Source organism: Spirosoma validum (genome assembly GCF_014699035.1).
Lineage (GTDB): Bacteria > Bacteroidota > Bacteroidia > Cytophagales > Spirosomataceae > Spirosoma > Spirosoma validum.
Map to the genome: position 1 here is coordinate 57,672 of NZ_JACXAA010000001.1, position 57,671 is coordinate 115,342.

At 48.6% G+C, this 57,671-nt stretch carries 54 protein-coding genes (2 of these 54 cut by a window edge); 37 read left to right on the plus strand and 17 right to left on the minus strand.

Annotated features, from left to right (window positions below; genetic code table 11):
- The 4 genes from IC230_RS00195 to IC230_RS00210 all read left to right on the plus strand — a co-directional run.
- Positions 1–1,340 carry the 3' portion of a UDP-N-acetylmuramoyl-tripeptide--D-alanyl-D-alanine ligase gene (locus IC230_RS00195; RefSeq protein ID WP_191036946.1) on the plus strand. 16 nt of this gene lie to the left of the window's left edge, so 1,340 of the gene's 1,356 nt are visible here — the last part of the coding sequence; its start codon lies beyond the left edge, outside the window; the stop codon is at positions 1,338–1,340.
- Between the two features lie 35 nt (positions 1,341–1,375).
- A complete protein-coding gene (locus IC230_RS00200; RefSeq protein ID WP_191036947.1) occupies positions 1,376–2,041 on the plus strand; it encodes a GDSL-type esterase/lipase family protein in 666 nt (221 codons plus the stop codon).
- Positions 2,042–2,275: 234 nt separating this feature from the next.
- On the plus strand, positions 2,276–3,943 hold the full coding sequence (locus IC230_RS00205) for a beta-N-acetylhexosaminidase (protein ID WP_191036948.1): 1,668 nt from the start codon (positions 2,276–2,278) through the stop codon (positions 3,941–3,943).
- A gap of 141 nt (positions 3,944–4,084) precedes the next feature.
- Positions 4,085–5,941: an outer membrane protein assembly factor BamB family protein gene (locus tag IC230_RS00210; RefSeq protein WP_191036949.1), complete on the plus strand. Its 1,857-nt coding sequence runs from the start codon at positions 4,085–4,087 to the stop codon at positions 5,939–5,941.
- 154 nt (positions 5,942–6,095) lie between these two features.
- Here the strand turns inward: IC230_RS00210 and IC230_RS00215 are convergent, their stop codons facing one another.
- Positions 6,096–6,398, minus strand: coding sequence for a hypothetical protein (locus tag IC230_RS00215; RefSeq protein WP_191036950.1), 303 nt, complete (start codon positions 6,396–6,398; stop codon positions 6,096–6,098).
- Between the two features lie 511 nt (positions 6,399–6,909).
- Positions 6,910–7,887 (minus strand): bifunctional helix-turn-helix transcriptional regulator/GNAT family N-acetyltransferase, encoded by a 978-nt coding sequence (locus IC230_RS00220; protein WP_191036951.1) that lies wholly within the window; start codon positions 7,885–7,887, stop codon positions 6,910–6,912.
- A gap of 230 nt (positions 7,888–8,117) precedes the next feature.
- Here IC230_RS00220 and ahcY point away from each other — a divergent pair, with 230 nt between their 5' ends.
- From ahcY to eutC, 9 genes are all read left to right on the plus strand, one after another.
- Positions 8,118–9,428: an adenosylhomocysteinase gene (gene ahcY / locus IC230_RS00225; protein WP_191036952.1), complete on the plus strand. Its 1,311-nt coding sequence runs from the start codon at positions 8,118–8,120 to the stop codon at positions 9,426–9,428.
- A 147-nt stretch (positions 9,429–9,575) separates the two neighbouring features.
- On the plus strand, positions 9,576–10,154 hold the full coding sequence (locus IC230_RS00230) for a Uma2 family endonuclease (protein WP_223860142.1): 579 nt from the start codon (positions 9,576–9,578) through the stop codon (positions 10,152–10,154).
- A 32-nt stretch (positions 10,155–10,186) separates the two neighbouring features.
- Positions 10,187–11,332: a hypothetical protein gene (locus IC230_RS00235; RefSeq protein WP_191036953.1), complete on the plus strand. Its 1,146-nt coding sequence runs from the start codon at positions 10,187–10,189 to the stop codon at positions 11,330–11,332.
- Positions 11,333–11,626: 294 nt separating this feature from the next.
- Positions 11,627–14,827 (plus strand): SusC/RagA family TonB-linked outer membrane protein, encoded by a 3,201-nt coding sequence (locus IC230_RS00240; protein WP_191036954.1) that lies wholly within the window; start codon positions 11,627–11,629, stop codon positions 14,825–14,827.
- 24 nt (positions 14,828–14,851) lie between these two features.
- On the plus strand, positions 14,852–16,387 hold the full coding sequence (locus tag IC230_RS00245; protein WP_191036955.1) for a SusD/RagB family nutrient-binding outer membrane lipoprotein: 1,536 nt from the start codon (positions 14,852–14,854) through the stop codon (positions 16,385–16,387).
- A gap of 170 nt (positions 16,388–16,557) precedes the next feature.
- The gene (locus tag IC230_RS00250; protein ID WP_191036956.1) at positions 16,558–19,065 is read left to right on the plus strand and encodes a phosphocholine-specific phospholipase C; all 2,508 of its coding nucleotides are present in this window, start codon (positions 16,558–16,560) and stop codon (positions 19,063–19,065) included.
- A 19-nt stretch (positions 19,066–19,084) separates the two neighbouring features.
- Entirely contained in the window at positions 19,085–20,416 is a 1,332-nt protein-coding gene (gene eat / locus IC230_RS00255) for an ethanolamine permease (protein ID WP_191036957.1), read from the plus strand.
- 62 nt (positions 20,417–20,478) lie between these two features.
- Positions 20,479–21,861, plus strand: coding sequence for an ethanolamine ammonia-lyase subunit EutB (locus tag IC230_RS00260; RefSeq protein WP_191036958.1), 1,383 nt, complete (start codon positions 20,479–20,481; stop codon positions 21,859–21,861).
- Between the two features lie 112 nt (positions 21,862–21,973).
- Positions 21,974–22,735, plus strand: coding sequence for an ethanolamine ammonia-lyase subunit EutC (gene eutC, locus IC230_RS00265; protein WP_191036959.1), 762 nt, complete (start codon positions 21,974–21,976; stop codon positions 22,733–22,735).
- A 102-nt stretch (positions 22,736–22,837) separates the two neighbouring features.
- On the opposite strand, the gene IC230_RS00270 is transcribed toward eutC, so the two are convergent.
- Positions 22,838–23,398 carry a phosphoglycerate mutase family protein gene (locus IC230_RS00270; RefSeq protein ID WP_191036960.1) on the minus strand — a complete coding sequence of 187 codons (561 nt, stop codon included), beginning with the start codon at positions 23,396–23,398 and terminating at the stop codon, positions 22,838–22,840.
- Positions 23,399–23,579: 181 nt separating this feature from the next.
- Between IC230_RS00270 and IC230_RS00275 the strand changes: the two genes are divergently transcribed.
- Positions 23,580–24,323: a 5'-nucleotidase C-terminal domain-containing protein gene (locus tag IC230_RS00275; RefSeq protein ID WP_191036961.1), complete on the plus strand. Its 744-nt coding sequence runs from the start codon at positions 23,580–23,582 to the stop codon at positions 24,321–24,323.
- Entirely contained in the window at positions 24,301–25,239 is a 939-nt protein-coding gene (locus IC230_RS00280) for a metallophosphatase (RefSeq protein ID WP_191036962.1), read from the plus strand. Before IC230_RS00275 ends, IC230_RS00280 begins: the two co-directional genes overlap by 23 nt.
- Before the next feature lie 65 nt (positions 25,240–25,304).
- Here IC230_RS00280 and IC230_RS00285 read toward each other — a convergent pair whose 3' ends face one another.
- Positions 25,305–25,898 carry a hypothetical protein gene (locus IC230_RS00285; protein ID WP_191036963.1) on the minus strand — a complete coding sequence of 198 codons (594 nt, stop codon included), beginning with the start codon at positions 25,896–25,898 and terminating at the stop codon, positions 25,305–25,307.
- 301 nt (positions 25,899–26,199) lie between these two features.
- Here IC230_RS00285 and purQ point away from each other — a divergent pair, with 301 nt between their 5' ends.
- Entirely contained in the window at positions 26,200–26,886 is a 687-nt protein-coding gene (purQ, locus tag IC230_RS00290; protein ID WP_191037826.1) for a phosphoribosylformylglycinamidine synthase subunit PurQ, read from the plus strand.
- Between the two features lie 159 nt (positions 26,887–27,045).
- Positions 27,046–27,972, plus strand: a complete 927-nt coding sequence (locus IC230_RS00295; RefSeq protein WP_191036964.1) for a PLP-dependent cysteine synthase family protein — start codon at positions 27,046–27,048, stop codon at positions 27,970–27,972.
- 329 nt (positions 27,973–28,301) lie between these two features.
- Here IC230_RS00295 and IC230_RS00300 read toward each other — a convergent pair whose 3' ends face one another.
- The gene (locus tag IC230_RS00300) at positions 28,302–29,894 is read right to left on the minus strand and encodes a hydrolase (RefSeq protein WP_191036965.1); all 1,593 of its coding nucleotides are present in this window, start codon (positions 29,892–29,894) and stop codon (positions 28,302–28,304) included.
- 329 nt (positions 29,895–30,223) lie between these two features.
- Between IC230_RS00300 and IC230_RS00305 the strand changes: the two genes are divergently transcribed.
- The 3 genes from IC230_RS00305 (at position 30,224) to IC230_RS00315 (ending at position 33,500) form a co-directional block, all read left to right on the plus strand.
- Entirely contained in the window at positions 30,224–30,793 is a 570-nt protein-coding gene (locus IC230_RS00305) for a type 1 glutamine amidotransferase domain-containing protein (protein ID WP_191036966.1), read from the plus strand.
- Between the two features lie 106 nt (positions 30,794–30,899).
- Complete coding sequence (locus IC230_RS00310) at positions 30,900–32,534, plus strand: CotH kinase family protein (protein WP_191036967.1); 1,635 nt, start codon at positions 30,900–30,902, stop codon at positions 32,532–32,534.
- A 93-nt stretch (positions 32,535–32,627) separates the two neighbouring features.
- Positions 32,628–33,500 carry a glycosyltransferase family protein gene (locus IC230_RS00315; protein WP_191036968.1) on the plus strand — a complete coding sequence of 291 codons (873 nt, stop codon included), beginning with the start codon at positions 32,628–32,630 and terminating at the stop codon, positions 33,498–33,500.
- Positions 33,501–33,599: 99 nt separating this feature from the next.
- Here the strand turns inward: IC230_RS00315 and IC230_RS00320 are convergent, their stop codons facing one another.
- Complete coding sequence (locus IC230_RS00320; protein ID WP_191036969.1) at positions 33,600–34,472, minus strand: hydroxypyruvate isomerase family protein; 873 nt, start codon at positions 34,470–34,472, stop codon at positions 33,600–33,602.
- Between the two features lie 55 nt (positions 34,473–34,527).
- On the minus strand, positions 34,528–35,283 hold the full coding sequence (locus IC230_RS00325; RefSeq protein ID WP_191036970.1) for a 3-keto-disaccharide hydrolase: 756 nt from the start codon (positions 35,281–35,283) through the stop codon (positions 34,528–34,530).
- A gap of 163 nt (positions 35,284–35,446) precedes the next feature.
- Between IC230_RS00325 and moeB the strand changes: the two genes are divergently transcribed.
- The 7 genes from moeB to IC230_RS00360 all read left to right on the plus strand — a co-directional run bounded on the left by moeB (position 35,447) and on the right by IC230_RS00360 (position 40,175).
- Entirely contained in the window at positions 35,447–36,586 is a 1,140-nt protein-coding gene (gene moeB, locus IC230_RS00330) for a molybdopterin-synthase adenylyltransferase MoeB (protein WP_191036971.1), read from the plus strand.
- 157 nt (positions 36,587–36,743) lie between these two features.
- Positions 36,744–37,097, plus strand: coding sequence for an aspartate 1-decarboxylase (gene panD, locus IC230_RS00335; protein ID WP_191036972.1), 354 nt, complete (start codon positions 36,744–36,746; stop codon positions 37,095–37,097).
- 91 nt (positions 37,098–37,188) lie between these two features.
- Positions 37,189–38,241 carry a lysylphosphatidylglycerol synthase transmembrane domain-containing protein gene (locus IC230_RS00340; RefSeq protein ID WP_191036973.1) on the plus strand — a complete coding sequence of 351 codons (1,053 nt, stop codon included), beginning with the start codon at positions 37,189–37,191 and terminating at the stop codon, positions 38,239–38,241.
- 29 nt (positions 38,242–38,270) lie between these two features.
- Positions 38,271–38,522: a hypothetical protein gene (locus IC230_RS00345; RefSeq protein WP_191036974.1), complete on the plus strand. Its 252-nt coding sequence runs from the start codon at positions 38,271–38,273 to the stop codon at positions 38,520–38,522.
- Positions 38,506–38,832 carry a type II toxin-antitoxin system RelE/ParE family toxin gene (locus tag IC230_RS00350; RefSeq protein WP_191036975.1) on the plus strand — a complete coding sequence of 109 codons (327 nt, stop codon included), beginning with the start codon at positions 38,506–38,508 and terminating at the stop codon, positions 38,830–38,832. Before IC230_RS00345 ends, IC230_RS00350 begins: the two co-directional genes overlap by 17 nt.
- A gap of 9 nt (positions 38,833–38,841) precedes the next feature.
- Positions 38,842–39,321: a D-glycero-beta-D-manno-heptose 1-phosphate adenylyltransferase gene (rfaE2, locus tag IC230_RS00355; protein ID WP_191036976.1), complete on the plus strand. Its 480-nt coding sequence runs from the start codon at positions 38,842–38,844 to the stop codon at positions 39,319–39,321.
- A gap of 188 nt (positions 39,322–39,509) precedes the next feature.
- Positions 39,510–40,175 carry a zinc metallopeptidase gene (locus tag IC230_RS00360; protein WP_191037827.1) on the plus strand — a complete coding sequence of 222 codons (666 nt, stop codon included), beginning with the start codon at positions 39,510–39,512 and terminating at the stop codon, positions 40,173–40,175.
- Positions 40,176–40,244: 69 nt separating this feature from the next.
- Here IC230_RS00360 and IC230_RS00365 read toward each other — a convergent pair whose 3' ends face one another.
- Positions 40,245–40,643: a phage holin family protein gene (locus tag IC230_RS00365; RefSeq protein WP_191036977.1), complete on the minus strand. Its 399-nt coding sequence runs from the start codon at positions 40,641–40,643 to the stop codon at positions 40,245–40,247.
- 78 nt (positions 40,644–40,721) lie between these two features.
- On the opposite strand from IC230_RS00365, the gene IC230_RS00370 reads away from it, so the two are divergent.
- From IC230_RS00370 to IC230_RS00385, 4 genes are all read left to right on the plus strand, one after another.
- Positions 40,722–41,450, plus strand: a complete 729-nt coding sequence (locus tag IC230_RS00370) for a class I SAM-dependent methyltransferase (protein ID WP_191036978.1) — start codon at positions 40,722–40,724, stop codon at positions 41,448–41,450.
- A 92-nt stretch (positions 41,451–41,542) separates the two neighbouring features.
- Positions 41,543–41,821: a toxin-antitoxin system YwqK family antitoxin gene (locus IC230_RS00375; protein ID WP_191036979.1), complete on the plus strand. Its 279-nt coding sequence runs from the start codon at positions 41,543–41,545 to the stop codon at positions 41,819–41,821.
- A gap of 207 nt (positions 41,822–42,028) precedes the next feature.
- Entirely contained in the window at positions 42,029–42,352 is a 324-nt protein-coding gene (locus IC230_RS00380; protein WP_191036980.1) for a hypothetical protein, read from the plus strand.
- A gap of 178 nt (positions 42,353–42,530) precedes the next feature.
- A complete protein-coding gene (locus IC230_RS00385; protein ID WP_191036981.1) occupies positions 42,531–43,202 on the plus strand; it encodes a hypothetical protein in 672 nt (223 codons plus the stop codon).
- Positions 43,203–43,461: 259 nt separating this feature from the next.
- On the opposite strand, the gene IC230_RS00390 is transcribed toward IC230_RS00385, so the two are convergent.
- From IC230_RS00390 to IC230_RS00400, 3 genes are read right to left on the minus strand one after another with little or no spacing between them, the layout of a single operon-like run.
- Entirely contained in the window at positions 43,462–43,833 is a 372-nt protein-coding gene (locus tag IC230_RS00390; protein ID WP_191036982.1) for a type II toxin-antitoxin system PemK/MazF family toxin, read from the minus strand.
- Positions 43,808–44,038, minus strand: a complete 231-nt coding sequence (locus tag IC230_RS00395; protein ID WP_191036983.1) for a hypothetical protein — start codon at positions 44,036–44,038, stop codon at positions 43,808–43,810. Before IC230_RS00395 ends, IC230_RS00390 begins: the two co-directional genes overlap by 26 nt.
- Before the next feature lie 28 nt (positions 44,039–44,066).
- Positions 44,067–45,746: an amino acid permease gene (locus IC230_RS00400; RefSeq protein ID WP_191036984.1), complete on the minus strand. Its 1,680-nt coding sequence runs from the start codon at positions 45,744–45,746 to the stop codon at positions 44,067–44,069.
- 142 nt (positions 45,747–45,888) lie between these two features.
- Here IC230_RS00400 and gldA point away from each other — a divergent pair, with 142 nt between their 5' ends.
- The gene (gene gldA / locus IC230_RS00405) at positions 45,889–46,815 is read left to right on the plus strand and encodes a gliding motility-associated ABC transporter ATP-binding subunit GldA (protein ID WP_191036985.1); all 927 of its coding nucleotides are present in this window, start codon (positions 45,889–45,891) and stop codon (positions 46,813–46,815) included.
- A 73-nt stretch (positions 46,816–46,888) separates the two neighbouring features.
- Here gldA and IC230_RS00410 read toward each other — a convergent pair whose 3' ends face one another.
- Positions 46,889–47,422: a DUF4136 domain-containing protein gene (locus IC230_RS00410; RefSeq protein ID WP_191036986.1), complete on the minus strand. Its 534-nt coding sequence runs from the start codon at positions 47,420–47,422 to the stop codon at positions 46,889–46,891.
- Positions 47,423–47,540: 118 nt separating this feature from the next.
- Positions 47,541–48,581 (minus strand): 3-dehydroquinate synthase, encoded by a 1,041-nt coding sequence (aroB, locus tag IC230_RS00415; RefSeq protein WP_191036987.1) that lies wholly within the window; start codon positions 48,579–48,581, stop codon positions 47,541–47,543.
- Between the two features lie 86 nt (positions 48,582–48,667).
- On the opposite strand from aroB, the gene IC230_RS00420 reads away from it, so the two are divergent.
- Both IC230_RS00420 and IC230_RS00425 read left to right on the plus strand, forming a co-directional pair.
- Entirely contained in the window at positions 48,668–49,912 is a 1,245-nt protein-coding gene (locus IC230_RS00420; RefSeq protein WP_191036988.1) for an MFS transporter, read from the plus strand.
- A 130-nt stretch (positions 49,913–50,042) separates the two neighbouring features.
- Positions 50,043–50,951 (plus strand): manganese catalase family protein, encoded by a 909-nt coding sequence (locus tag IC230_RS00425; RefSeq protein WP_191036989.1) that lies wholly within the window; start codon positions 50,043–50,045, stop codon positions 50,949–50,951.
- 93 nt (positions 50,952–51,044) lie between these two features.
- On the opposite strand, the gene IC230_RS00430 is transcribed toward IC230_RS00425, so the two are convergent.
- Entirely contained in the window at positions 51,045–52,184 is a 1,140-nt protein-coding gene (locus IC230_RS00430; RefSeq protein WP_191036990.1) for a pyridoxal phosphate-dependent aminotransferase, read from the minus strand.
- Positions 52,185–52,582: 398 nt separating this feature from the next.
- Between IC230_RS00430 and IC230_RS00435 the strand changes: the two genes are divergently transcribed.
- Both IC230_RS00435 and IC230_RS00440 read left to right on the plus strand, forming a co-directional pair.
- Entirely contained in the window at positions 52,583–53,386 is an 804-nt protein-coding gene (locus IC230_RS00435; protein ID WP_191036991.1) for an MbnP family protein, read from the plus strand.
- Positions 53,386–54,498: a cytochrome-c peroxidase gene (locus IC230_RS00440; protein WP_191036992.1), complete on the plus strand. Its 1,113-nt coding sequence runs from the start codon at positions 53,386–53,388 to the stop codon at positions 54,496–54,498. The genes IC230_RS00435 and IC230_RS00440 overlap by 1 nt, the downstream gene beginning before the upstream one ends.
- On the opposite strand, the gene IC230_RS00445 is transcribed toward IC230_RS00440, so the two are convergent.
- From IC230_RS00445 to IC230_RS00455, 3 genes are all read right to left on the minus strand, one after another.
- Positions 54,495–54,875, minus strand: coding sequence for a MerC domain-containing protein (locus tag IC230_RS00445; protein ID WP_191036993.1), 381 nt, complete (start codon positions 54,873–54,875; stop codon positions 54,495–54,497). The two genes, IC230_RS00440 and IC230_RS00445, sit on opposite strands and share 4 nt — an antisense overlap.
- A 112-nt stretch (positions 54,876–54,987) precedes the next feature.
- Complete coding sequence (locus IC230_RS00450; RefSeq protein WP_191036994.1) at positions 54,988–55,689, minus strand: TapB family protein; 702 nt, start codon at positions 55,687–55,689, stop codon at positions 54,988–54,990.
- Between the two features lie 122 nt (positions 55,690–55,811).
- A complete protein-coding gene (locus tag IC230_RS00455; RefSeq protein WP_191037828.1) occupies positions 55,812–56,702 on the minus strand; it encodes a geranylgeranylglycerol-phosphate geranylgeranyltransferase in 891 nt (296 codons plus the stop codon).
- A 202-nt stretch (positions 56,703–56,904) separates the two neighbouring features.
- On the opposite strand from IC230_RS00455, the gene bshA reads away from it, so the two are divergent.
- A protein-coding gene (bshA, locus tag IC230_RS00460; RefSeq protein ID WP_191036995.1) for an N-acetyl-alpha-D-glucosaminyl L-malate synthase BshA crosses the window boundary here: on the plus strand, positions 56,905–57,671 show its 5' portion. It continues 370 nt past the right edge of the window; the window shows 767 of its 1,137 coding nt (coding positions 1–767); its start codon is at positions 56,905–56,907; its stop codon lies off the right edge, out of view.

Consider the following 57,671-nt stretch of genomic DNA (forward strand, 5'->3'; position numbering starts at 1 on the left):
ATCAACTTTATCATAAATTTCAGGAATGTACCGGAATTTCGACCGATACGCGCCGAATCACCCCCGATTGTTTGTTTGTCGCGCTCAAAGGGGCAAATTTCGATGGTAATCAGTTTGCGGAGCAGGCCCTGGCAGAAGGTGCCCGCTACGCCCTCGTCGACGACGTAACGGTTGCGGACCGGAATCCTCAATGCCTGCTTGTTTCGGATGGCCTAACCGCTCTACAGGACCTGGCCCGTCACCATCGCCAAACCCTTACCATTCCGGTCATTGGTCTAACGGGTTCGAATGGCAAAACCACCACGAAAGAGCTTATTGCGGCAGTTCTGTCCAAAAAATATCTGACCTATGCTACCGTCGGGAATTTAAACAACCACATTGGTGTACCACTCACTATTTTATCGCTCAACGAACAGCATGAATTGGCGGTTGTCGAAATGGGCGCGAATCACCAGAAAGAAATCGAACTGCTCTGCTCCATTGCCCAGCCGACGCATGGTCTGATTACCAACGTTGGCAAGGCGCACCTGGAAGGTTTCGGCGGAATTGAAGGCGTTCGAAAAGGGAAAGGCGAATTGTACGATTATCTGGCGCAGCATGGACGTACCGTATTTATCAACTCCCGCGATAAAACCTTGATGGCAATGTATCGCGAACGACTGAAAACGCTACGTTCCGACACCGTTTTTGCCGAAGCTATTTTCTATCCCGCAGTGGAAGCTGCCGCAGTGGAGGCTGCCGCCGTTGAATCATCTGAAACGCCCATCGAACTGCTTCAGGAATCGCCCGTAGTTATTTATCGCGACTCGGCCGGGCAGGCCATAACGACTCATTTACCAGGTCGTTACAACTTCGAAAATATGACCGGCGCACTGGCTATTGGCGATTACTTCGGCGTATCGCCCGACGAGGCCAACCATGCCATTGCCGATTATAATCCAACGAATAACCGCTCGCAGGTGATCCCTAAGGGAACGAATACCGTTCTACTCGATGCTTATAACGCCAATCCGAGTTCGATGGCCGCTGCCATTCGTCAGTTTGCGGCAACACCCGCGAAACGAAAAGCTGTCATTCTGGGCGATATGTATGAACTTGGCACCGAGAGCGAAGCAGAACATACCGCCTTAGGCAAATTGATTGCCGAAGGCAAATTCGATCTGGTCATTCTGGCGGGCAAAGACATGCAGTATGCACTCCCTTTTCTGCCTAAAGCGTATTACTTCCCGGACAAATTCTCGCTACATAACTGGCTGATGGACAACCCCATGACCGACACCCACGTACTGGTCAAAGGCTCACGGGGCATGAGTTTAGAATCGGTCGTGCCTTTTATCTAAAATTGTGTTGGGTTGTACCTTAATTTTTGTCTTTCATGAAATTGATCTGGATCATTAGCTTGTTCTGCATTCCTGTTTTGTCATTCGGACAAACCCAGCCGAACACTACTAAACCTGCCTTTGAGGCTGAAATCCTGGCTTTTGAGAAGGTCGATAAAGTTGCCTTGACCCCTCCCAATCCGATTGTGTTTACAGGCAGTTCCTCCATCCGGTTATGGGAAAATCTGGCCGAGTATTTTCCTAAAAAAACGGTACTCAATCGGGGGTTTGGTGGATCGCAGTTAAGCGACGTATTGCGCTACGCGGATCGAGTCATTGTTCGGTATCGCCCTAAACAAGTAGTGATTTACGCCGGCGAAAACGACGTAGCGTCGGGAAAAGTAACTGGTCAGCAGACGTACGAACGCCTGGTCGCCCTGTTTCAGTACGTCCGTCAGAAGCTGCCGAACGTAACGTTTTCGTTTATTTCGCTCAAACCCAGCCCATCTCGCCGGAAGTACTTTCCGGAAATGGACGTAGCGAACCAGCTCATTAAAGACTATCTGGCCAAGCAAAAGAATACGCAGTTCATCGATATTCGACCGGTGATGCTTACCCCCGCCGGACAACCGGTTCCCGAGTTATTTAAACCCGACAGTTTACACATGCTTCCTGCGGGCTACCAGCGATGGGCTAAAGTAGTAGGACCGTATTTGAAATAACCTTCTTTTTGCTAAAAACCAGCGATTTGCGCAAACGTTTTCGCATCGGATAAGACTTCCAGTACCAACGGCTTTTTTCGCTCATTTTGCCCTGTTTCCCGCTTGTTTTGCGAATCGGCGTCAATAAATACGTCCCCCAGAACGACTAATAATGGGTTCTGGCATCAGCGACTCGGTATACTCGACGACAACGACGTTTACCTTTGTCGTATAAACCGTATAATCCCTTCTCTGATGAAAAAACTGCTTTTTTGTCTGGTCGTTACGTTGTTTACAGCGCAAAATCTGTATGCACAAACGGCCCAGTATGCGATAGTGCCTAAACCTGTTCGTCTGGACGAACGTAGCGGCAGTTATACCTTACCGGCCAAGCCAACGATTTCGGTCCAGTCGGCTAACCCTGAAGTGCAGCGTATTGCCCAAATGTTTGCCGACCAACTGGCTAAATCGACGGGGACAGCTCCAGTCGTCAAGTCAGGCAAGGCGTCGAAAGCGATCTCGTTCGTAAACGCCAAAGGATCGAAATTAGGCGCAGAAGGGTATTCGCTGGATGTTTCGCCAAAGCAGATTGTCCTTACGGCCGAGCAACCACAAGGCTTCTTTTACGGCGTTCAGTCGCTCATGCAACTCATGCCAGCCGCCGTTTTCAGCCCGACGAAAGTAAGTGGTGTTACGTGGTCAGTACCGGCCTGTCTGATTGAGGATCAGCCCCGTTATGGCTACCGAGGTTCGATGCTCGATGTGGGGCGGCATTTCTATCCTGTGCCGTTTATCAAAAAATACATCGACTTGCTGGCGCTACACAAGTTCAATACGTTCCATTGGCACTTGACCGAAGATCAGGGATGGCGCATCGAGATCAAAAAATATCCGAAGCTTACGGAGTCTGCTTCGATCCGTCCGCGAACCATGGTTGGTCACTACAGCGACCGTAAGTACAGCGACAAGCCTTATGGCGGTTTTTATACGCAGGATGATGTACGCGATGTGGTTAAATACGCTCAGGAGCGCTACATAACGGTCATTCCAGAGATTGAAATGCCGGGGCATTCGGTAGCGGTATTGTCGGTCTATCCCGAACTGGGCGGAAATCCTGACCGGGTGTTACCCGTAACGGGCACCTGGGGCGTACATGAGCAGGTGCTGTTTCCCCGCGAAGAAACGTTCACTTTTCTGGAAAATGTCCTGACCGAAGTCATGGCGTTATTCCCGAGCCAGTACATTCACATTGGGGGCGACGAATGTCCGAAGACCGAGTGGAAACAAAGCAAATTCTGCCAGGCGTTGATGAAGGAAAAAGGGCTGAAAGATGAGCACGAGCTACAGAGTTATTTTATCCAGCGCATTGACAAATTCGTTACCTCGAAAGGGCGCCGGATCATTGGCTGGGATGAAATTCTGGAAGGGGGTTTGTCGCCGAATGCTACGGTTATGAGCTGGCGTGGCGTTGACGGCGGTATTGCAGCGGCCCGCCAAAACCACGACGTCATTATGAGCCCCACTACGTATTGCTACCTCGATTATTACCAGGCTGATCCGAAAACGCAACGCCAGCCGGTGGCTATTGGCGGCTTCCTGCCTCTCGAAAAAGTATATAGCTTCAATCCATCGGTGTCCGATAGTCTGACCGCCGATCAGGCCAAGCACGTACTGGGCGTACAAGCCAATATCTGGTCGGAGTATATGCCAACGACTCACTACGTTGAATACATGGCCTATCCGCGGATTCTCGCCATTGCCGAAACGGCCTGGACACCCAAAGAAGCCAAGAACTTCGACGACTTTAAGCGACGCTTAGACGTGCACAAAAAGCGACTGGACTACCTGAATGTCAATTATTTCGAAGCGCCAATCAACAAAAATTTCGAGTACGTCTGGCCACGAGAAACCGCAAAGAAGTAGCTGAATAAACGACACCATTTACCACAGAGCGGTCCGCCATTACGGTACTCCGTACACAGAGAAATAAGCTACGTATTTTATGTCTCTGTGTACGGTGTGCCGCAACGGCGGACCGCTCTGTGGTAATGAACTTCGGTAGATATGAAAACTCTATTTATCATTTTACTGACGTGTTTTAGCGTCGTACACTCGCAGCCCATTCGTTTTGCGTTTGTGACTGATACCCACGTCGGCGCCCCCGAAACGGCGGCCGACGATTTACAATGTACCGTTAACGACATCAACAGCTTATCCGACATCGATTTCGTGGTCTTCACGGGCGACGTCACCGATTATGGGGCGGATCGGGAGTTTGCCGAAGCGAAACGTATCCTCGATGGGCTAACCAAAAAATGGTACATCTTCCCCGGCAATCACGACACAAAATGGTCGGAAAACGGCTGCAACAGTTTTAAAACCGTATTCGGTGCCGAGCATTTTGCGTTCGATTTTGGAAAGTATCGATTCATTGGCTGTGGCAGCGGTCCCAACATGCGGATGTCGCCGGGGCTGGTCTCCCGCGAAGACGTACTGTGGCTACGGTCGGAAGTCGACAAACTCAACGGTTCCGATCGGCCCGTGATTTTCATGAACCATTATCCCCTCGATAATTCACTGGCAAACTGGTATCTGGTCATCGACGAAATCAAAAAAACAAATGTACAGGCGGCTCTGTGCGGCCACGGGCATGCGAATCAGTCACTGGATTTTGAAGGAATTCCAGGCACCATGGGTCGCTCAAACCTTCGAGCGAAAGAGGCCGTCGGCGGCTATAATCTGGTAACGATTCAGAACGATACAATGTCGTTCGCAGTACGCACACCAATCGTTGGTCAGCAAGCAGGTCAGACGGCGGCTCCCTGGCGTACGATCGGTTTGGTGAACCATCATTTTTCTCAGGATACGAAACGATACCCACGCCCTTCTTACCAGCTCAACGACTTGTACAAAAACGTGACGGCAGTCTGGGAAAAGCAGGACAACAGCGATATTGGCGGGGGCATTATCGCGGATAAAGACATCTGTCTATATCCCAACACAGCCGGTCAGTTGGTCGCGTTATCGTTAGCTGATGGATCATCCAAATGGCGGTTTGCTACCCAGGGAAAAATCTATTCAACGCCCGCTCTGCATAAAAACCGCGTCGTCATCGCGTCAACCGATGGCACCATTTATTGCCTGGACAAACGTAGTGGTTCGTTGCTCTGGAAGCGGGAAACCGGCAAACCGATTGTAGCCTGCCCACGTATCGACGGGAAAATGGTCTACATTGGTAGTTCAGAAGGGAAGTTTAGCGCCCTATCGCTCAAAGATGGTTCAGTGAACTGGACATTCAGCGACGTAAAAGGTTTTGTCGAATCCGTACCGGTTGTCGATAAGTCAAACGTTTATTTTGGTTCCTGGGGATCAGCGTTTTATGCGCTGAACAAGAAAACCGGCCAGCCAGCCTGGACATGGAGCAACAACAAACTCCGTAATTTTTCGCCCGCGGCTTGTGTACCGATCCTTACCAATGGACGCATTTTTTTGCAAACACCCGACCGGACCGTAACCGCGCTCGATGCTAAAACAGGGCAGGAAATCTGGAAATCAAATCAGCATAAGGGATTTGAAGCCAGTGGTTTATCAGAAGACGGTTCGCTATTCTACGTCAAGTGCATGAGCGATACGGTATGGGCCCTGTCAACGCGTTCCGACGTAGCGCAACCCGAATGGTTCGTTAATTGCCAATACGGCGCCGAAATAAGTCCCTCAGCGATCGTTGAGAAGGCCAATACCATCTTCGTTCCAACCGACGAAGGTGTGCTTTACGTTATTGACCGTTCGACCCGACAGCTTTCCTGGGCCCGTAAACTATCCAACGCCATGGTGAACCCGGTTTTCCCATTAAGCAACCACGATGTTCTTGTAACGACGATGGACGGCAAAATCGTCAGGCTACGTAACAAGGCTGACTAGCAGTAACGTAACGTGAGTGTTTCAAAAGTCAATATGGCTGGGAACAGTTAGGTTAACTGGCTGACTTTTGGTTAGTCGATGGACTAATTATAGTCTGTAATTCAGGGATATTTGACTAATCTCTAACTTTTGCACTTTACCTTGAAGTACTATCTCACTTCATTTTACCGACGTATAGGGATAAGTTTAAGCCAACGAAAGACCGCTTAGCGTTCAGATTGCCAAAAGCCGTAAGACCAATCCCCACATCTTTTGTCGAAGTGATAAATCGAATTTCGGCTGGTAGGCCAACGGTGGAGTATCGAACAGATTCATACAAATGCTCGGCAGAGAACAATGGGGCACCGATTGCCGAAAGATATTTACCCCGCTTTCTGCCCCAGACGTTGCTTACACCCGTTGAGAGACGAAATTTACCTGTTTTAATGCCATACATTAGCGCGAATTCTTGTGCCATGATGCTAGGGGCATTCTTGGAAAACAGTTCACGATTATCCGTATAACGGGCAATCAGTAAAGTAGGCTTATTGCTAAATTCGTATCCCAAGGCTACCATGCCACTAGGGTACTGGCTTTTCCCTAAACTTACCCCGAGCCAGTAATTGTCTAGGTTAGTCCTCTGTGAGTAACCAATTGTCGTAGTTAAGCAAAGGAGGGCTAATGCCCAATAGAAAGCGAGAGATTTTATCATAATATATTACCAAATGAATATAATTGTAAAATTACATATATAAAAAATGATAAACCGTGAATGTTATGCTTTCTTGGTAGAATTGACAAACATACATTTTGAGTTATTGAACTGAAGAATTTCTTTGAAACTTTTGCAACAGCCACGTGAATTATGGCTATTTTTTTGTTATCCCGACCGGTCCGCCAGTGCGGCCAGGATGACAAAAAAAGACTGTAGTCATTTAATAATGAGTTATTTGTTTTGACAATTATCTATGACTTACGTTAACTTACTCTCACAACGTCATTTCCATTCGGATATCCGCCCGGGCATACGGCGTTGGTACACTCGGCACTTCGCGGAACCCAACGCTGGCGTACATTGTCAGAGCCGGTGTCAAGACTCGATTTGATTCAAGCCAGACTGTTTTAACTCCTAATTGGCGAGCGTAGTCTATAGCCGCTGTGCACAGCATCCTGCCAATACCATTACCCTGAGCTACAGGCGAAACAGCCATTTTTGCTAGCTCGAAACCCGTTCCTCCCCGATCCGGCGTTCCCATATTGATCATCGCTACGCAGCCAACAATCTCATCACCCATTTTAGCGAAAAAGATCTGACCATCATCAGGTAAAATGTACGTTTCGGGATTTTCCAGTTGCTCCAGATCATGCGGCTCAACCCGAAAATAGGTTTCGATCCATTCAATATTCAAGCGTTTGAAATCGGGTTGATAAACAGGTGAATAGGAAATGATGGAGATGTCGCTCATGGAGTTGATGGTTACTGGTTTACTTTGCTTTAATTGATCCTGTACACGGTCATAAAAGCCGCGTTTGGCTAACTGATCTTCCATTTCCTGAAGTGAGTTTAACAGGTTATGCGTTTGACTATCCAGCATTTGTCGGTTGACCGTAATAAAGGCATCCCATACAGGTTGAAGTTTAGGGAGCATGTCTTTCCCTTTTTCACTTAACGTCAGCAGGCGTTTGCGACCATCGCGCTCCGATTTAGCGGAGATGACTAAACCTTGCTTCTCTAGCTCATTAATCACCTGAATTACAGCCGGATGCGTAACTCCCAGGCGTTCAGCAATTTCCATAACGGCTACGGGTCCCTGCCGGGCAATCAGCACAAAAACCGTCGCCCAGCGAACGTCGAAATCCAGTCCGGACTGCCGGTATGTTGTTGTGACTGCCTGCCAATACAGATCACTCAAACGTCTAAGCCGACTGGCAAGAGCCAATTCGGCCATCTCAGCCATAAAATCCATACTATGTAAGTAATTACGTAAGTTCTTACATAATTAGAGAACGTACGCTAGCATGTCAAGGGTTTGTGATAAAAATTTTAACTTTCTGGTATCAGCTAATGGCAAAAAGTAATGCATACCATTATATAATCCGAAAAACTATCTTATTTTTGCACTTTCCTAAGAAACAACATATATAATAGAGCATCTTTATTGAATACTAAATGTTCTTTTAATTTCACTAAAAAAGTATGCAAACATCGACTTACGTCCCCTACAAAGTAAAAGATATTGCGCTGGCCGAATGGGGCCGCAAGGAAATTAAACTTGCTGAAGCTGAAATGCCAGGGCTAATGGCTCTTCGTGCCGAATATGGTCCATCGCAGCCGCTGAAGGGTGCGCGGGTCGCTGGTTGCCTACACATGACCATCCAGACTGCCGTACTGATCGAGACGCTGGTTGAGTTGGGCGCTCAGGTGACCTGGTCTTCGTGTAACATCTTTTCAACGCAGGATCACGCGGCTGCGGCTATCGCTGCGGCTGGCATTCCAGTCTACGCGTGGAAAGGCATGAACGAAGAAGAATTTAACTGGTGTATCGAGCAAACGCTGTTCTTCGGCGAAGATCGTCAGCCTCTTAACATGATTCTGGACGATGGTGGTGACCTAACCAACATGGTTTTCGATGTTTATCCTGAACTGATCCAGAACATAAAAGGCCTGTCGGAAGAAACGACAACGGGTGTTCACCGCCTGTATGAGCGGATGAAAAACGGTACGTTGCACCTGCCTTCCATCAACGTGAACGATTCGGTAACGAAGTCGAAATTCGATAACAAATACGGTTGCCGTGAGTCGCTGGTCGATGCAATCCGTCGCGCTACCGACCTGATGCTGGCTGGTAAAGTGGCTGTTGTGGCTGGCTATGGCGATGTAGGTAAAGGTTCTGCTGAGTCGTTACGGGGTGCGGGTTGCCGTGTTCTCGTAACCGAGATTGACCCAATCTGCGCCTTGCAGGCCGCTATGGATGGCTTCGAAGTTATTCCGATGGACGAAGCTGTTCCCCGCGCTCAGATTTTCGTAACGGCAACGGGTAACGTCAATATCATTAAAGATCGTCACTTCAAGGCAATGCGCGATAAAGCCATTGTCTGTAACATTGGTCACTTCGATAACGAAATCGACATGGCCTGGTTGAACGAAAATTACGGTCACTCGAAGAGCCAGATCAAGCCACAGGTTGATATGTACGAAATCGACGGGAAGGAAATCATCATCCTGGCCGAAGGTCGTCTGGTAAACCTGGGTTGTGCGATGGGTCACCCAAGCTTCGTTATGTCGTGCTCGTTCTCGAACCAGACGCTGGCGCAATTGGAGCTGTGGGCAAACTCGGATAAGTACGAAAACAAAGTGTACGTACTGCCGAAGAAACTTGACGAGAAAGTGGCTGCTCTGCACCTAGCTCACGTTGGTGCCAAGCTTGAACCACTGGAACAAGCGCAGGCCGACTACATCGGTGTTTCGATAGAAGGTCCGTTCAAATCAGAAATGTATCGGTATTAAGAAAGGGTAAAAGGAGAAGGGAGGAAAGGAAGAAGGAGCTGAAGTTCCTTTTCTCCTTTCCTCCCTTCTCCTTTTACCCCCTGCCACAGATCCGCGCTTTTTTGCGTAAAAAGTAGTAGTATTGACACGTAGTAACGGCTCTCAATCATGATGTTTCCACTAAATCCGACGATACGCCGGGATGACTGCCTGACTGACGATGAATTTTACGCCTTCTGTCAGGCCAATCCGACGCTCCGCATCGAACGCGAAGCGGATGGCCAGATTATTTTTGAGATGCCCACCAACACAAAAACAGGCTTAAAAAACGCCGATCTTATTGCCGAGGTTGTTTTCTGGAATCGAAAGACCAAATTAGGCTTGGTTGCTGATTCGAGTGCAGCCTTTACGTTGCCCGACACGTCAGTACGTGCACCGGACGTTTCCTGGATCAGCCACGAACGCTGGAATGCTCTTTCAGATCTTGATCAGGATAAGTTTGCAAAAGTCTGCCCCGACTTCGTGATTGAACTTTTCTTTGATACTGATGAGAAATATACCTTACCAAAGAAAATGGAGAAGTATCTTCAGAACGGTGTCCGGCTCGGCTGGACGATTGATCCATTCACGCAGCAAACAACAATTTATCGGCCCGACAGTGAGTCAGAAGTGGTTTCCTTTGCCGACGTATTGACCGGTGAAGACATATTACCCGGATTTGCGTTACGTTTACGTGACTTGCTATAGAATACCGTTTATCATTCTCAGCTACCTATGCCATGAACCGTCTACTCTTTATGTTGCTGCTGTCTCCTCTGCTTGCTACGGCGCAGACGACGATCGACACGCTGCATTGGAGCGCCACCCGACGGTTACAGATCGCTGATTTCCACGCCCCGACCCAACCGGGTTTAGGAGGTTCTGAATTTCATTATCAGATTGGCTACGAAGTTCGCCCGACCTCCCTCTGGAGCCAACCCGCCATAGAATCGTTCTGCCTGATGTTCCGCAACTTATCGTGGGTATCGGAAACGGCGCGCAACGAACGTACTTTGGTCTACAATCAGATTTTGTTCGACCTGGTAGAGGTTCATGCCCGACACATGAAAACCAAATTGATTGCACTCGGTCTCGACAAAAATTTCAAACAGCAGGCCAAACAGATCGAATACCTGACTAACTCCGAGCTTGGCGCCGAAGTGAACCGGTTTCGGAGCGAAACGGGTGGTGGTGATGATTTACAGGCTCTGCAACGATGGCAACGGCAGGTCGTTAAACAGCTTTACGATACCCCTGATCTGGTAACGACGTATCATCCATCGAAAATTGGTTTTGGTGTGTTCTTCGGTGGAGGGGGCGCCTTACCTACGGGTTCGCTAACCAAAACCATGAATCCACCCGCCGGCTTTGTTCTGGGCTTAGATATTGCTTTCCGACGAACCATGCTGATGCTACATCCTACACTCTACAGTAGCGTCCTTCGAACCGAATTTTCGCATCAGAACCAGACCTGGGAAACGGGAATGGCGGTAATTCCGGCTTTATTTGAAATTGGCTTAGGGCAGGCCGTCGGAAATTCGCCCCGGATTCGCTGGATTCCTTACGTAGGGTACCGACTGCTTGAGCTTTCCCCCCGTGACCGAAACGATGAACGCTACAAAGGATTTTCGCTGCTTAATCATGCACCGACGGTTGGCCTGATCGCCGACTTTATGTTCAATCATAATACGCATACCGCAGATCGTTCGGAAGACAGTTTCTGGTTTGTACGAACAAAGTTATCCTATAGCCCTGTGCTCAATACGGGGCCTTTTTCGGGTGGATTGATCAATTTACAGATTGGCCTGGGTGGCTTTGGGCGCCCTCGCAAAGTAAGTTATCAACCGAACCGTACAGTTATTGCCTTGCCTGACAAACTCATGTAACGAGCCCATTCAGCGTGGCCGGAAATTAGCTCTCCTATCAATTAATACGTATCAGCAGCATCAAATTTGGATTAATCCAAATATATTATTTCATTAAATCAATAATACCATAGTTAATAATATATTTATACAAAAGCACTTCCATTAAATTCTGATAATCTATTAATTTGCAGTCGATTCCGGAAGACAAGATCAGGATAGTCTGATGTATGGTCCGTTTGCAGACGAAGCGGAACGAGTATGCTCAGCGTCTCCTTCCCGAATTCTCTTCTTTTTTACCTACACAACCTTACTATGGTACACGTTTTACGAGAATGGTCGTCCTGTTACCGATTGGCAGGACGCGCCCGCATTCACTTCGTTCTATGGCTTAGTTGCCTGTCGTTTGCTGCTACGTATGCCCGCAGTGGCCCTGAATCCCTGACGCATCCGACGAGTCTGCCGGCCAACGGAGAAGCATCGGTTGATATTACGATCAATGGCGTCGTTCATGACACTAAAACAAATACCCCCCTGCCCGGTGTAAACGTCACGATTAAAGGTACCACGCGTGGCGCTACTACGGATGCGCAGGGGAAATACCGGATTGTGGTGAAAGGGCCAACCGACGTACTGGTGTTTTCGTTCATCGGCTACACCAACAAAGAAGAAACGGTTGGCAATCGGACGGAAATCAACGTAACGATGGCCGACGACCAGAAACAACTCGACGAAGTTATCGTGACGGCACTGGGGGTAAAACGCGAAGAACGCGCCCTGGGTTATGCCGTTCAGAAAGTGTCGGGGAGTACGCTCCAAACCGTGAAAGGCGTGAATGCCGCTACGTCGCTGACGGGTCGGGTGGCCGGTCTTTGGGTGCGGAACAGCACGGAATTTAACGAAGCCCCTACCCTCCAGCTACGGGGCGAGACGCCCTTGCTGGTCATTGATGGGGTTCCGTACGGCAACATGAATATTGGCAACATTCCGCAGGATGACATCGAAAGCATCGACGTACTGAAAGGGCCAACCGCATCGGCGCTTTACGGGTCGCGCGGGGGCAGCGGAGCCATCATCATTACCACCAAACGGGGAGCAAATTCCAAAGGACTGACCGTAACGGTTAATAGCAACAACATGGTCAACGCTGGATTTCTGATGCTGCCCGAAGTACAGCATTCGTATAGTGCTGGTCTGGGCGGTGTTTATGACCCGACGGACTACATATGGGGCCAAAAACTCGACATAGGTAAGCGGGCCAGCCAGTGGAATCCCATTACGAAGCGGATGGAAGACATGGAACTGACGTCGCGCGGGAAAACTAATTTCCAGGATTTTCTGGTTCCCGGCATGATTTCCAACAACAACGTCAGCCTGTCGCAAAGTGGGGAGAACGGGAGTTTCCGGGTGTCTCTGAACCACATTTATAACAAAGGCCAGTATCCGAATCTGCAAGCGAACGCCCTAAATTTCTCTGTTTCGGGAGAGATGAAGGTGGGCGATAAATTTACCCTGTCGAGCCAGGCAGGTTTTAACCGCAAAACCGCTCCACAGATTTTCGGAAGTGGCTATACGAACCAGGGGTACATTTATAATATCCTGATCTGGATGGGGCCCGAATATGATCTGAGCCTGTACAAAGACAATTACTGGGTGGTACCGAACGAGCAGCAGAACTGGCACTACAAAGCCTGGTACGATAACCCGTATTTGATGGCGTATGAGAAACTGAACGGTATTGAGCAGAACAAGATCAACACCAACCTGACCGCTACGTATACGCCGTTCCCTGGCGCTAAGGTCATTGTTCGGCCGGGGCTCGATATGTTCTTCAATAACGAAACCCGCCGGAATCCGCCCAATATTCTATCAACGCGGGGCTGGGTGGCCAATGGATTGTATTCGATCGACCAGCGTAACGGCTACAGCTTCAACGGTGATGCGTTGATCACCTACAACAAACAGGTTGGCAAGCTTGATATCGATGCCCTTGTCGGAGGAACGATTTTCACTTACAGCAATAAGGAGATTTACAGTGCCACGCGGGGTGGCATCGTGGTTCCCGGCTACTATTCGCTTAATAATTCCATCGAACGGCCGGACGTAGTGGTTAACCCCAATCCATCCACACAGGCGTCACTTTTTACGACTACGGATGGCAATCCATACGGTAAAAAACAAGTGAATAGCCTGTACGGTAAACTAACCTTAAGCTACCTCAACAGCCTCTTTCTCGACGTAACGGGCCGGAATGACTGGAGTTCAACGATGCCTGTCAGCTCGCGGTCTTATTTTTATCCATCGGTGGGTGGTAGTGTCGTGATGAGCGAATTTCTGAAAATGCCCACCTGGCTCGACTTCTGGAAACTCCGCGGCTCGTGGACGCTATCGAAATCCGATCTGGGCGTGTACGCAACCAATCAAACGTATTCGACGACCACCGCCGACTGGGATAACCTGAATTCCGCTACATACCCGACCACGATTCGTACCAGCAACGTGAAACCCGAAACGAACCGGACGTGGGAAATCGGTACGTCGGCTTATTTTCTGGGCAAGCGCTTAAAGCTGGACGTAGCGTATTTCGACAAGTACAACTACAATATCCAGCGGTCGGCTACCATCTCGCCTTCGTCGGGCTTTACCTCTACGCTGATCAATACGCTGGAAAGTTACGTTCGTCGGGGTCTGGAAGTAACGCTGGACGCGACGGTGATCAAGAGAGGTAATTTCCAGTGGGATGCGACGGCCAACTATTCGTTTAATCATCGTTATTTCAAAGAGCTGGACCCCGTTTATTCCGCGAATAACCTGTGGACTAAAGTTGACGGGCGGGTCGATACGTATACCGGTCGGACGTGGGTAACGGACCGGTCTGGCAACGTCGTTCACCAGACGAATGGCTTACCGCTGGCCAGCAACTATAACTATTTGTACGGTTTGACTGACCCTGACTTTATCTGGGGCCTGGCAAATACCATTCGCTACAAGGATTTTCAGATTGGCCTTCGCTTCGACGGTCGGATTGGTGGCTATTTAAACAACTATAGCTCCTATAAAATGTGGGATACGGGTTCACATCCCGACAGCGACAACCAGTGGCGCTACGATGAAGTCGTCAATGGCAATAAATCGTACGTTGGGCAAGGGGTGAAAGTGACGGGGGGTGCCGTTACGTATGACAACTACGGTCAGATTACCAGCGATACCCGCGAGTTTGCGCCCAACGATACCAAAGTGTCATATGAAACCTACGCGCGGACGTACGGCGACGGGACGCGGGGCGTCACGAACGCTACGTTCCTGAAACTGCGCGAAGTATCTATTGGCTATACACTCCCCAGTGCCATTGCCAGCCGCATTGGTGCCCGGTCGGCCAGCATTTCGCTGACGGGACAAAACGTGTGGATGTGGGCTAAAGCGTTCCGGTACGCCGACCCTGACAAAGCCGACGATACCCAGCTTACATCGCCATCCGTGCGTTACGTAGGTGCGAACCTGCAACTGACCTTTTAATCGACCGCCAAACCGACATTTCGGATGAAAACGACTTATAAACACTATTTTATCGCCGGTCTGGTGCTGCTGTCTTCGACGAGTTGCTCACATTTCGACGAGATTAACTCGAACCCCGATGCGGCTGTCAATGCGACGGCCCCCATGCTGGCGACCAAGCTGATTCTGAACATTACGGATGAGACGATCAACTCCCAGAAAAGCTTTATGCAGCCCTTCATGCTTGGTAAAACGATTCTGTACACGGAATTCGCGGAACCGCAGCAATACAACGACCTCGGACGTACTAGTTTTGACGTCGTACCGGTGTTGACCAACGTCGAGAAAATGCAGGCTTATGCCGCTACAAGCGCAGCCAAAGATTCCTATACGGCGCTGGGGCATTTTATTCGGGCCTGGAAATTTTTCAATCTGACCATGCGCGTGGGTGATATTCCGTACAGCAACGCCCTAAAAGGCGAAACCGGCGGTATTGCTCCTGCGTATGATACGCAAAAACAAGTGTTTCAGGGAATTCTGAATGAGCTGGACGAAGCCAACACACTTTTCGCCAAGGGCATCAAATTCGACGGCGATCCAATTTACGGGGGCGATGCGGCCAAGTGGCGCAAATTAGTCAATACGTTCGAGTTGCACATACTGCTTAATCTGTACAGGAAAACCGCCGATACCGATCTGAAAGTAACGGATCGGTTCAAAGATATTGTCGCGAACCGCCCGATCTTCCAGAGTAACGCTGATAATTTTCAGCTCGTATATTCCGACAAAGCGGGCCAACGGTATCCGTTCTACAAACTGGGCAACCCATCCATTATTTACACAATGGTTTCCAGTACGTTGACCGATAAACTAAAAACCCTAAACGACCGCCGACTGTATTACTATGCCAATCCATCGCCGGTGCAGATCAGCAAAGGGAAAGCCGTCAACGACCCGACCGCCTACATTGGTACGGACCCGTCGATGGTGTACGCCGACGTGAGCAAAATTTACGCGACGAAAGATTACTCGAACGTCAACAGCCGCTACATGGAACTGCCCGCCGGCGAACCGGTTTATCTACTGAGTTATTCGCAGTTGAAGTTCATGCTGGCCGAAGCCACCGTTCGGGGCTGGATCACGGGCACCCCAGCCGCTACGTACTATACCGATGGCATTACAGCGGCCATGACGTTTGTGATGAACAACACGCCCAACGACCCGGCTTACCACCACAACATGCCTATTACAGCCGACTACATCAGCAGCTACGTAGCGTCGGATAAGGTGAAGCTAACCGGTAATTCGGAACAGATGATCGAGCAGATTGTAACCCAGCGGTTTATCAGTACATTCCTGCAATCGCCCTACGACGCCTTTTTCGAGAACCGTCGGACAGGGTATCCGGCTTTCCCGATCAATCCGGCCTCGAACGTAAACGTACCCGGCACCAAACTTCCTGTGCGCTGGCTGTATCCCCAAAGTGAGCTGGATTATAACGGGACGAACGTAAAACAGGCACTGACGACTCAGTTCAACGGCAGCGACACAACCAACGAACTGATGTGGATTCTGAAGTAAGCCGGTCACGCACCGAACGCGTTTTGGTTTCGACAGGATTCATCGGATGAAACAGAATGGGCGCTACCCGTAAAAAATCCTGTTTTATCCGGTAAATCCTGTCGAAAACGTTTATCTTCGGGAATGGCCGCAAGCCAGTACACCGGCAATTCTACTTTATTTTGCTTCTCATGGACTCCAGACGGGATTTTTTAAAAAAAGCCGCTCTTTTATCCGCCAGTTTTCCGGGGGTTCTGCCCGAATCCATCCAGAAAGCGTTCGCCATTGACCCGCAACCGGGCACTACGTATCTGGATGCCGAACACGTCGTGATTCTGATGCAGGAAAACCGTTCGTTCGATCATACCTACGGGTCGCTTCAGGGCGTTCGGGGATTCAACGACCCGAGAGCGATCGACCTGCCCAATAAAAATAAAGTTTGGTTGCAGACCAACGCGGCAAACGAAACATACGCTCCGTTCCGGCTAAATATCAAAGATACCAAAGCCACCTGGATGAGTTCGTTGCCGCACTCCTGGGAAAATCAGGTCGATGCCCGTAACAAGGGCCGGTGTGACGGCTGGCTGGAAGCCAAGAAATCAGGAAATAAAGAGTACGCCAAAATGCCGCTGACGCTGGGGTATTACAACCGGCAGGATCTTCCATTTTACTACGCCCTGGCAGATGCATTTACCGTGTGCGATCAGAATTTCTGCTCGTCGCTAACCGGTACAACCCCGAACCGCCTGTTTTTCTGGACGGGCACTGTCCGTGATCCACGCGACCCGAAGGCAATGGCCAACGTACGGAATGAAAACGTAGATTACGAGTCGGAAGTAAACTGGACAACCTTTCCGGAGCGTTTGGAAGACCTGGGCATTTCCTGGAAAATTTACCAGAATGAAATCAGCCTGCCGACGGGTCTGGAAGGCGAAGCGGACGGTTGGCTCGGCAATTTCACCGATAACCCGATCGAATGGTTTTCGCAGCACCAGGTCCGATTCCACCCGGCTTACTATCCGTATATTCAACAACAGGAAAAAGTACTTCCCGAACGCATACAGACGCTGGAAGCCAAGCTAAAAACTATGTCTGAGAGCGATAAAGAGTATGCCCGAACGAAACGGGAATTGGCTAATCAGCAGCATTGGCTAACGTTGATTCGGGAAGATCTGGTAAAATACACGCCCGAGAAATTCAAGCAACTCTCGCAACGGGAAAAGAACCTCAGCGCCAGGGCATTCACGACGAACGCCAACGATCCCGATTACCACACGCTAACAACACTGACGTATCAGGACGGTGCGACAAAACGGGAAATGGAGGTTCCCAAGGGCGACGTACTGCACCAGTTCAGGGCCGATGTGAAGAACCGAAAATTACCGACTGTTTCGTGGCTGGTTGCTCCCGAGAATTTCTCCGATCACCCGTCGGCTCCCTGGTATGGTGCCTGGTATCTGTCGGAAGTGATGGACATTCTGACGCAGAATCCGGAGGTTTGGAAAAAGACCATTTTCATTCTGGCTTACGACGAAAACGACGGCTATTTCGACCACGTACCGCCTTTCGTTCCGGCACATCCCGATCAGCCCGAAACCGGTTTGACCAGCAACGGCATCGATACGCGACTGGAATTCGTTACGCAGGAACAGGAGAACAAACGGCCGAACAAAGGCCGTACGGGACCAATTGGGCTAGGGTATCGGGTGCCCCTGGTCATTGCCTCACCCTGGAGTCGGGGTGGTTACGTTTGTTCGGAAATCTTCGATCATACGTCGACGCTCCAGTTCCTGGAAACGTTTTTAAGTCATAAAAAAGGCAGGAAAATTGAGGAGTCGAATATTAGCTCCTGGCGACGAACTGTCTGTGGGGATCTGACCTCCGCTTTCCGACCCTATCAGGGCGAAACGATTAAACTCCCGGCGTTCGTCGCCAAAGATGCCTTCATCGAAAGTATTCATAAAGCTCAATTTCAGCCAGTTCCGTCGGGTTACAAAGCCTTTACTGCCGACGAAATCCGGCAGATCAATCAGAATCCAGCCGCTTCGGAACACGTACCAAATCAGGAAAAAGGCATTCGTCCTGCGAATGCGCTGTCCTATGAATTATACGCGGATGGACGTATCGACAACAAGCGGTTTAGGCTGACCATGTCGGCCAGAAATGAAGTCTTCGGCAAACAGGCACTTGGCGCACCGTTTCAAGTCCACCAGATCCTGAACGATGACGTAGCGATACGTTCCTACACGGTTGCTACGGGTGATCAACTCAGTGATTTCTGGCCAGCCGATGTGCCGTATCATCTGCGCATTTATGGGCCGAACGGCTTCTTCCGTGACTTTAAAGGCGCACCGGGAAATCCGCCAATCGAAATTTCCTGTGAGTACGAGCGAGATGCCAGGAAGCAGTTTACAGGCAACGTAGTGGTAAAGCTAAAAAACACCGACGCCCAGCGAACGTATCAGGTTCAACTCGTCGACAATAGTTATCACACGAAAAGCGAGCAAAAAATACTGGATAAAGCGGGCACAAAAGGTGCTCAACAAAGCATCGTATTGACTTTAAAAGGTAGCTACAATTGGTATGATTTCAGCGTAAAAGTGGCGGGTTTTGATACGTTCCTGCAACAGTATGCAGGACGCGTTGAGACAGGAAAGCCTGGCTATACTGATCCGCTGATGGGGCAGACGATCGTATAATTAATGAGCGAAAGAGCGAATGGCTGACAAACAACCTGAATTAAAGAAAGCGTTAAAGCCCGTTCATGTATGGGCAATAGGGGTTGGGCTGGTCATATCGGGCGAGTATTTCGGCTGGAATTATGGCTGGGCTGTAGCGGGAACCGTTGGCTTACTCATTGCTACGTTGCTAATTACGTTGCTCTACGTTACGTTTATTTTCAGCTTTACGGAATTGACTACCGCCATTCCGAACGCGGGTGGCCCATTTGCCTATGCGCTGCAAGCGTTCGGACCCGTGGGCGCTTTGGTGGCAGGCTATGCTACCCTAATTGAATTTTTGTTTGCTACGCCCGCTATCGCATTAGCCTTGGGCAGCTACGTCCATTTTCTGTATCCATCGGTTCCGATTCTGGTGGCGTCGGTGGTCTCTTATGTCCTGTTCACGGTCATTAATCTACTGGGGATCAAAGAGGCCGCCTGGTTCTCGCTGATCATGACCTTGCTGGCCATTGCCGAACTGATTCTGTTTATTGGAGTTGTAGCCCCTGATGTCAAACTGACTAATTTCTTACACAACCCTATGCCATTTGGGTGGCCGGGCGTCTTTGCAGCATTACCCTTTGCGATCTGGCTGTACGTGTGTCTGGAAGGCGTTGCCATGGTCGCAGAAGAAGTAGAAGACAAAAAGAACGCCATTGCCAAAGGCTATATCTCGGCCTTGCTCACGTTGATGATTCTGGCACTGGCCGTGATGCTTTGCGTAGGCGGCATTGCGGAATGGGAAAAGCTGGACCACCTCGATTATCCGTTACCGGAGTCGATTGCTCTGGTCCTGGGTCGCGACAATCCGTTAACCAAATTGTTTGCCAGTGTTGGTCTGTTTGGCCTGATCGCTTCGTTTCACGGGATTATCATCACGTATTCCCGACAGATTTTCGCCCTGGCGCGGGCTGGCTACTTACCGGGTGTTCTATCAGATGTCAGCCGTACCCGACAAGTGCCGTACTGGGCATTACTGGTTGGTGGCGCGTTTGGCATCGCAGCACTTTTCATACTGAATACGAGCCACTTAGTTGTTTTATCCACAATTGGCGCCGTAGTGGTTTATATCATCAGTATGCTGGCGTTGTTTCGGCTTCGTCAAACGCAGCCTGCTATGCCCCGTTCGTTTAAAGCGCCTTTTTACCCCGTGTTTCCGGCCATTGCTTTAGTTCTGGCCATTGTCGCCTTGGGTGCTATGATTTATTTTTATAGCTGGCTGAGTTTATTGTTTTTCGCCGGATTACTTGTCGTAGCGGGCTTGTTCTACGTATCAGGTCGATACCAGAAGAGCAAAAACGACTGGCGGGCTGGCGTACCCGTCAACTAAGAGTCATCGTAGCGTCGGGCGGGTACAGCCGTTCATAAAACCGACACCTCCCGATAAAAACTATGGCGTATCAATGCACAATTAGTGGCTTTACGTATCGCTTCAATGACCTGAAAGAACTGCTGGCCAAAGCGAGTCCGCTCCGTTCGGGTGACGTACTCGCCGGTATAACAGCCGAAAGCTACGAAGAGCGCGTCGCGGCTCAAATGTGTCTGGCCGATTTGCCACTCACTACGTTCCTGAACGAAGCCGTTATCCCTTATGAAACCGACGACGTAACACGCCTGATTATTGATACCCACAACAAACTTGCCTTTGCACCGATCAGTCATTTCACGGCTGGTGATTTACGGGATTGGTTGTTGAGCGATGAGGCTGATGCCGTTACGTTGCAGCAACTGGCCCCTGGGCTAACCCCCGAAATGGTTGCGGCTGTATCGAAACTCATGCGGAATCAGGATTTGATTCTGGTGGCGAAAAAGTGCGAAGTTGTTACCCGATTTCGAAATACGATCGGATTACGAGGACACCTATCCGTACGGCTACAACCCAACCATCCGATCGATGATATGAAGGGGATAGCGGCCAGTATGATTGATGGGTTACTTTACGGCAGTGGCGATGCAATGATCGGTATCAATCCTGCCACGGATAGCCCGGCCGCTACGTCCCGTTTACTGCACATGATCGACGAGATCCGTGAGCGATTTGCGATTCCGACGCAAAGTTGTGTGTTGAGCCATATTACCACTACGGTACAGTTGATACAACAGCAGGTTCCCGTCGACCTGGTTTTTCAATCCATTGCCGGCACCGAAAAAGCGAACGCCAGTTTTGGCGTTACGTTGCCAATTTTGCAGGAGGCTTACGAAGCTGGCCTATCCTTGAAGCGGGGTACACTTGGCAATAATCTGATGTATTTCGAAACCGGCCAGGGCAGCGCGTTATCGTCTGGAGCGAATCATAACGTCGATCAGCAGACCTGCGAAGTACGGGCCTATGCAGTAGCCCGACAGTATAAACCGTTTCTGGTGAACTCCGTCGTTGGTTTCATCGGTCCCGAATACCTGTTCGATGGGAAGCAGATTATCCGGGCTGGGCTCGAAGATCACTTCTGCGGCAAACTGATGGGGCTACCGATGGGCATGGACATCTGCTATACCAATCACGCTCAGGCCGATCAGGATGATATGGATACGTTGCTAACAATACTGGGTGTAGCGGGCATTAATTTTATTATGGGTGTTCCGGGAGCCGATGACATTATGCTGAATTATCAGTCAACCTCGTTTCACGATGCACTCTATCTCCGTCGGGTACTCGACCTGCGACCCGCTCCGGAATTTGGCGAGTGGCTGCTTCGACAAGGTATCATGGACCAGCAGGGTAATCGATTGTCAGATGGTTCGCAGAAACAGTTTTACTCGGCACTCCTTCCAGCGTAGTGGCAGAGGGGTAAGGGCATGGGGCAGAGGGTACTTTCCTTTCTCATCCCACCCTCTGCCCCATGCCCTTACCCCTCTGCCACTACGCCCTTACCCCCCTGCCCAAACACCTATGAACGAGCTAAAGAAAACAGATACAGACGCGGATGAGTGGTCATCATTAAAGGCCTATACCAACGCCCGTATTGCGCTTGGACGCACCGGCGTGTCCATTCCGCTCCGGGAGTCGCTTCAGTTCAAACTCGCTCATGCTCACGCTAAAGATGCCGTCTATTCTCAACTAAATCTTCCTGACTTACAAGCGAGTTTGTCGGCTAGCGGTCTACCCATCCATTCCGTTCGAAGCCAGGCCGAAAACCGCGATACGTATCTGCAACGCCCTGACTTAGGCCGTTTGCTGGATGATACGTCTACAGCAAAACTTCAACAACTTGCTGGTTCTCCTGTCGATATCTGCCTGATTATTGCCGATGGTCTTTCCGCAACGGCGGTCATGCAAAATGCGGGCACTGTAGTCAATCTACTTGTCGAAAAAATTCGGCAGGCGGGTTATTCGCTGGCACCGATTATTTTGGTTGAGCAGGGACGAGTAGCAATTATGGATGCTATCGGTGGGCTGCTACATCCCCGGCTGGCGATTATTCTGATTGGTGAGCGACCGGGGCTTAGTTCGTTCGATAGTATGGGGGCTTACATTACGTATGCTCCTCAACCTGGTCTTACCGACGAGCGACGCAATTGTATTTCTAACATTCGAGACCAGGGCCTCCCCCCTGCTATGGCCGTCGATAAGCTTATGTATCTGATTCACGCAGCCTTCCGATTGCAGCTAACCGGCGTAGCGCTGAAGGATAACGACGGTCTTTTGGGCTAATTACTAGCTTGGCCGTTCCAGATCAACTTCCCAACTAGGCGTATTGACTGTACGCCTATTACCTTTCGTGGATGCTTTTACTGTAGTTTCCCAATCCTTATCTTATCTGTCAACTGCTTTATTCGGAATAATAGAGTACGTAAATTCCCTTAATTCCTCATTCTTTATTCTTCTTTTCATGTCACCCATAATTTTCCGCTTCTTCATTTCAGTAATCAGTTCCCAAAAATAGAAGCCATGACCAATAACAAGACAATCCTGCTGTTTACCTTCAATATGATTTAAGAAACTATTGATTCTCTCCTTGGTTTTTTTCCTGGTTTCTGCTTGTCTGGACGCATTAAGATACCACTGCACTCGACCCACTATCATCCATAGTATCGTAGGTAGTTTAAGTTTAGTATCCACAAAAGACCGCAGGGGAATTTCATTCAGTAGATCAGTTTTTACCCACTCAATTCCTTCGTGGAAAAGAGCGTTGGCGGTTTCTTCAGATCGTTTTAAACTACTTATATAAGCGATTTTTTCAGCAGATTGTACTCTTTCGCCACTTTGTACTGGCGAAGAATCGTAGTTTACACAAGCTAAGTCAAATGAACTCGAATCGTAAATTGCTTTCCATTTAAACACTACTTTTGAGTGCCTTATAAACCTTATTTTCATTATTTTCTTTCTTCACAACCTAATAAATCCAACGAACTTAAGTTTGGTGTTCATTATAATCCACTCAAAGTAAGACGTTTCGCCCTATGAATACTGCAGGATAATCCCAATGAATGCTTATAAGCTTTCTAACGATTTATTAACACATGATTGCGAAGAGTTTCCGAACTTGCGCATACGTATGCGAAAATACCTGTTATGGCTGGCCCTGGTCAGCTTTTGGGCCTGCACACCCAGCGGCTATCACCTCACGAATCGAACGGCTAACCGAATCGGCGTTGACTCTAGTGCAGCCTCAGTTGACACGAGCCTCGCCAATTTTCTGACTCCCTATCGCCAGGGAATCGATCGGACCATGAACGAAGTGCTCACCACGGCTACGGGTCCCATTGAAAAGAAACAGCCCGACGGTCCGCTTAATGATTTATTGACCGACGCGCTCCTGCAAAAAGCAACACAGCGATATGGTAAACCGATTGATTGCGCCCATCTGAACTACGGAGGAATCCGGGACAACCTGCCCAAAGGTACGATTACGATGGGTTCCGTTTTCGGGGTTATGCCGTTTGAGAATCAGTTGGTTATTTTAACGGTTAAGGGCGATGTGCTTCAGCAGCTGCTCAACCATTTTGCCAAAGATAACAAGCTGGTAATAGGAGGCTTACGAACCAAAGTACATAATGGCCAGGCGCAGTCTGTTACGTTCACAAATGGCCGGACACTCCAGCCGACTGAAACCTATACTGTTGCGTTGAGCGACTACATCGCTAACGGGGGCGATAATGCGAGCTTTCTGCAAAACCCGGTTAAACGCGAAGACATTAATTACCTCATCCGAGATGCCCTGATCGACTATTTCCGGGAACAGGGCAAAACCGGTCAACCGCTTAATCCTACTTCCGATGGACGTGTCAGCATCGAATAGACGTCAGTTTCTTAAGTTGTTCGGCACCGCAGCCGTTGTTGGCTCGGTTGCCCCGGACATACTAGCTAGTTCAGGTAACGTAGCACGCGCCCAACGTTCGTCGCTAACCATTCTACACACCAACGACGTACACAGTCGTCTGGACCCGTTTCCGATGGATGGCAGTCGCAACGCGGGTAAAGGGGGCGTAGCGCGACGAGCGACGTTAATCAAAAAAATCCGGCAGGAAAGTCCTAACGTATTGCTGTTCGACGCGGGCGATATTTTTCAGGGAACACCGTATTTCAATCTCTACAAAGGCGAACCCGAAATTCTGGCGATGAGCAAACTCGGTTATGACGCCGGCACCATCGGGAATCATGACTTCGATGGCGGCATCGATAACATGGTCACGCAGTTTGGAAAAGCCAGTTTCCCTATTCTGATTGCCAACTACGATTTCAGGAATACGGTGATGGACGGAAAATCCACGCCGTATAAAGTATTCACGAAAGACGGCGTTCGAATTGGCGTTTTTGGATTAGGTATTCAGCCCGAAGGCCTCATTCCAAAAGATGCGTACAAGGAAACCAAATACCTTGACCCCGTCGAAATTGGTAACGATACAGCGGCCAAACTACGTAGCGGAGAGAAATGCGATTACGTGATCTGCCTGTCGCACCTCGGCTTCAAATATGACAACGAGCCCAAAATTTCCGACGTGGTACTAGCCGGAAAAACCCGAAACATCGACCTGATTATTGGCGGACATACGCACACGTTTTTAGATGCGCCAGTAGCCGTCAACAACTCCGATGGACAACCCGTGTGGATCAATCAGGTTGGGTTTGCAGGCATCAACCTGGGTCGGATCGATCTGGCATTCGAGCGCGGCAAAGCGGTCAGTAGTGCCGGACAATCGGTTGAAGTAAAGTAGTGAATTAGCGGCAGGAGGTTATATACACAAAACCTCTTGCCGCTACGTTGCTGGATGAATTCTGTTTATAGAACCCTAATTTCTAAACCTGCCATATACTCGTCTTCATCAGCAGGCACTTTACTGGTTAAAACAATGATTGCCAGTAGCGTCCAGGCAATAATAGTATAGCCGTTTGAGATAGCGAAAGCCATGTCGCCGACTGTGAAGGAGATCAGTATGGTGATGGGTAACCATAAACCACATAAGATTGGTACGTAGCGTTTCCAGCCGGTTAACTTCCTGGCCCGTATGACCGCGATTCCTACGCCAATCATAACAACGTTACTAATGGGCCAGAACGAATCCAGGACGTAGTAAAGTAACGTATTGTGGTTCGGCAGAATCATTTCATAGATATTCCACAGATTGGCCAACGTTAATGAACCCAGTATCGCAATCGTACTGATACGTCCAAAGCGATCAGTGCCCATAGCGCCAATCCGACGCAGGCCAATCATACTACAGAGCCAGCCCGAAATATAAAGCAGATCGAGAAAGCCGCTGAGTGAGTCGGTAATGTACACATGTGCGTTCGGATCAGGGACGTGGATGTACGTATTGATGCACAGAAAGGGCGCGCCAATCAGGGCGAATAATCCGAGTAATTTGTTGTTCATCAGCGTTGTTTACGATAAAAAAGAGGAAGATACGCTACGCCTGGAACGGCTTCATGTACGATGATTTTACGTTCTGTCGAAAGTATAACGAAATAAACAGGCAAATCCGACTCGATAAACAGGCAAATTACTGAGTGGTTATTCTTGATGATTTAACTGTAGAAGACAGTGACTGAGTCGTAGAAGTACGTTCGGACCTGTTATCTTTGTGACATCACAAAGAGCGAACGTGCTGACGTCAGATCAATCACCGCACCGACGGCTCGGTCAATCGCTCATTCACTCAATCGCTCATTACCAGATGAAATTTGGTGTTGTTGTTTTCCCCGGCTCTAACTGCGATCAGGACGCAGTCGATACGCTGCAACTGATGGACCAGGACGTTATTAAACTCTGGCACAAAGATCACGACTTACAGGGCTGCGATTTTATTATTCTGCCCGGCGGCTTTTCCTATGGCGATTACCTGCGTACGGGTGCTGTTGCCCGGTTCTCGCCTATTATGAACGAAGTGATTGCCCACGCGAATCGGGGTGGTTATCTGATGGGTATCTGCAACGGATTCCAGATTCTGGCCGAAGCGCGGCTAGTTCCAGGCGTTCTGCTTCAGAATAGCAGCCAGAAATACGTTTGCAAAAACATCTACCTGAAGCCCGAATCGAAAGATGCGCTGCTAACAGCTGGACTGGATAAACCTGCCTATAAAATTCCGATTGCTCATGGCGACGGACGCTATTTTGCGGATGCCGATACGTTGAAGGAATTAAACGATAACGATCAGGTCCTGTTCCGCTACTGCGACGAGAACGGCATCGTTACCGACGAATTTAATGCCAACGGCAGCCTGGAAAACATTGCGGGCGTAACGAACAAAGCCAAGAACGTTTTTGGGATGATGCCCCACCCTGAACGGGCTTCTGACCCCGTTCTCGGCAACACCGATGGCCGGTTGATTCTGGATCAATTGCTGAAAGCAGTGCTGGTCTAATCGTCAGCGTTTACTTTATAGCCACGTAGTAGTCCGTCGATATAGTACTGAGTAGACAAGATATTCCTTTGTTCTCTGTACTATATCGACGGACTACTTGTTTCTGCTACGTATAAACGATCCTGTATTCTTATGAGCCATTCGACCACTTCCGCTGTCATGAACACGCTGCAAGCTATTGGACGTACACCTCTGGTTCGTCTGAATAAAGTAGTTGGTCCTGATAGCGCCGAGGTGTTCGTCAAACTGGAATATTATAATCCGACTGGGTCTTACAAAGATCGCATGGCGCTGGCCATGATTGAGGAAGCCGAGCGCAGTGGCGCGCTACGTCCCGGCATGACCGTTGTGGAATGCACGGGCGGGAGTACAGGTACGTCACTGGCGTTTGTCTGCGCCGTAAAAGGCTACCAATTTCAGGTCGTTTCTTCGGATGCGTTTGCAAAAGAGAAGTTACAGACCATGCAGGCGTTCGGTGCCGATCTCATCCTCATCCCCAGTCAGGGTGGCAAAATCACACCTGATCTCATCCCGAGTATGCGCGAACGTGCCCGCGAACTAGCGCAACGTCCCGACGCTTACTTCACCGATCAGATTAACAATGCGGCATCTAAAAAAGGGTATAAACGTATTGGCAAAGAGATTGTCGAACAGCTTGACCGTCCGATTAACGTTTTTTGCGGAGGTGTTGGTACAGCAGGTATGTTGATGGGGGTTTCCATGGCCCTGCGCGAAGCTGGCCAGGCTACCCGCATCGTCGCGCTTGAGCCGGCTTCAGCTCCTTTGCTCTCGACAGGTCAACCGGGCAGCCATCGGGTAGAAGGAATCGCCATTGGGATTGTGCCACCCCTGCTGGATAAGAATTTGTATGATGAAGCCCGGACAGTAGACGAAGCGGACGCTCGTCAAATGTCCCGCCGACTCGCTCGGGAAGAGGGCATTTTCGCCGGTATTTCAAGCGGATTAAATGTTGCCGCTGCCGTTCAGTTGGCTCAGGAATTGGGACCGGGGCACACTGTCGTGACGGTCGCCTGCGATTCAGGCATGAAATACCTGGCCGGTGATTTGTATGACGACCACCTATAGTTAGATAGACTTAACTATTTTTGAGAATATGCCGATACGTGAAATTGCCTGATCTTACAAATTGTCTGAAAATTATTTCTTAACTGGCTGACAATCCCTAAATCCCCTTCAGGGCAGGGCTGTTAAGTTCTGATTTTCAACCCTGAAAGGGTGTAATCTTTGTAGAAAAAGTAACCGCCAATCGAGCTAGAACCCCGGAGGGGTGAAATGATGTCACCCCTCCGGGGTTTTGGGAGGGGTGACCCTGCTTATTTCTACAATGATTTCATCCCTACGGGATTAGCACTTAACAGCCCTGCCCTTTAGAAAATTTAGGGGTTGTCAGCCAGTTATTGAACTTTTGCCAGCCACAGAGAAGCATTGATATGTAGAGCTGGGTGCGACGTGTAGCCCGATGGTACGTCGCCCGACCAGCCATTGAACAGATTATCGTTGGTATCGCCTGTTCCATCATCAGCCGGAGAGCTATCACCAATAAACACAACCCGCCCATTTCCGTACGTAGACAGTAAGGCCATGACGCTGGTCGTGCCGCCTACGGTACCGCTCATTCGCCAGAACAATCCCTGAACATTTGCATTGTTGGCGGGATATAACGTAGCGGTTGTTCCATTGTAGAAAGCCAGCTTGGAGGCTGTTCCGGCCAAACCGCCTAATACTTTCTGCGCGTTGGCGTTCGTGCCGGTATAAACCTTCGTCGTCGGTTTCTCACTGATGTCAACGTAGTCGACTGTAAAACCGAACGGTTTGTTATTGTTGATCCCGTTGTTGGCCATCAGGTCATTCCAGACCCGGGGCGAATCCGCGCCGTCGCCATCCCGATCCGACGGATTGTAGCCGTTGGGGTCCGTGCCTGTTAGTGAAGGGGCAGTGTGATCAGCTACCATCATTAACCCACGTCCATTCGCAATAAAATTCATAATCGCCGTCTTCTCAGCCGCTGTGAATAAACGATTGGGCTCTACAACAATAAAGACATCGTAGTTACTCAAATCCTGCGGATTGGCGGTATTACCGTACGTGAGCGAAGCCGTATTAGGCAGCGTCTCAACCAGATTACCCCGCTTAACGAGATCGACCGCCCAGGCTGAAATTCCGCCCTTCCAGTACGTTTCGGAAGTTGACGACGTAATGCCGGTATACGAAGGAGTCGGGTAACGCTGCGCCATGGTTTCCAGCGTAGTGCCACCTGTATAAATGGGAACTTGTTCTGTTCCGTCGGCGTCAATCTGCCAGTCGGCGCTACCGGCATTCTCGCGTTTACTGGCGTCAAACAAAAACTTCTTACCCGTTGGCGTACCTCCTCCACTGTAATCATTTATGACAATATCATCAATGTTGATTCGGTTCGTTGAACCCGATAGTTTCCGAATCTCTACGCGAGCCGTTCCGGCTACGTTCAGTGTAAATGTCTGGGTTTGAAGCGCCGTAGTCGTCGTTACGTTCGATCCGGATTGCGTCCAGGAACTGCCGCTATTGGTTGAGTACCATAGTCCCCACTGACTCGATGCGTCGCTGCCATACGTACCATGTTTGATCGTAAGGGTGCTGATACCGGACGTAACGTCGAACAGCATGGTAATTTTACCCGTATTCCGAATTCGGGCCGACCATGAACCCGCTTTTAGATCCCCACTCAGGTTACCAATTACGGCGTCGTATACATTCCAGGATTTGCCTTGCAGCGTTACGTTATCACCACTGGATGAGCCCGTTGGCGAAACATCGTAGGCCGTCTTGGGACTGGTAGAACCCACTTCGAACCCTTCCGATAACGACACTGCCTGAATTCGCGCCGAACGCGATGCAATCGTATGATCAACAGTCGGAGTTAAGTCAACCGTGGCATGACAGCCGACCAGTAGCGCACCCGCCAGCAAACCAGCTACATAGAGATTCTTTACTCGAGGAAAATCACGCATAAAGACGAAAGTTTAGTGAGTAAATCGAAATAGTATCTTACCAAAAGCATGCCCCTTACTAGCTGTCGCCGATAGCAGAATCTATTTATCTGTAAATTATGAAATAATGTTACTCATGTACCTAATACAGTAAATTAATTAATCGTTAACTCCGTTTGGGGCTTTACGCCACCATCTCTTTTAATCACCAACCTTATCACCTTAAAATCAGCATAATACTTAAAAAATTCACTATACTTCATAGACTCAGGCTAGGCAATAAACCCTCTTGATTGACAACCTTCTCTCGTTTCCGTAGTTAGTATAGAATAATCAATTCTCAACGAATTATGGAAACGCAACAACGATTGCAAGGTAAAAAAGTAGCGATTTTGCTAACCGATGGATTTGAACAGGTCGAACTAACCGAACCACGTAAGGCTTTACAGGACGCTGGTGCCACAACGCATCTGATCGCGCCAAAAGGTGGTGAAGTAAAAGGTTGGGATGAAACTGAATGGGGTGATACGTTCCCGGTCGACTTACCGCTGGCCGGCGCCGATCCTAATCAATACGATGCGCTGCTTTTACCAGGTGGCGTCATGAACCCCGACAAACTTCGCACTGATCCTAAAGCCGTGCAGTTTATCCGGCATTTCTTCGAGGCCCACAAGCCTGTAGCCGCCATTTGCCATGCACCCATCCTATTGATCGAGGCTGACGTAGTGCGGGGACGCAAGCTTACCTCCTATCCATCGATTCAAACCGATCTGAAAAACGCCGGAGCGAATTGGGTAGATGAAGAAGTAGTAACCGATCAGGGCTTGGTTACGAGTCGGAAACCCGACGATATACCGGCCTTCAACCGAAAAATGATCGAAGAGATTCGGGAAGGGAAACACCAGGGGCAGCACGCCTAGTGCATAAAAAAAGGCCGATCCATATGGATCGGCCTTTTTTTATGCACAGTCAATTTGTCCAGAAAAATAGACGTATGTTTATAATCTTAACGGTTATGTCAACGTCATGCGGCTTGTTTCTTTTGGTTTACTTTTTAGCCTTAGCTTGCTTCCGTTTGCGGCTGTTGCTCAGACACTAACGTCGTCGAATTTGCCTATACTCGTTATCAATACGAACGGGCAAACGATTCAAGACGAACCCAAAATCGTAGCTGAATTACGAATGATTGATAATGGAGCTAGCAAGCGTAATGCCGTAACCGATAAACCGGCCTTCATTAGTAAAATAGGTATTGAAATGCGGGGCGCTACTTCCCAGGATTTCTTTCCTAAAAAGCCCTATGGCATCGAGTTGCGCGATACGTCGGGGGTAAACTCGGTGAATGCTTCGTTGCTGGGAATGCCCGCCGAGTCGGATTGGGTGCTGAACGCTACGTATAACGACAAAACCCTGATTCGGGAGACACTGACGTACGACCTGAACCGGCAGATGAGTACGTATTATACGCCACGTTATCGCTACTGCGAGGTAGTCCTGAATGGTAGTTATAATGGCGTCTACATTTTATTTGAGAAGATTAAGCGGAACAAGAACCGAATCGATATCACCAGTATCAAGAAAACCGATGTAGCGGGCGATGCGCTGACGGGTGGGTATATATTCAAGATTGATAAAACCGAAGGTTCACCGTCGCGTACCTGGAATTCACCATACACGACGAATGGAAGGACGATTCCTATCCAGATTGATCGCCCAAAGCCGGAAGATCTGGCCGAAGAACAATTTCAATACGCGAAGAAATTTGTAACGGATTTTGAAAATACGCTGAAAGGAACGCAGTATCAGGATTCACTGACGGGCTATCGGAAATACATCAACGACGACTCGTTTGTCGATTATCTGTTATTGACTGAAGTATGCAGGAACGTTGACGCCTATCGACTTAGTACGTTTTTTTATAAAGATCGCGACAGCAAAGGAGGCAAGCTGACTATGGGGCCCATCTGGGACTATAACCTGACGTATGGAAATATTAATTACTGCCCCGGTGGCGACTACAAAGGCTGGATTTTCGACTTTACGCGTACCTGCCCAACGGATGGCTACCAAATGCCGTTCTGGTGGGACCGACTTTTAAGCGACAGATCCTTTGCCAACAAAGTACGAACCAGGTATCAGGCGTTACGAAACAGTACCCTTAAAACCGAACGTATTCAGACGTATATCGACTCAGTTGCCACAGCGCTAACGGAAGCGCGTATGCGCAATTTTGAAAAATGGCCGGTTATTGGTTTATACGTATGGCCCAATGGTTATGTTGGCAGGACGTACCAGGAGGAAATTGATTACCTGAAAGCCTGGGTAAAAAATCGCCTGGAGTGGATGGATACGGCGGTTCTGTCCGTCGGCGCTTTAGCATTGGCAACTGAACCGACAGATCTGTACAACGTAACCATCAGCCCGAATCCTTCGGCGAATGACATTACGGTACGCTACCACCTCCTCAAACGTACTGATTTGCAGTTGACCATCACCGACGCAACTGGTCGAACTGTATATAGCAGCGCCTGGTTCAACCAACCAGCGGGAGACCATCAGGAAACGTTACCAGCTCGTTCGCTACCCAAAGCACCAGGCGTTTATTACCTACAACTAGATGCCAATGGTCAACTCGTGAGCCGAAAAATTCTTCGGTTTTGACATAGCCATGAATGAGATCGCGAATTTCAGGAAAGCAGTTGACCCCAAAATCTGCCTTATCTTTACCGGCTCGTAGTTCATTCCGTTTTACCCATGAAAGTAGCCGGATTTAGTTTTATCCGTAATGCCGTTCAGTTCGATTACCCCATTGTGGAGGCCATTACGTCGGTTTTGCCGTTATGCGATGAATTCGTCGTTGCCGTTGGCGATTCAGACGATGATACGTTGGCATTGATAAAGGCCATTCCGTCCGATAAAATCCGAATCGTCCATACTGTCTGGGATCAGAATGCTCGCGCTGGTGGACGGGTGTTGGCGTTGGAGACCGATAAAGCGCTTGCGGCCGTTTCGCCCGATGCCGACTGGGCTTTTTATATTCAAGGTGACGAGGTATTGCATGAAAAATCGATTCCCGCTGTCCGGGAGGCTATGCAAACCTATCTGACGGACAAGAACGTTGAGGGATTACTTTTCAACTATCTACATTTCTACGGTTCCTACAGCTACGTTGGCGATTCCCGACAGTGGTATCGACGCGAAATTCGGGTCATTCGAAATACTGGTAACGTAGTCGCGTATAAAGATGCTCAGGGATTCCGAACCCGCGATAACCACAAGCTCAAGGTAAAATTAATTGACGCCTATATTTACCATTACGGTTGGGTAAAGCCGCCCGAAGCCCAGCGAGAACGGCTGCGATACGCCAACCATTTCTGGAACAGTCCCGAACGGGCTGCTGAAGTTGAGGCTGCACAGGAACACTTCGCGTATGGCCAGATTGACTCGCTGGCACATTTTACGGGTACGCATCCCACCGTGATGCAAGCCCGCGTCGACCGTCTGAACTGGCCGTTCACCTTCGATACCAGCCAGAAACAGTATTCACCACGAGTCCGTTTTCTAACCTTCATCGAAAAACTGACCGGCTGGCGGATTGGGGAGTATAAGAATTATAAAAAGATATAAGGAGTAAACGGAGGAAGGGGAAGAGAGGGAGTAAAGGGAGGAATTACTAAACCTTTTCCCTTTACTCCCTCTCTTCCCCTTCCTCCGTTTACTCCTTTTTTAAACGTCACAAATCATCACTGCTTCTTTCAGGCTGGTGAGGGGGTCACGTTTAGGAATGAACTCCTGTGCTACAAAACCTTTGAAACCCGTATCAACAATGGCTTTCATGATGGCTGGGTAATACAGTTCCTGTGTTTCGTCGATTTCATTACGTCCAGGATTGCCGCCGGTATGGTAATGGCCAAAGTATTGGTGATTATCGCGGATGGTACGGATGATGTCGCCCTCCATGATCTGCATGTGGTAGATGTCGTACAGCAATTTGAAGTTTTCTGAACCAACCTTTTTGCAAAGTTCAACGCCCCAGGCTGAGTGATCACACATGTAATCTTTGTGGTCAACCTTGCTGTTGAGTAACTCCATAATCATGGTGACGCCATACTTTTGGGCACTGGGCATCAGGCGTTTCAAGCCCACAGCGCAATTGTTCATGCCTTCCTCGTCGCTCATACCCCGCCGGTTTCCCGAGAAGCAGATAACATTCGTCAGACCAGCTTCCTTCAGTTTGGGGAAAATAGCTTCGTAGCTGGCCACTAATTCGTCGTGTAATTTAGGATCGTTGAATCCCTGCGGAATACCTTTACCGGCACCTTGTGCCATAGAGCACGTAAGTCCATATTTTTTCAACACAGGCCACTCGGCGGGTCCAAGCAGATCAATACCGGTCATTCCCATTTCTTTAGCCGACTTACAGAAGTCTTCGAGTGGAATTTTACCGTAACACCATTTACAAACCGAATGGTTGATACGTCCCTTCAGCATGGGAGCATTTTGTTCAGATTGCGACATAGAGCTGGCTAAGGAGTCAGTTAAAGTGGGTAACGCGAGGGCGGTACCAGTCAGGGTTTTTAGGGCCGTACGGCGTATCATAGTGAGTGAATGAGGAATGAGCGAAAGACTGGTCTTTCGCTCATTCGCCCGTTAATTATAGTTCGCGAATTCGGATATTACGAAACCAGACTTTGTTGCCGTGGTCCTGCAGGGCCAGATGGCCTTTGTCGTACTTACCAAAGCCTTCCCACCCCTTAAATTTACTCTCTGCCACCATCTTATCCCATTCAGGACCACTCGTTGGGTATTCAGCCGTTTTCTTACCGTTCAGATATTGCTCGGCTTTACCATCCTTAATAATCAGTCTGGCTTTATTCCACTCACCAGCAGGTTTGGCGGCATTGGGCGTAACGGGTTTTTGCAGATCATAGAGAGACCCCGCCGTACGGTTCCCATCGCGACCCTGTTTGGCATCCGGGTGACGCTCGTTATCGAGAACCTGCATTTCCGGCCCTGTATTGTAGCTCGCCTTGAATTTCGGATCTTCGTGAACGTGGTAAATAATGCCGCTATTGCCCCCTTCCGCAATTTTCCACTCCAGTTCCAGCTCAAAATTTCCGTATTCTTTATCGGTTACCAGGTCGCCAGCGCCACCGGCTGTTAAATGAATAGCCCCGTTATCGACAGTCCATTTATCTGAGACGGGTTGCCCTTCTTTCAAATAAATATGCCATCCTTTTAGTGTCTTACCATCGAACAGGCTTTCCCATCCACCTTTTTTTAATGGGCTAATCACCTCATGTTCACCAGGAAGACGGGTTGCATTGGCAGGATTTACAGAAAGGGTTAGGGTCAGAGATAACAAACCGGCAGCTATGGGCAGCTTGCCTGAAAAACGCATATAGGTCATAGTTGAGAAACGTTAGGATTTTGACGGGACAATAGTAATGAAAAAAAGTATATCCCGGCTACCTAAAAATATTTGCCCGAAAACTAATTGCTACGCAATTTTAAGCTGCGTAAATCTGTTGGATTAATGCCCCTTCCTCTCGGGTTGTGAAACACATCATATCATGGAAGCAACAACGTTAGTACCCTCTGAAAAACAGCGTTATCAAAAACACCTGAACTTGCCTGAGATAGGTGCGCAGGGCCAGTTACGGCTAAAAAATGCCCGTGTTCTGGTGGTAGGAGCCGGTGGGTTAGGTTGCCCGGTTCTGCTGTATCTAACAGCTGCGGGTGTTGGCCAGATTGGCGTTATCGATCCCGACGTAGTGGATATGAGCAATTTGCAGCGGCAAGTCATTTACACAACCGACGAAGTAGGGAAACCCAAGGCTAAAATTGCCGTTAATCACCTCAAGAAGCTTAATCCCGAAATCAATTTCGATACCTACACGATGGCGCTCGACATCAGCAATGCGCGGGCAATTATCGACGAGTATGACGTAGTGGTCGATTGTACGGACAATTTCAAAGTACGTTATCTGGTCAACGACGTATGCGTTACGTTGGGCAAACCGTTTGTCTATGGCGCCATCCACCGTTTTGAGGGTCAGGTTGCTGTTCTGAACGCCGATCTGGCTGACGGTCGCAAAGGCCCTACGTATCGCTGTCTGTTTCCTGAGTATCCGAATGAAATGGAAATACCTAACTGTAGCGTCACAGGGGTGTTGGGCGTGCTGCCAGGCGTTATCGGTACGTATCAGGCGAATGAAGTCATCAAACTCATTACGGGCATTGGTCAGTCACTGAATGAACAGTTGTTAATGGTGGATCTTCTGGCCATGACTCAGCAGAAAATCAAAACCAAACGCCGGGCCGACGCCGAAGAGCTTGCTCATCAGGGATTAGCGTCAGCGGGCGTGCGACCTTCGCCCAGTACATTAGGACCACAGAAAATGTCCGCTACTGAACTGGCCGATCGTTTAGCCAAAGGAGACAACATCTTCCTGCTCGACGTTCGTGAGCGTCCCGAATACGACGTTTGCCATTTAGACGGTGCGGTGTTGATTCCAATCGACATGATCCCGAACAACCGCAAGCGCATCCCCACGGACCGACCAGTTGTAGTCTATTGCCACCACGGTATCCGGTCGGCAAACGTAGCGCAATACCTGTATGCACAGGATGGTTTAGCCAATTTGTACAACCTTGAAGGTGGCATCAATGCCTGGGCGCGGGACGTAGAACCGGAGATGGCAGTATATTGATGCCAATCTATTCTGAAAAAATAAGACCGTAGTTGTGCAAATACGGCCTTATTTTTTCAGGAACCAAGCTACCGCAGTGGCTGTTTTTGGGGTGCCGCTGGCAAGGGTCAGCAATTGCTCTACCTTTGCCGATCTCAAACGGCATTCTTTACGAGTTATGTTTCTTACCGTTTTAAAGTCAAAACTGCACCGCGTCAAAGTCACGCAGGCAGAACTCAATTACGTCGGAAGTATTACCATTGACGAAGACCTGATGGATGCAGCCGGGTTGCTTGAAAATGAACAGGTTCACATTGTCAATAATAACAATGGCGAACGGCTTGTCACGTATGTAATCAAAGGCGAACGCGGTTCAGGTATCATTTGTCTGAATGGAGCAGCCGCTCGTCGGGCTCAGGTCGGCGATATCATCATTATCATTTCGTACGCCATGATGACGGCCGAGGAAGCGAAAAGTCATAAACCAACCGTCGTTTTTCCGGACGATAACAATCGCCTGGTAAGGGGATAGTTTTTCGGAGAAAGGAAAGAAGGAATTGCACTCCTGATTGTTTTTTAGTTTCCGGCTTCGCCTTTCCTTCCTTTCTCCCTTATTTCGTGCTATGAATCTCAAAAACATTCTTAAGTACCTGATCTCGCTGGCTATTGCGGGGGGATTACTCTGGTTCACGTTTCAGCAAAGTCATCTCGATGCCGCTGATCTATGGCAGAAAATCAGTGCGGCCGATTACCGCTGGGTATTGCTGTCAGCGGTGTTGACGATCGTAGCCCACTGGAGTCGGGCCGAGCGGTGGCGTATTTTGATGGAACCCGTTATTTCACAGCGGCCCTCCTCCCTCGATACAACCACGAGCGTACTGATCGGTTATCTGGCGAACCTGGCCCTGCCCCGCGCGGGTGAAGTTGCTCGCTGTGGTACGCTCTACCGGTTGTCGGGTGTGCCGGTCAACGTTAGTTTCGGGACCGTAGTGGCCGAGCGCCTGTTCGACGTACTAATGCTGCTGCTTCTGCTGGGTGCTACGTTCGTGCTGGAGTTTGATCGACTCAGCCAGTTTTTTATGGAGTTTTTAGGTGGTAAACTTCCCAAAGGTTCCAGCGGTTCAGGTATTCTCCTGTTGGTCGCAGCTGTATTGTTAGGCGTAGCGTTGCTTGGTTGGTTCTTATTCAATCGATACCGCGAAGCTCTTGGCCGACACCCACTGTATCAGAAAGTCAGCGGGTTTCTCAACGGGCTTATGGCCGGCTTGTTAAGCGTTCGTAAGCTACGTCGGCCGGGCGCTTTCATCGCCCACACAATACTTATCTGGGCAATGTATTACCTGATGTCGTACACGCTGTTTTTTGCCATGCCCGCAACGGCGCATCTCGGTGCGTTGGCTGGTCTAACCATTTTAGTAGTGGGTTCGCTGGGCATGGCGGCTCCTACACCGGGCGGCATTGGCTCCTTTCACTTACTGGTTGGTCAGGTTGCGCTCCTTTATGGATTGACGGGTCAGGATGGGCAGATACTTGCTACATTTATTCACGGTGTTTCTACGGTTATGATCATCATTCTGGGTATACTGGCGCTGTTGGTTGTCCTGCTCCGACGGAACAAAACTACCGACCTGCCCGACGTTCTGGACGATCCGAAAGCAATCCGGCTGGAGAGATAATTATTTATATTTGTAAAAACAGAACAGCTATGAGCGTTGCTGAAGAATTACACAAAACGATAGATGAATTGACTGAAGAACAACAGCAGGAGTTATTGAAAACGGCTCGTCAGTTTCTACAGCCACAGTCAACCGTTGGAGAAGATAATTCTGAATACCAGATTCTTTTAAAAGAATTATTAATAAAGCGGTACGATTATTATAAATCCCACCCAGAATCGGGTGTTTCTGCCGAAGAAGCTTCTCGTCGTATCCGGCTGAAATATGGATGGAACGAATAAGTTTTCTATCGTATTTACTGAACAGGCTGATCTTGATCGAGACAGAATTATTGATGAATTAATTGTGTATAAACCTGCACTTGGCCGTCAATGGTTCGACGCCTATGAGCACATGGAATCGCTGCTCATCAGTAACCCATACCTGTATCAGGAACATCTCTTATTTGTCAGACGGGCACATTTTCGCAAATTACCGTACACTATTTACTATGTGGTGGATGAAATTGACAGTATCATTTTAATCATAGCTGTCCTCCACCAGAAACAAGATCCTGCTACTGTTCTTAAGCGGCTGAATCTCGAATTTTGATTGAATTTCATGACCGAATCCAAAATTATTACCCGCGAGCAGGCGGTTGCTCAGGCTGCTGAATGGCGCGCCGAAGGACAACAGATCGTTTTTACGAACGGCTGTTTCGACATTGTTCACCTCGGCCATATCGACTACCTTGAAAAAGCCCGCAACCTCGGCGATCGGCTAATCCTGGGCCTTAACACCGACGCGTCAGTCAGTTGCATAAAAGGACCATTACGTCCGGTCGTCAATGAATACGCTCGTGCCCGGCTGATGGCTGCCCTCGAATTTGTGGATGCCGTCATACTTTTTGGTGAACCGACTCCCCTCGAGCTCATCGAAGCCGTGCAGCCCGACGTATTAGTCAAGGGTAACGATTATACCATAGACACTATTGTTGGCGCCGATTTTGTTCTGGCCCGCGGGGGCCGCGTTGAAACAGTCGAGCTGGTTCCGGGTTATTCTACAACAAAGCTTATTGAACGGATCAGGCAAGCTTTTTAGCAACGATTCCATTTTTTTATACAGGAAATGTATTGAAGTCGGCTTGTTGAATGGCCTCTGGCCGGGATAAATGGTGAACGCCCGGGATACTTTTTGTTACCAAGAGTTGTTCTATTAATGACGGGTCTCTTATTGATCCGTTCAATTGAAACCACAAACCTGACTAATTGACAATGATTTGGTTAATAATGATTCTCATCTTCGGCGCCAGTGCTTTTGTCAGCTGGCGATTGCGAAGCAAGTTTAATGAATATTCGCAGATTGGTCTGAGCAATGGCATGAGTGGCGCTGAAGTCGCTCAGACGATGCTCCGCGAAAACGGTATTCATGACGTTCGCGTTATGTCCGTCGAGGGCATGCTCACGGACCACTACAATCCGGAAGACAAAACGGTTAATCTCAGTGCTGATGTCTACTACGGACGTAGCGTAGCCGCTGCTGCTGTAGCCTCTCACGAATGCGGTCACGCGGTGCAGCATAAGGTAGCCTATGCACCGTTGAAACTGCGCTCAGCGATGGTTCCGGTTCTGACAGTTTCCTCGCGCTATTTACAGTGGGTACTGCTGGCGGGTGTTCTGTTGCTACAGACTACGCCCATCCCGCTAACCATTGGTGTCGCTTTGTTTGCCCTCACTACGTTGTTTGCCTTTGTGACACTGCCTGTTGAGTTCGACGCCAGCCGTCGGGCTTTAGCCTGGATTCAGACGAATGGCATTGTTAATCAGCGCGAATTTGGGTTTGCAAAAGACGCTTTGTGGTGGGCGGCCATGACCTACGTAGTAGCTGCCCTCGGTTCATTAGCTACGTTGCTTTATTATGCCAGCCTGCTTATGGGCGGGCGCCGAAGCGACTAACCGTCTATTATAGAACAAAACCAAAAAAGCCGCATCAGATGCGGCTTTTTTGGTTTCAGAAGTATCTGCTTAACTAATTGGCTGCATCGAAAACAGAGTCACTACGTAGCCTGACTCAACCATCTCCTGCGTTGGCGCTGAGCGGTCAATAAGCGTACCGGCCACAGCTACCGCAATCGCAATAACGAGCGCTGGCCAGAAGCCAACAATCGTAAAACTATCCAGGAAACTATCGATCAGCTTGAGTAAAACCGCTGTAACAATAATCCGGACAAGACCCGTCAGCAGAAAAAACGTAACTAAGTTTAGTGGAAAACGAATAAGCCAGCCAACGAAGAAATTCAGTAAACCCAGCAAAACGGCTATTAGGAGCGCTGTACCGAAGTTCTTGACATCGACCTGTGGCATAAAGTAAGCCAATCCGAATATGACGGCGGCATCGAGCAATAAGTGTAGAATGAGATTCATGATCAGGTGTATTTGATTTTCATGAACAACCGTTTATAACAAGGCGTTGTTTAACCCAAAGCCGTAAAAGCCCAAGTTATGCATCGTCTCTGGATTCTACTTCTCACTTGCCTACTATCCTGTGGTAAAGGCTCTTCACAACAAACAGCTACCCAGACAAAAGTCGATAGTACAGGCTACTACCAATACCAAAACGCCACCCGCGACGGCATTGGTAAAACCTATATGGGCCGCGAGATTGCGCAGGTTATGGGGCATCTGGGTGCATCGTGGCTCGAACGCCCAGAGCGTGAACGCGAAGAACGTACTGACTTATTGTTGAAAGCGCTCAACTTAAAATCTACTGACGTAGTAGCCGATATTGGTGCCGGAACCGGTTTCTTTACATTCCTGATGGCTCCAAAATTACCGCAAGGCAAAGTACTGGCGGTCGACATTCAGCCCGAAATGATTGAGTATTTAAACGAAGGGAAAGCAAAGCGGAAGGTTACCAATGTACAGCCGATTCTGGGCACTGAATCTGATCCAAAGTTATCGGCCAATAGCATCGACATGGCCATTCTGATTGATGCCTATCACGAATTTTCTTATCCGCGTGAAATGGTCGACCACATGGCATCGGCGCTCAAACCAGGCGGACGAATCGTGTTGGTCGAGTATCGCGCTGAGGACCCGAACGTACCGATCAAAGAACTTCACAAACTCAGCGTAACACAGGCAACAAAAGAAATGAAAGCGGCTGGCCTGAAACTATTGAAAAACGACGATCGGTTACCCCAGCAACACATTATGTTTTTCGGAAAGTGATACCGACTTTAACGGGCAAGTCATTTTTGCATTCCCTTACAACCTTTCAGCTCGTACGGTAATCTCTTTAGCAATAACTAATCCTACCTTCTATGCGATTTGTTTATTGCTTCTTTGGAGCGCTGATAATCCTTTGGGGCTGTCGAACCAACGACGGAATTCAACCCGTAAGCAAGCCCGTTCAGTCGTTCGCGGACCTACCTGTCGACTATTGGCCTGTTCAGGACGGTGCCGAAGTAGCGGGTCGTCTGAAAAGCGAGATCCATAATGGTCAGCTAAGCAGCGAATGGCGTTACAATGAACAGGGAAAACTGCTGGAATGGCGAAACTATCAGGAAGGTCAGGTTACCTGGGCTGATCAATATCGATAGGACGTAACCGGCCGACTTCGCTACGTACAGCATTTTGATAATGAATGTGGTCTGTCAAGCTACGCTCCTTGCCGTGGGCCAGTAAAGTGGACAAGTTATGATGAAATTAAGACAGACAATGCCGGTCGCGTTCAGGAAAGTCAGCAATTTCTTCAGCAGGCAGGTCAGTGGGCATTACGTAGCGTCAGTACTTACGAATACGACGGTTTGAATCAACCGACAAAAGTATATCAACAATACAGTGCCAGCCAATCAACAAGAACGCAGACGTTTGTGTATGATAACATGGGAAATATCACGTCGCTACAAGAAATCAGTTCGAACGGGGCACCTGACCTGGCCGATCGCACATTTACGTATGAATACGATAAGGGGCTAAACCCATACGCTGGGATCGTATATTTTGTTTCTTCTTTTTTCTCCAGTCGACATATGCAACACAGCCCTAGCTCAACGTATGAATACACGACTAGCGGTTATCCCATTCGTATTCGTCAAAATAACGTAGTGACTGAGTTAACCTACTATTAATCCCGTTGGTATTACGTTTTCCGATAGCAGTACAATCTATATTTTAGCCATAAATGGTTGATCCGTTGGCCTTTTTGACGAGAAAGAGCATACTGAAGATTGATAAATTATAGCTGAACGCAACCCAGAGTAGCCTTCTTGCGTAGTGACGAGTATAACGAAACGTTTCACTCGCCTTATGCCAAAACTTCTTCTTATCCTCCTCTGCCTGGGAGTACAGGTGCACGCTCAGAATACACTACGCGTTTCAGAACTGTCTGCCAGCGCTCCTGATACTACGTTTGTCGATCCCATGACTGCTGGTTCAGGTAATTCGTCGTACGTTCAGCCACTACTACCTCACAAGATGATGGCTACCCAACGGGTTTTCTGGGGACCTAAAGGTTTACTACGAATCATGAATGTTGCCCCGCTTACTGTCGAAGGGCGGGAGAAAGAACTCGACGTTCGTCGTTTCATGCTGATAGCACACCAGGTTACGGGATACGTAACATTAGCCGGGTTTGTGGTGCAGGGTATTTTAGAGGCTAAGGCGAATAACGCTACGGGTGCTACGTATGACCAACTGCTCAACGCGCAGCAAACAACGGCAACGATCACCAACATTGCTTACGGCACCACTGCCTTGCTGTCGTTGACAGCTCCACCCAAGTTGATAGCCGACCGAAGAACAGCCAGCCGAATCAGACTGCACAACTATTTATCCCTTATTCATCTGACGGGTATCGTAGCGACTAACATTCTGGCGGGAAAAGCTGCTCAAAATTCAGAATTTAGGCCTTATCACCGGGTGGCGGGCTTAACAACGTTTGCAGCCTTCGCCCCTGCTCTTATTGCGCTTAAATTCTAAACAGTAATTTTGAATTAAGCTGTAAGCAACTATGTAATCTTGTTTAACTTCTGACTACAGAAGGATGTGGCAACCTATTTAATATCCGCCAAAACAATATAACAACTGAGTTAACTTGGTATTAATCTTACTGATGTTACACTCATGAGCAAACCACCTTTTTTACATGCTCTGGTATATAGCTATAGCTCCCAGAAACATAGACACTTAACCTCAAACCAGGGTCAAATCATCCCATCTCTGCTCCGAGACCAGTCTGCTAGTCATCTGCAATCTCAAGGGCTTCGAACATAAGTTGAATGACGTCTGCTAGTCGATTCTGACTTAACAAACCTATTGGCTCTGTAATCAGGCTGCTTCGCACTGTAAATGGTTTATTACATCGAAGTTCACTGCTAACTGGAAGATCACCTTCTACATCTGTCGGCTCAATCAGTAACGAGAATGGCTCTGCACGTATCGCTTTGGTTATTGGCAAAATAATATAATCGTTGTCCAAAGAATTAGACTCGCTGTTGTTTACGATTAGTACGGGCCTTCGTTTTAATTTATCAATTTTATCGGTAAGGGGATAGAACGCCCAGACAATGGTACCTTGTATAAATTCAGTTTTCAGCGTGTTGCTTTGCATACAAATCGTCCCAATAATCCTCTTCAGGTGCGTCCCATAGTTCGCGTAAAGAGGTGTCAGACAACGGAAGCCATTCAGTATTTTTATAACCGGCGATTTCTTCCGTTTCTCTACTAAGTAAGTCCCGAAATGCTTGCTGTGCTTCTATCGGCAATTGGCGATAAACTACATACAGTGACTGAGCGGTGTATTGTGCTGCTTGCATAGCTTTTTCAATCTACTTATGGACAAATTTACGACGAAATCAACTCCCGCTGCGCCAGCTTACTTTTTCTGAAACCATAGGAGAAGTAAATGATCAGACCAATAACCAGCCAAATACCAAAGATCTGCCAGTTACTGGCTCCTAATTCCGTCATCAGATAAAGGTTCGTCAGTACGCCGATTACGGGCAATAGAGAGAAATTATATCGAAATCCCTGCACGGCCAGTATTATCCATACACCCCAGAATACGACAAGCAACGGTTTATTTTCCAGCGTTTCCACTACGTTACCCTTCGTCAGGGCATAAGCTAATACGGCTAGCAGCACCGCACCAATGATGTATTTACCATTGATGTAGGGCACTTTAAACTTCGATTGCGCCGTGAGCCCTCTGGCATCTAAAAACAGAATTCCAGCGCAGACGAGAATAAACGCGAAGAAGGTTCCTACGCTGGTCAGGTCTACAAAGAATTTCAGATCCATAAACAGCGATGGAACGGCCACCAGAAAGCCAGTAACGATGGTGGCAAACGACGGCGTTTTGTATTTGGGGTGAATGGTTGAGAATCGTTTCCAGAGCAGGCCATCGCGGCTCATGGTCATCCAGATGCGGGGCTGTCCGAGTTGATAGACCAGCAAGGCGCTCGTAATAGCCACAACGGCGCTAACGGAGATTACGCCGGCCACAAAATCAAGGTTTACTTTCTGAAATACGTAGGCAAGCGGATCACTAACGCCCAGTTCTTTGTAATTCACCATGCCCGTCAGTACAAGCGTAATCAGTACGTACAGGACGGTGCAAATTCCCAAACAATAAAGCATGGCGCGGGGTAAGTCCCGCTGGGGGTTTTTGCATTCTTCGGCGGTCGTTGAAATCGAATCGAACCCGATAAACGCGAAAAATACCGAAGCCACGCCACTTAGGACACCAGCAACGCCGTTGGGTGCAAACGGCGACCAGTTAGCGGGTTTTACGTAGAACGCCCCTACCCCAATGACCAGGCCAATAACGGCTAATTTGAGTACCACCAGAATGTTGCTCGCCGTACGCGATTCCTTGATTCCGATATATACCAGCGCTGTAATCAACACCGTAATGGCACCGGCGGGGAGGTTGGCAATGAGTTTCAGGTCACCGAGCGTTGGCGCATTGGCGTATGCATCGGCGAGTAAACGCGTATTTTCAGGTAACGTAGTGATGGCTGTTCCAGCCTGTTGCGTTTGCTGTACCAGATCAAAAGCGCGGGCCGCTGAACCGTAATCAGTAGCAAAATATTTAGGAAACGTAATGCCAAAACCACTTAGCATAGACGTAAAATACTCCGACCAGGAAATCGCCACGACCATATTACTCACAGCATATTCGAGGATGAGCGCCCAACCGATAACCCACGCAAAAATCTCCCCAAACGCTACGTAGGCATAGGTATAAGCGCTTCCACTAACGGGAACGGTACTGGCGAACTGTGCGTAACTTAGCGCGGTAAACACACAGGCAATGGCCGTAAAGACAAACAGTAAGGATACGGCCGGACCGCCGTTATAACTCGCTAAGCCTATGGTACTAAAAATTCCGGCGCCAATGATCGCTGCGATCCCGAAGGAGGTTAGGTCACGAACACCCAACGTTTTCACCAGTTTACTTGATTCGCCTTCTGCGGCATCACTTAGAATTTGCGTTACGGTCTTTTTGCGAAAAAGCGACATAGGCTGATGAAGAAAAACGGTGTCTATTGCGGTTAAACCGCTAAAAATAGAAATACTTTCCGGTTTTTTGTCTGTTATGTTCCTGAACGTACATGCCAACCGGGCGCCATTCGTCGTTTAGCATCTAGCATCTACCAATTCTATGTCTATTCGCATCCAGAATCTTACAAAAGAATATAACCAGCAACGGGCAGTCAATCAGATTTCGCTTACCGTAAATCCCGGCGAGATTGTCGGTTTTCTGGGTCCCAACGGTGCCGGAAAATCCACGACGATGAAAATTGCGACGGGCTACCTGCCCCCTACTGAAGGTACGGTAGAAGTGAACGGTTTCGACGTGCGAACCCAGCCGATGGACGTACGCCGGAGTGTGGGTTATCTGCCTGAGCACAATCCGCTGTATCTGGACCTGTATATAAAAGAATACCTTCGCTTTGCCGGATCGTTACATGGCCTGCGAGGTTCGGAACTGAGCCAGCGTATCACTCAGATGATTGATTTGGTTGGTTTAGGCCGCGAACAGCACAAACGTATCGGACAGCTTTCCAAAGGATACCGGCAGCGCGTTGGATTAGCGCAGGCACTGATTCATAATCCACCCGTACTGATCCTCGACGAACCTACAACGGGTCTCGATCCTAACCAGCTAGCTGAAATCCGTCAGGTCATACGTGATGCCGGTCGCGACAAAACGGTCTTGTTCTCCACGCATATTATGCAGGAAGTCGAAGCCATTTGCGATCGGGTAGTCATCATTAACCGGGGCCAGATTGTTGCCGATAGTTCATTGAATCAACTTCGAAGCGCTTCTTCCAGCGAAGGAGTTGTGGTTGTTGCAGAATTTGAAAGTGAGCTAACGGACCCAACCGTAATCAGCTCCATACCGGGGGTAGAACGTATCGAACCACTGGGTCAAGGTCAATACCGTATTAAAGCCGGACCAAATACAGACTTACGGGCAGCTATTTTCCGCCTGGCCGCCGATCAAAATCTAACACTCGTTGGGCTTCGGCAACAAGAGAGTTCGCTCGAAGCTATCTTTAAAGAGTTAACACAGACAGCGGGTTAAAAATCTACGCAGGGCGGAGTGTGCTCCGTCACTGGCGTTGATTTCCAACCCGCTGCTCTCTCTGTATTATTGCTTACCGCGCTGACGCCATCAACGGGTATTGGTCAAAAATAGACCGGACGATGCCTTTGAAGTAGTTATTCTTAAAATTTTGATTCCGCATCATCTTGGAGGCATAGCCTTTCCAGATGACCTGATAGGACTCAGCGTCGATGAGCGAGATCATCAAGGTTCCTTCATCAAGGTTGTAATCAATACGTTTGTACGTAGCATCATCGTCTTCACGTACCACCCAGTCTTTAATAACTGGTTGCTGATAGCCGCGGAAACGCAGATCTGAACGGAAAATATTATACGAGATCAGCAGATTCGGATTGCGGTTACTCACGCGGTAACCGCGGGCTTCCATCTGATGGCGGATTGCGTCCTGAATGTCGGAGCAAAGCAGCGTCGAATCAACGAATTCGCACTCCAGGAAATTAAATGATTCGTAGTTTTTAAAATGGCCCTCGTAGCTGTAATCATGCTCCACAAACAATCGGCTTGGCGAGCAGGCTGCCAAAGCAACAACGGCCATGGTAAATAGAATTCCTATGCACTTTTTCATACCCTCTTTTGTAAAAAGTTTTCAATAGACAGTTTAGATTATTATATAGTAGGATTATACTGGGTCGAACTCAAATATAATCGTAAATGTTTGGCAAACAATAGGCTACCGCCAAATTTTAATTCTTAGTTAGCCCTCGGTAGAACTCCAGTCCTTTACGCATTTCAGCGGTTGTTACGGGAATATCGTACGCACAACTCCCCGGCCCGTCGAGCAACGCCATTCTGATTTGATTTCCACGATTCTTTTTATCCTGAAGTGTCAGAGCCAGAATCGGTTCAATATCCTCATCGGATAGCCTTACATTCCCATATACGGAAAAAATGTACTCTTCGGTTGCGCTTAAAAGCTCCTGATCGAACATTTTTTTTTGAAAGGCGATAAAAGCCTCTGCAATCATGCCAATAGCGATGGCTTCACCGTGTAATAAGCGCTTTCGGGGCTGGTTTAGAAAATAGGTTTCCACAGCGTGACCGAGCGTATGCCCAAAGTTCAGAATCTTCCGTATACCCTTTTCAGTCGGGTCTTCCGCGACGATACGTTTTTTGACCGCCACTGAGTGAGCCACCAGTGTCGGCCAATCCTGTTCGTCTAAATCACGACGGCGAATTTCGTCCCACATAACAGCATCAGCGATCAGGCAGTGCTTGATCACTTCTGCGAAACCCGACCGTAGTTCACGTTCCGGCAACGTAGCCAGAAAAGTCGGATCGATCAGAACGGCATCTGGCTGTTGAAATACACCGATATGGTTTTTGAACCCCCGAAAGTCAATACCCAATTTGCCTCCTACGCTGGCATCAACCTGAGCTAGTAACGTAGTGGGTAGTTGTGCGAAAGCAATACCGCGTTTATACGTAGCGGCACAAAAACCACCCATGTCGCCGATAACACCCCCTCCAAGATTAAGCACCAGCGCATGACGGTCAAAATTAGCCCGGGTCAATGCATCCCAGATCAATTCGCACGTAGCGATGTGTTTCTGTTCTTCGCCCGATTTGATACGGATAAGCGTGTGTTTTGGTAAAAGCGCCTTTAGGTCAGGGTAACAGAAACGAAACGTATGGTTATCGGCAATGACAGCCATGTCCGAAAAATCATGAGAATCCAGAAAAGCAGGAAGGCTTTCGGTAAGCGGGGCGATGGTTACAGTAGACATGCCGTAAAAATACATTAGGCGTCGATGGGTATAAAGACAGCCCTATAAGTATTTTTGGTCTTTCTCTCTACTCCTTTCCCCATCGTATGAAAGTCCGCTACCGCGTTCTTACGGGCTTATTTCTGCTTTCTACCATCACCTACCTCGACCGCGTTTGCATGAACGTAGTGAGCAAGTATGTGAAAACAGATTTACAGCTTGACAATCAGCAATTTGGTTTGATTCTAGGGGCGTTCTCACTGGCCTATGCTTTGTTCGAAATACCGACCGGTGCTCTGGGAGACAAGATTGGTCCCCGCCGTGTGTTAACCCGCGTTGTCCTTTGGTGGTCAGGATTTACTGCCCTAACCGGCACCGCGTTTAGTTTTCTCTACTTACTGATCGTTCGGTTTTTGTTTGGCATCGGTGAAGCCGGAGCGTACCCGAATGCATCCATCGCGATAGCACGCTGGTTCCCGGCTATCGAAGTAGGGCGGGCTCAATCCGTAATCTGGGCTGCTGGCCGCCTGGGTGGTGCCCTAACCCCGTTAATCGTCATTCCACTGGTACACTGGGCGGGCTGGCGATGGGCTTTTGTTGCGCTGGGAATGCTGGGGGTTCTGTGGGCGATTGGTTGGTACGTCTGGTTCCGCGACGAACCCGCCGAGAAGGCCGGTATTAGTGAGGTTGAAGTTCAGGAAATCGAATCCGGGCGACACATCAAACAATCCGACCACCGAATCCCGTGGACAACCATCATCCGTAATCCTGATTTGTGGGCCCTGATGCTAATGTGTCATTTGTTCTTTTACGGGTCTTATTTCTTCACGAACTGGTCGTCCGTTTATTTTCAGGAAGGGCGTGGGCTCTCCGAAGATCAAACCAAGAACTTTATTTCGCTCTCTTATTTTCTTGGGGCCATTGGCTGCCTGGTCGGCGGTGTCCTGAGCGACGTATTGACCAAACGATATGGTTTGAAACTAGGGCGTCGGGCTGTGGGTGTAGGCGGACTAGGCTTATCAAGCTTCTTTTTCTTACTGGCAGGCTTGACAACGGATAACCAGACAGCGGGTTATTTGCTGGCGATCTGTGTCCTGATGAAAGATCTGGCGCTCCCCGTCGCTTTCGCCGTATGCGTCGATATTGGGCAACGTAACGCCGGTACGGTAACAGGTGCCATGAATTTTGCGGGTCAGTTGGGCGGCTTTTTCATCACGATCCTGTTCGGCGTTATTGTCGAACAAACCAAAAATTTTAATTATCCCCTATTCATGATTGCGGGCTGTCTGTTGGTAAGCGCTTTGCTGTGGCTACGTATCGATCCTACCAAAACAGTAGCCATAAAATCGTAACGGGACAGCCGCTCTCAGGGCCGTTCCCTTTCTTTTAGTCTGGCCAAAGGTTTTTTCTTAACTAATGCTGGGGGGGCACGTTGTTCAATTGAACAACCATCTGTTCCTTAATCAACAAAACCTCACGGCTATGATTTTAAAAATGGACCGGCTGCCAATCGAGCTACCGAAACCAAAGAACCCTTCAGCCAACGACGCAGCTGCCCTTCAGGAGTTACTGGGTGGTAAATTCGGGGAGATGTCTACCCTGATGAACTATACGTTTCAATCGTTCAACTTTCGGGGACGTAAAAAAATCCGCCCATTCTATGACGTTATCGCCAGCATCGCTGGTGAAGAATACGGCCATATTGAAGTCGTGTCCTACGCCATCAATCTATTACTGACGGGTGTAACGAAACGTGGCCATGATCCTGTTCCGGCTCCGCTTGCTGATGCCGTTAACGCGCGCAATACGTATCACTACATAGCCAGTGGTCAGGGATCGTTACCTGTTGATTCAATGGGTAATTTCTGGTCCGGTCAGAACGTATTCAGCAGTGGCAATTTGAAACTGGATCTGCTGCATAATTTCTTTCTGGAATGTGGTGCACGGGGCAATAAGATGCGCGCTTATGAAATGGTAACGGACCCAACGGCACGCACGATGGTTGGCTATCTACTGGTACGCGGAGGACTGCACATAGTTGCCTATGCCAAAGCACTGGAAAAACTGACGGGCGTGGAAGTGACGAAACTGTTGCCAATACCAGACCTCAGCAACAACGCTTTTCCGGAAGCAAAGAAATTTATGGAACAGAAGCTCCATTTATCCTTGTACACCTTTAGCCAGGATGACTACAAACAAGCCGGCTTGATTTGGAATGGTCCTCACCCTGACGATGGGCAGGAATGTTTCGTCGTAGAAGGAGCAATTCCAGGCCATCCCGTACCGGATCTGGAAGAAGAGCCTCAGCTTAACTCACCAGGCGCCGACGACTTCGACCCACAGGTGTTTGCCGACATGGCGAAGAAAATGGGCATTAAATACGAATACTAGTAAAGAGGAGGAAGGGGAAGAAAGGGAGTAGAGGGAAAAGGCAGTTTATGCTTAGTCCCTCTACTCCCTTTCTTCCCCTTCCTCCTCTTTATCCTACGAAATAACCTTCAATCCTTCAGCGAATGCCTGCATTTGCGGCATTGTACCCAGGCTCACGCGGCACCAGTACTGACCGTCAAACTTCCACTGGCGAATGCTCACGCCCTGGTCCATCATCCGCGCAACGAAATCTTCGCCTTTCATCCGAATCGGGAACATCACGAAGTTAGCGCCCGATGGCAGCGGTTCGTAGCTATGCTGCTTTAGCACGCCGTATAGGTAATCTTTCGACTCCTTAGCCTTGCCCAGCGAGAACTTGACGAAATCTTTGTCCTGCAAACTGACAGCAGCTGCCCGCAAGGTAGTCATGCTCAGGCCGCTGCCACCCGTCGAGAATTTGGTGATTTGCTCGATCAGCTCAGGTTTTGCAATCATGTAACCAGTACGTAGACCCGCAAAACCGTGTACTTTAGAGAACGTCCGGGTGATAATCACGTTACTACCCTTTTTAACCATATCGACCATTGAGTAAGCCTTTGGATCAGGCGTGTAGTCAATATAGGCTTCGTCTACCAGAATCGGCGTCTTCGCACCAACGGATTCGCAGAACGCCCGCAGTTTGGCAGGATCAACAGTAATAGCCGTTGGGTTATTGGGGTTACAGAGGTAAACCATACCTGTCTGACTCCCCACACGCTCATTCAGTTTATTCAAATTGATGTCGTACCCATCAGCTGCCACGAGCGGTACCCGGTCCATGGTGATGCCGTGTTTTACAGCAGCGCGAGGCAGCGCGTCAAACGTTGGATCTGGAGCCACAATGGTACGTCCGGCATTAGGCCGATAGGCTGCCCAAAGCGAAGCCGCCGTAAGCAACTCACCTGAACCAGCGCCCAGCAAAATATATTCTTCAGGTACACCTTCCGTTTCGGCAACTAACTTGCGAAACTGACGGGCGTATTCCATCGCATAGAGATAGCCATCAGGAGCCGCTTCTGTGATGGTTTTGAGCGCCTTTGGTGAGGGGCCGTACGGATTTTCGTTTGCTGACAAACGGGCTTTCAGCATGCCTTTGGGCGGTTTATAACCGACTGGCATTTCGGGTTCCGGTTCGCAGAACGCAGCTGGAGCAGCAGCCAGAGTCAGGCCAGATAACATACTGGCCCGGAGCCAGTCACGACGATTGATTGACATAAGAGAACGTTAATCTTAACGCATCAATAGATAAAGTGAAGAATATCGTATTTGGTAACCAGCAACTTACGACTAAAAAAGAGGAAGACTCGATCAAGTCACTGACCTATCAAAGATACGGCTTAATCAGACCACCTCAAATAATATTTTTGCTAAAAGGGCTATTTACTATATAAAATTTTACAGAATCCAATTACTTCAAAATATAATATAAAACATATAGTTACCCACATAATCAATTACCACTATACCAAAACTAGTTAACTGACTATTCGGCATTCCAGCCTGATCGGTTACGTAGCAGCATTAAGGCATCAACTCCGTTATTTAATCCTCAAAACTCGCATGATTTTGCCTCTATGTACGTTACTTAATTACAGGGCCTTGGCATATATGTTATGAAAAATACCAGTACACTTGGGTTGTTTTTAGCGGTAATCATTACGTTATCAGTCGTTTCCTGTAATACGTCCGATCCCGTATTTGACGCTCCTGTTCCGGGCAAGATGCAGCTGCTTTTTGATAACGTGGCTGGCTCAGCCGACCTTAAACTAAACGCCAGTACGTATCAGAACGCAGCCGGCGAATCGTTTACGGTCACGAAATTCAATTACTTTATCAGCAATCTTCGACTGCGTAAAGAGGATGGTAGCGAATACGTTGTCCCCCAGAACAGCAGCTATTTTCTTATTGAAGAAGAGAAACCGGCTTCTCAAACGATTACGCTGAACAATGTTCCTGCTGGTAAGTATACCGGACTAACTTTCCTGATAGGAGTTGACAGTCTGCGTAGCATGGCCGACGTTAGCCAACGGACCGGAGCTCTTGACCCGGGCACCAACAATGGTATGTACTGGGACTGGAACTCAGGCTATATTTTCATGAAACTGGAAGGCATTTCGGCTGTAGCACCCGCAGCTCAGAACAATACGTTCTTTTACCACATTGGTGGTTTTGGCAGGAGTACCGTTAAAATTAACAACCTGCGTACGGTTACGCTCTCCTTCAGGAATGATGTCGTCAATGTACAAATGGACGCTACGCCTGCTCTTCGAATCACAACCGATGCGCTGAAGATCTTCAACGGACCCACCCAGCTAAGTATCGCACAACACCCATCCGTTATGTTCGATACGTTTTCAACTAACGTGGCGAATAACTACGTGCAAATGTTTAGTTACGACCGGGTTCAGGCGAATTAATGAATACGTTACGTACGATATCGACAAAACGGATCTGGCTTACTGTCAGTGTTTTTCTGTTTGGCTTAGCCGTTGCCTGCCAAAGCAGCAAAGAGCCTGACCCAGTAGTACCGCCTGATCCGGGCCCGCCGGGCGGTGGCATCGAGTACAAACCAACGCCTGTAACGCTTCGTAAACCGGCCAACTTTCCAGACGTCATTTATAACATCAGTCAGAATCCGCTGACGGTTGAAGGGGTAGCTTTAGGTAAATCGCTATTTTATGACGCCCAACTCTCGCGAGACAGCACGGTTAGTTGTGGTTTCTGCCATCAGCAATTTGCGGGCTTCGGACATTCTGACCACGCATTGAGTCATGGTATCGGTGGCAAATTCGGATCGCGGAACGTACCGGGTTTGCAGAATCTTGCCTGGGAGCGCGAGTTCTTCTGGGATGGGGGTGTAACCAGTCTGGATGAGTTACCTCTGACGCCCATTCAGAACCCTGTTGAAATGGATCTCAAATTCTCGGAAGCGCTGAGTCGTGTGCAGAAAAGCCCAAAATATCCGGCTATGTTCAAATCGGCTTTTGATTCGGACACGGTCACTACAGCACGTTTTCTGAAAGCCATTTCACAGTTTTTACTAACGCTTGTATCAGCAGATTCCCGCTACGATAAATACGTTCGAAAAGAAGCAGGGGGCGATTTAACGACCGATGAATTAGCTGGATTGGCTCTGTTTCAGCAAAAGTGCTCGACTTGCCACGCAACTGATTTATTTACCGACCGGAGTTACCGAAATAACGGCCTGCCCGTCGGCGCCATCAATGATCAGGGACGTTACGTCATTACGTTGAACGAAGCCGACCGATTGAAGTTTAAAGTGCCAAGCCTACGTAACGTCGAGCGGACGTTTCCGTACATGCACGATGGTCGTTTTACTACGTTAGAGCAAGTAGTTGATCACTATCGAAGTGGCGTAAAAGATTCACCTACCCTCGATCCGGCCTTGAAAGTAAACGGTCAGCCCGGCATTGCCTTGACCGACATCGAAAAGAGGCAGGTAATTGCTTTCCTGAAAACGCTAACCGACAATACATTCATTAATAATCGGGATTTTAGCGCAAACTAATGAACGTGGTTTAGCCGATGCTGACGGATATTTAATAAATGGCTGATCACCAGACCAGCGGAGGCCGTATAAGCAAGATATTCGAAAACGGGATTTACTTCTTCCAGGAGAAGAGCTATTGTAAATAAACCCAGAAATCCCCAGAGGCTTTTCTTAATGATAGGGGGAGCATAATGCCGAGTTGCGAAATAAACGGCAATGATATTGATGCCGATGAAAACATAATCCAGGCTCAGATAACCAACGCGAAGCTTTTCATCCTGCATCAACGCTGTCGTCATGAGTAGGATGGGCGTAATCAGGCAGTGAATGATACACAACACCGAGCCAGTAATACCAATGTAGTCAGCTTTGCGGGAGAGAATATCTGTTTTCATAAGCAGGGCAAAAATACGACGCTTTTTGGCAATCGTAGTCTTGGTAACCCGGTTTTTTGCAACAAAGTTGCGAAACGCCTTAAAATTTAGAAAAATGGTCCTCTCATAGTTATTAATTAGCCTTAGTCAGCAGCGTATATCCCATCAGCTTACCGTTTTTGTTATAGGTTTCTGATTTGATGTCAAAAATCTGGCTATCTACTCGATAACTAACTACCTGCATTGAATTTCGAATGGGTATGCCCATGACCCGGCTTTCGAAACTCATATCTGATTTGATTTTGTAGGTATCGAATGTTCCGGCGGGTGTTGTAATTGGGGCTTTGCTTTCAACCTGCCGATTCGACATAACCATGTTCATGTTCATCATAGTGTTACCGTTACTGACCATTTCAGCTTCCATTTGCCCGTCGCTCAGTTTCTGACCGACGCTTAATTTGCCCGGATATACAAGCTTATTGCTTTTCAGCTTCATCTCAGCATCCTTCATGGCTGTGGCCTGCATGGACTGCATCATGCCCGACAGATCAGCGATTAGCTCATTCCCTGTACAGGTATAATGAATGACATAAGGAGTTCGCTGTTTTCCTTTTTCATCCTCAAACTGAGCTGTAATGTCCATAACTGTCGAGCTTCCTTCTTTATGAACATCCTTAACCTGATATGAGATTTTGCCGGTAGGCTTGTCTTTAGCGTTAAACGTACTCATTTCGTAACTCGTACCAGCCTTAAGAGTCATACCCAGACAATCCTGAGCCCAACCTTTAGACGTTATAGTCGTGATTATCAGCAGTAGAAAAACAAGGACTTTCATGCGAACGAACATTATTTGGTTTATAGACCAAAGGTAAATCTACCAACAAACTAATTATCAAATCCTTGAGGGAACGGCATGAATGATGACTTATAGTGAAGTAGTTTACATTCATCATTCTTTTACGTCCAGATCATACTGACGATGCCCAGGAGCATGATGAGTTTGCAGAGATTGCTGAGGTAGCCAAAGTCGCGCCGGGTATCGGCCAGAACGAGCCGATAGGTGAGCCAGGCGATTGGGAGGAGCAGTAGCAGAAAAATGACAGTCAGCCGGAAATTATGGAGCGAACTGGCAATGAAGAACAAACTGACAATAAACGCGCCAACGAGACCATAAATCAGGTATTTCGTTCGGCGTAGTCCCCAAACGATCGGTAACGTTCGACAGCCGAACCGGGCATCCCCCCGAATATCCTGCATGTCTTTAATGATCTCACGGATCAGCGAAATACCGAAGGAAAATAAGGCGTAGATCAGCAGCATACCGGTGTTATGCCGATAATAAATAGCCATAACAATAAGTGATAAGGCCGTTAGCAACGAAACAATGACGTTACCAACCAAGGGTTGCCGCTTGAATTGCGCGGAATAGAACCACAACAGTGATACGGCTAGTACATCAACCAGAAAAATCCATTTACTCAGATAGAAGCCAATCAGGCAACCGATTACGTTCAGGATCTGATGCACGCCCATGGCTACCCGACGTTTGAGGTAACGCCCAATGATGACCCGCTGTGGCTTGTTAATCAGGTCGATCTTGACGTCAAAGTAATCATTGATGATATACCCGGCCGCAGCAATACAGACTGTTGAGAACGAAAGCAGCCAGAGCGAAGGGTCTAGAAGAAGCCGTACATGTTCGGTGGTTTGATCGTCCGGGCGAAAACCAACCAGAAAGATCCGCGCCATAAACTGCGTCAGCACTACGATCAGCAGATTCTGTACCCGGATGAGTCGCAGAAACCCGAATGTAAAGGCCGAGAAAGGAGCAGACTGACGCGCAACCATTGCCGTTTTTTTATCAAAAATAAGGATTTTACAGGAAGCAGGAAAGGGGAACAAGGAGGAGAGGGAAGAAAGGGAGGAAGAAGAAAAACATACCTTACGTTCCCATCTGATCCTCCCGCTCATCCCTTTCCTCCCTTTTCTCCCCTTCTTGGGGATTCTTTTTACTCTCGTTTGTTGTTGAGAGACAAACTTGTTCTCACGCATGAAAATTGGCATTGTGTGTTACCCGACCTTCGGGGGAAGTGGCGTTGTCGCTACCGAACTGGGTAAGGCGTTGGCTAAAAATGGCCACCAGATTCACTTCATTACGTATCAGCAGCCGCCCCGACTCGATTTTTTCAATGAAAATGTCTTTTATCACGAAGTAAATATACCCTCCTACCCACTCTTTCAGTACGCACCCTACGAATCGGCGTTAGCCAGCGAAATGGTTAATGTTGTGCTGAACGAAAACGTTGACTTACTGCACGTTCACTACGCAATTCCTCATGCTTCGGCGGCTTATATGGCCAAAATGATCCTACGTTCGCAGGGACGTACCATACCCGTCGTGACTACGTTACACGGCACGGACATTACGCTTGTAGGCAAAGATGCGTCGTATGAGCCAGTCGTTACGTTCAGCATCAACGAATCAGATGGTGTTACGTCTGTTTCAGAGGATTTACGGCAGGATACATATAAACACTTTAACGTTCACCGCGAGATTGAGGTGATTCCCAACTTTATCGATCTGGACCGGTTCAAACGTCAGCAGAAAGAACATTTCAAGAAAGCTATCTGCCCGAACGGCGAAAAGCTAATTGTGCATACCTCAAATTTCCGGCGAGTCAAACGTATCGACGACGCCGTAATGGTGTTCTACCACGTTCAGCAGCAAACGCCCGCCAAATTGTTGCTGGTTGGCGATGGCCCCGAACGAGCCCGCATTGAGCGGCTCGTGCGCGACCTTGGCATTTATGATCAGGT

Bases quoted from the DNA above. Each gene is read 5' to 3' on its own strand.
- IC230_RS00215 (WP_191036950.1), bottom strand. From the start codon at position 6,398: ATGGCACAAGAATTCGCGCTAATGTATGGCATTAAAACAGGTAAATTT.
- IC230_RS00315 (WP_191036968.1), top strand. From the start codon at position 32,628: ATGAAAGTAGCCGGATTTAGTTTTATCCGTAATGCCGTTCAGTTCGAT.
- IC230_RS00310 (WP_191036967.1), top strand. From the start codon at position 30,900: ATGCGGCTTGTTTCTTTTGGTTTACTTTTTAGCCTTAGCTTGCTTCCG.
- IC230_RS00200 (WP_191036947.1), top strand. From the start codon at position 1,376: ATGAAATTGATCTGGATCATTAGCTTGTTCTGCATTCCTGTTTTGTCA.
- IC230_RS00305 (WP_191036966.1), top strand. From the start codon at position 30,224: ATGGAAACGCAACAACGATTGCAAGGTAAAAAAGTAGCGATTTTGCTA.
- IC230_RS00345 (WP_191036974.1), top strand. From the start codon at position 38,271: ATGAGCGTTGCTGAAGAATTACACAAAACGATAGATGAATTGACTGAA.
- IC230_RS00235 (WP_191036953.1), top strand. From the start codon at position 10,187: ATGAACCGTCTACTCTTTATGTTGCTGCTGTCTCCTCTGCTTGCTACG.
- rfaE2 (WP_191036976.1), top strand. From the start codon at position 38,842: ATGACCGAATCCAAAATTATTACCCGCGAGCAGGCGGTTGCTCAGGCT.
- eat (WP_191036957.1), top strand. From the start codon at position 19,085: ATGGCTGACAAACAACCTGAATTAAAGAAAGCGTTAAAGCCCGTTCAT.
- IC230_RS00400 (WP_191036984.1), bottom strand. From the start codon at position 45,746: ATGTCGCTTTTTCGCAAAAAGACCGTAACGCAAATTCTAAGTGATGCC.
- IC230_RS00440 (WP_191036992.1), top strand. From the start codon at position 53,386: ATGAATACGTTACGTACGATATCGACAAAACGGATCTGGCTTACTGTC.
- IC230_RS00360 (WP_191037827.1), top strand. From the start codon at position 39,510: ATGATTCTCATCTTCGGCGCCAGTGCTTTTGTCAGCTGGCGATTGCGA.
- gldA (WP_191036985.1), top strand. From the start codon at position 45,889: ATGTCTATTCGCATCCAGAATCTTACAAAAGAATATAACCAGCAACGG.
- IC230_RS00450 (WP_191036994.1), bottom strand. From the start codon at position 55,689: ATGAAAGTCCTTGTTTTTCTACTGCTGATAATCACGACTATAACGTCT.
- moeB (WP_191036971.1), top strand. From the start codon at position 35,447: ATGGAAGCAACAACGTTAGTACCCTCTGAAAAACAGCGTTATCAAAAA.
- IC230_RS00250 (WP_191036956.1), top strand. From the start codon at position 16,558: ATGGACTCCAGACGGGATTTTTTAAAAAAAGCCGCTCTTTTATCCGCC.
- IC230_RS00230 (WP_223860142.1), top strand. From the start codon at position 9,576: ATGATGTTTCCACTAAATCCGACGATACGCCGGGATGACTGCCTGACT.
- IC230_RS00245 (WP_191036955.1), top strand. From the start codon at position 14,852: ATGAAAACGACTTATAAACACTATTTTATCGCCGGTCTGGTGCTGCTG.
- IC230_RS00395 (WP_191036983.1), bottom strand. From the start codon at position 44,038: ATGCAAGCAGCACAATACACCGCTCAGTCACTGTATGTAGTTTATCGC.
- IC230_RS00455 (WP_191037828.1), bottom strand. From the start codon at position 56,702: ATGGTTGCGCGTCAGTCTGCTCCTTTCTCGGCCTTTACATTCGGGTTT.
- purQ (WP_191037826.1), top strand. From the start codon at position 26,200: ATGAAATTTGGTGTTGTTGTTTTCCCCGGCTCTAACTGCGATCAGGAC.
- IC230_RS00220 (WP_191036951.1), bottom strand. From the start codon at position 7,887: ATGGATTTTATGGCTGAGATGGCCGAATTGGCTCTTGCCAGTCGGCTT.
- IC230_RS00370 (WP_191036978.1), top strand. From the start codon at position 40,722: ATGCATCGTCTCTGGATTCTACTTCTCACTTGCCTACTATCCTGTGGT.
- IC230_RS00275 (WP_191036961.1), top strand. From the start codon at position 23,580: ATGCGAAAATACCTGTTATGGCTGGCCCTGGTCAGCTTTTGGGCCTGC.
- IC230_RS00410 (WP_191036986.1), bottom strand. From the start codon at position 47,422: ATGAAAAAGTGCATAGGAATTCTATTTACCATGGCCGTTGTTGCTTTG.
- IC230_RS00270 (WP_191036960.1), bottom strand. From the start codon at position 23,398: ATGAAAATAAGGTTTATAAGGCACTCAAAAGTAGTGTTTAAATGGAAA.
- IC230_RS00420 (WP_191036988.1), top strand. From the start codon at position 48,668: ATGAAAGTCCGCTACCGCGTTCTTACGGGCTTATTTCTGCTTTCTACC.
- IC230_RS00340 (WP_191036973.1), top strand. From the start codon at position 37,189: ATGAATCTCAAAAACATTCTTAAGTACCTGATCTCGCTGGCTATTGCG.
- IC230_RS00320 (WP_191036969.1), bottom strand. From the start codon at position 34,472: ATGATACGCCGTACGGCCCTAAAAACCCTGACTGGTACCGCCCTCGCG.
- IC230_RS00280 (WP_191036962.1), top strand. From the start codon at position 24,301: ATGGACGTGTCAGCATCGAATAGACGTCAGTTTCTTAAGTTGTTCGGC.
- IC230_RS00325 (WP_191036970.1), bottom strand. From the start codon at position 35,283: ATGACCTATATGCGTTTTTCAGGCAAGCTGCCCATAGCTGCCGGTTTG.
- IC230_RS00375 (WP_191036979.1), top strand. From the start codon at position 41,543: ATGCGATTTGTTTATTGCTTCTTTGGAGCGCTGATAATCCTTTGGGGC.
- ahcY (WP_191036952.1), top strand. From the start codon at position 8,118: ATGCAAACATCGACTTACGTCCCCTACAAAGTAAAAGATATTGCGCTG.
- IC230_RS00365 (WP_191036977.1), bottom strand. From the start codon at position 40,643: ATGAATCTCATTCTACACTTATTGCTCGATGCCGCCGTCATATTCGGA.
- IC230_RS00435 (WP_191036991.1), top strand. From the start codon at position 52,583: ATGAAAAATACCAGTACACTTGGGTTGTTTTTAGCGGTAATCATTACG.
- IC230_RS00285 (WP_191036963.1), bottom strand. From the start codon at position 25,898: ATGAACAACAAATTACTCGGATTATTCGCCCTGATTGGCGCGCCCTTT.
- IC230_RS00385 (WP_191036981.1), top strand. From the start codon at position 42,531: ATGCCAAAACTTCTTCTTATCCTCCTCTGCCTGGGAGTACAGGTGCAC.
- panD (WP_191036972.1), top strand. From the start codon at position 36,744: ATGTTTCTTACCGTTTTAAAGTCAAAACTGCACCGCGTCAAAGTCACG.
- IC230_RS00260 (WP_191036958.1), top strand. From the start codon at position 20,479: ATGGCGTATCAATGCACAATTAGTGGCTTTACGTATCGCTTCAATGAC.
- IC230_RS00350 (WP_191036975.1), top strand. From the start codon at position 38,506: ATGGATGGAACGAATAAGTTTTCTATCGTATTTACTGAACAGGCTGAT.
- IC230_RS00240 (WP_191036954.1), top strand. From the start codon at position 11,627: ATGGTACACGTTTTACGAGAATGGTCGTCCTGTTACCGATTGGCAGGA.
- IC230_RS00430 (WP_191036990.1), bottom strand. From the start codon at position 52,184: ATGTCAATCAATCGTCGTGACTGGCTCCGGGCCAGTATGTTATCTGGC.
- IC230_RS00445 (WP_191036993.1), bottom strand. From the start codon at position 54,875: ATGAAAACAGATATTCTCTCCCGCAAAGCTGACTACATTGGTATTACT.
- aroB (WP_191036987.1), bottom strand. From the start codon at position 48,581: ATGTCTACTGTAACCATCGCCCCGCTTACCGAAAGCCTTCCTGCTTTT.
- IC230_RS00205 (WP_191036948.1), top strand. From the start codon at position 2,276: ATGAAAAAACTGCTTTTTTGTCTGGTCGTTACGTTGTTTACAGCGCAA.
- IC230_RS00425 (WP_191036989.1), top strand. From the start codon at position 50,043: ATGATTTTAAAAATGGACCGGCTGCCAATCGAGCTACCGAAACCAAAG.
- IC230_RS00300 (WP_191036965.1), bottom strand. From the start codon at position 29,894: ATGCGTGATTTTCCTCGAGTAAAGAATCTCTATGTAGCTGGTTTGCTG.
- IC230_RS00295 (WP_191036964.1), top strand. From the start codon at position 27,046: ATGAACACGCTGCAAGCTATTGGACGTACACCTCTGGTTCGTCTGAAT.
- IC230_RS00210 (WP_191036949.1), top strand. From the start codon at position 4,085: ATGAAAACTCTATTTATCATTTTACTGACGTGTTTTAGCGTCGTACAC.
- eutC (WP_191036959.1), top strand. From the start codon at position 21,974: ATGAACGAGCTAAAGAAAACAGATACAGACGCGGATGAGTGGTCATCA.
- IC230_RS00390 (WP_191036982.1), bottom strand. From the start codon at position 43,833: ATGCAAAGCAACACGCTGAAAACTGAATTTATACAAGGTACCATTGTC.